Source organism: Brevibacterium permense (assembly GCF_025506275.1).
GTDB classification, from domain to species: domain Bacteria; phylum Actinomycetota; class Actinomycetes; order Actinomycetales; family Brevibacteriaceae; genus Brevibacterium; species Brevibacterium permense_A.
Map to the genome: position 1 here is coordinate 1 of NZ_QYCP01000095.1, position 57,671 is coordinate 57,671.

Annotated in this window: 45 protein-coding genes (1 of these 45 running past the window's edge); 18 read left to right on the forward strand and 27 right to left on the reverse strand. The window is 65.7% G+C overall.

The features are described 5' to 3' along the window. The first annotated feature begins 160 nt into the window (after window positions 1–160). From D3I60_RS16370 to D3I60_RS16390, 5 genes are read left to right on the forward strand one after another with little or no spacing between them, the layout of a single operon-like run. Window positions 161–1,210 (forward strand): hypothetical protein, encoded by a 1,050-nt coding sequence (locus D3I60_RS16370; RefSeq protein ID WP_262777640.1) that lies wholly within the window; start codon window positions 161–163, stop codon window positions 1,208–1,210. Beyond that, the gene (locus D3I60_RS16375) at window positions 1,207–1,935 is read left to right on the forward strand and encodes a DUF4129 domain-containing protein (RefSeq protein WP_262777642.1); all 729 of its coding nucleotides are present in this window, start codon (window positions 1,207–1,209) and stop codon (window positions 1,933–1,935) included. Before D3I60_RS16370 ends, D3I60_RS16375 begins: the two co-directional genes overlap by 4 nt. Beyond that, a complete protein-coding gene (locus tag D3I60_RS16380; RefSeq protein ID WP_262777643.1) occupies window positions 1,932–3,191 on the forward strand; it encodes a DUF4350 domain-containing protein in 1,260 nt (419 codons plus the stop codon). Before D3I60_RS16375 ends, D3I60_RS16380 begins: the two co-directional genes overlap by 4 nt. Next, window positions 3,188–4,264 carry an AAA family ATPase gene (locus D3I60_RS16385; RefSeq protein WP_262777645.1) on the forward strand — a complete coding sequence of 359 codons (1,077 nt, stop codon included), beginning with the start codon at window positions 3,188–3,190 and terminating at the stop codon, window positions 4,262–4,264. Before D3I60_RS16380 ends, D3I60_RS16385 begins: the two co-directional genes overlap by 4 nt. Further along, window positions 4,265–5,551, forward strand: a complete 1,287-nt coding sequence (locus D3I60_RS16390; protein WP_262777646.1) for a DUF58 domain-containing protein — start codon at window positions 4,265–4,267, stop codon at window positions 5,549–5,551. A gap of 41 nt (window positions 5,552–5,592) precedes the next feature. Here D3I60_RS16390 and D3I60_RS16395 read toward each other — a convergent pair whose 3' ends face one another. Next, on the reverse strand, window positions 5,593–6,591 hold the full coding sequence (locus tag D3I60_RS16395) for a stage II sporulation protein M (protein WP_262777648.1): 999 nt from the start codon (window positions 6,589–6,591) through the stop codon (window positions 5,593–5,595). Window positions 6,592–6,704: 113 nt separating this feature from the next. Between D3I60_RS16395 and D3I60_RS16400 the strand changes: the two genes are divergently transcribed. Continuing rightward, entirely contained in the window at window positions 6,705–7,529 is an 825-nt protein-coding gene (locus D3I60_RS16400) for an RDD family protein (RefSeq protein WP_262777650.1), read from the forward strand. A gap of 125 nt (window positions 7,530–7,654) precedes the next feature. Here D3I60_RS16400 and ahcY read toward each other — a convergent pair whose 3' ends face one another. The 3 genes from ahcY to D3I60_RS16415 all read right to left on the reverse strand — a co-directional run bounded on the left by ahcY (window position 7,655) and on the right by D3I60_RS16415 (window position 11,124). After that, entirely contained in the window at window positions 7,655–9,115 is a 1,461-nt protein-coding gene (gene ahcY / locus D3I60_RS16405; protein ID WP_262777652.1) for an adenosylhomocysteinase, read from the reverse strand. 171 nt (window positions 9,116–9,286) lie between these two features. Beyond that, window positions 9,287–10,771 (reverse strand): phosphomannomutase/phosphoglucomutase, encoded by a 1,485-nt coding sequence (gene manB, locus D3I60_RS16410; protein WP_262777653.1) that lies wholly within the window; start codon window positions 10,769–10,771, stop codon window positions 9,287–9,289. Further along, window positions 10,768–11,124 (reverse strand): DUF3499 domain-containing protein, encoded by a 357-nt coding sequence (locus D3I60_RS16415; RefSeq protein WP_262778011.1) that lies wholly within the window; start codon window positions 11,122–11,124, stop codon window positions 10,768–10,770. Before D3I60_RS16415 ends, manB begins: the two co-directional genes overlap by 4 nt. 88 nt (window positions 11,125–11,212) lie before the next feature. Here D3I60_RS16415 and D3I60_RS16420 point away from each other — a divergent pair, with 88 nt between their 5' ends. After that, window positions 11,213–11,575, forward strand: a complete 363-nt coding sequence (locus D3I60_RS16420; RefSeq protein ID WP_262777655.1) for a metallopeptidase family protein — start codon at window positions 11,213–11,215, stop codon at window positions 11,573–11,575. 37 nt (window positions 11,576–11,612) lie between these two features. Here D3I60_RS16420 and D3I60_RS16425 read toward each other — a convergent pair whose 3' ends face one another. The 3 genes from D3I60_RS16425 to D3I60_RS19220 are packed head-to-tail and all read right to left on the reverse strand — an operon-like array spanning window position 11,613 to window position 16,605. Next, complete coding sequence (locus D3I60_RS16425; RefSeq protein ID WP_262777657.1) at window positions 11,613–13,070, reverse strand: DUF5719 family protein; 1,458 nt, start codon at window positions 13,068–13,070, stop codon at window positions 11,613–11,615. After that, the gene (locus D3I60_RS16430; protein ID WP_262777659.1) at window positions 13,067–16,168 is read right to left on the reverse strand and encodes a glycosyl transferase; all 3,102 of its coding nucleotides are present in this window, start codon (window positions 16,166–16,168) and stop codon (window positions 13,067–13,069) included. Before D3I60_RS16430 ends, D3I60_RS16425 begins: the two co-directional genes overlap by 4 nt. Then, on the reverse strand, window positions 16,165–16,605 hold the full coding sequence (locus D3I60_RS19220) for a WhiB family transcriptional regulator (protein WP_276330045.1): 441 nt from the start codon (window positions 16,603–16,605) through the stop codon (window positions 16,165–16,167). Before D3I60_RS19220 ends, D3I60_RS16430 begins: the two co-directional genes overlap by 4 nt. Window positions 16,606–16,954: 349 nt before the next feature. Here D3I60_RS19220 and D3I60_RS16440 point away from each other — a divergent pair, with 349 nt between their 5' ends. The 4 genes from D3I60_RS16440 to D3I60_RS16455 are packed head-to-tail and all read left to right on the forward strand — an operon-like array spanning window position 16,955 to window position 20,252. Next, entirely contained in the window at window positions 16,955–18,082 is a 1,128-nt protein-coding gene (locus tag D3I60_RS16440) for a coenzyme F420-0:L-glutamate ligase (protein WP_262777661.1), read from the forward strand. A 44-nt stretch (window positions 18,083–18,126) separates the two neighbouring features. Continuing rightward, the gene (locus tag D3I60_RS16445; protein ID WP_262777663.1) at window positions 18,127–18,819 is read left to right on the forward strand and encodes a hypothetical protein; all 693 of its coding nucleotides are present in this window, start codon (window positions 18,127–18,129) and stop codon (window positions 18,817–18,819) included. After that, window positions 18,807–19,577, forward strand: a complete 771-nt coding sequence (locus D3I60_RS16450) for a CoA transferase subunit A (RefSeq protein ID WP_262777665.1) — start codon at window positions 18,807–18,809, stop codon at window positions 19,575–19,577. The genes D3I60_RS16445 and D3I60_RS16450 overlap by 13 nt, the downstream gene beginning before the upstream one ends. A 12-nt stretch (window positions 19,578–19,589) precedes the next feature. After that, a complete protein-coding gene (locus D3I60_RS16455; protein WP_262777667.1) occupies window positions 19,590–20,252 on the forward strand; it encodes a CoA transferase subunit B in 663 nt (220 codons plus the stop codon). A 404-nt stretch (window positions 20,253–20,656) separates the two neighbouring features. Here D3I60_RS16455 and manA read toward each other — a convergent pair whose 3' ends face one another. The 9 genes from manA to D3I60_RS16500 all read right to left on the reverse strand — a co-directional run bounded on the left by manA (window position 20,657) and on the right by D3I60_RS16500 (window position 33,332). After that, window positions 20,657–21,976, reverse strand: coding sequence for a mannose-6-phosphate isomerase, class I (manA, locus tag D3I60_RS16460; protein ID WP_262777669.1), 1,320 nt, complete (start codon window positions 21,974–21,976; stop codon window positions 20,657–20,659). Window positions 21,977–22,265: 289 nt separating this feature from the next. Further along, on the reverse strand, window positions 22,266–25,034 hold the full coding sequence (locus tag D3I60_RS16465) for an NlpC/P60 family protein (RefSeq protein ID WP_262777671.1): 2,769 nt from the start codon (window positions 25,032–25,034) through the stop codon (window positions 22,266–22,268). A 265-nt stretch (window positions 25,035–25,299) separates the two neighbouring features. After that, window positions 25,300–26,820: an LCP family protein gene (locus D3I60_RS16470; protein ID WP_262777672.1), complete on the reverse strand. Its 1,521-nt coding sequence runs from the start codon at window positions 26,818–26,820 to the stop codon at window positions 25,300–25,302. Window positions 26,821–27,167: 347 nt separating this feature from the next. Continuing rightward, window positions 27,168–28,319, reverse strand: a complete 1,152-nt coding sequence (locus D3I60_RS16475; RefSeq protein ID WP_262777674.1) for an acyl-CoA dehydrogenase family protein — start codon at window positions 28,317–28,319, stop codon at window positions 27,168–27,170. 35 nt (window positions 28,320–28,354) lie between these two features. After that, window positions 28,355–28,882: a 5-(carboxyamino)imidazole ribonucleotide mutase gene (gene purE, locus D3I60_RS16480; RefSeq protein WP_262777676.1), complete on the reverse strand. Its 528-nt coding sequence runs from the start codon at window positions 28,880–28,882 to the stop codon at window positions 28,355–28,357. 78 nt (window positions 28,883–28,960) lie between these two features. Beyond that, complete coding sequence (locus D3I60_RS16485; protein WP_262777677.1) at window positions 28,961–30,163, reverse strand: 5-(carboxyamino)imidazole ribonucleotide synthase; 1,203 nt, start codon at window positions 30,161–30,163, stop codon at window positions 28,961–28,963. A gap of 66 nt (window positions 30,164–30,229) precedes the next feature. After that, window positions 30,230–31,501 (reverse strand): class I SAM-dependent methyltransferase, encoded by a 1,272-nt coding sequence (locus D3I60_RS16490; RefSeq protein WP_262777679.1) that lies wholly within the window; start codon window positions 31,499–31,501, stop codon window positions 30,230–30,232. A gap of 53 nt (window positions 31,502–31,554) precedes the next feature. After that, entirely contained in the window at window positions 31,555–32,664 is a 1,110-nt protein-coding gene (locus tag D3I60_RS16495) for an alkaline phosphatase family protein (protein WP_262777680.1), read from the reverse strand. An 80-nt stretch (window positions 32,665–32,744) separates the two neighbouring features. Further along, complete coding sequence (locus tag D3I60_RS16500) at window positions 32,745–33,332, reverse strand: DUF5998 family protein (protein ID WP_262777681.1); 588 nt, start codon at window positions 33,330–33,332, stop codon at window positions 32,745–32,747. Between the two features lie 80 nt (window positions 33,333–33,412). On the opposite strand from D3I60_RS16500, the gene D3I60_RS16505 reads away from it, so the two are divergent. The 3 genes from D3I60_RS16505 to D3I60_RS16515 all read left to right on the forward strand — a co-directional run bounded on the left by D3I60_RS16505 (window position 33,413) and on the right by D3I60_RS16515 (window position 39,827). Next, a complete protein-coding gene (locus D3I60_RS16505) occupies window positions 33,413–36,085 on the forward strand; it encodes a bifunctional acetate--CoA ligase family protein/GNAT family N-acetyltransferase (protein ID WP_262777683.1) in 2,673 nt (890 codons plus the stop codon). 277 nt (window positions 36,086–36,362) lie between these two features. After that, a complete protein-coding gene (locus D3I60_RS16510) occupies window positions 36,363–36,917 on the forward strand; it encodes a TetR/AcrR family transcriptional regulator (RefSeq protein WP_262777685.1) in 555 nt (184 codons plus the stop codon). A gap of 147 nt (window positions 36,918–37,064) precedes the next feature. Then, complete coding sequence (locus D3I60_RS16515; RefSeq protein ID WP_262777687.1) at window positions 37,065–39,827, forward strand: DNA gyrase/topoisomerase IV subunit A; 2,763 nt, start codon at window positions 37,065–37,067, stop codon at window positions 39,825–39,827. Between the two features lie 88 nt (window positions 39,828–39,915). On the opposite strand, the gene D3I60_RS16520 is transcribed toward D3I60_RS16515, so the two are convergent. Together D3I60_RS16520 and D3I60_RS16525 are read right to left on the reverse strand one after the other, a co-directional pair. Next, window positions 39,916–41,613 carry an adenylate/guanylate cyclase domain-containing protein gene (locus tag D3I60_RS16520; protein ID WP_262777688.1) on the reverse strand — a complete coding sequence of 566 codons (1,698 nt, stop codon included), beginning with the start codon at window positions 41,611–41,613 and terminating at the stop codon, window positions 39,916–39,918. After that, on the reverse strand, window positions 41,613–42,485 hold the full coding sequence (locus D3I60_RS16525) for a biotin--[acetyl-CoA-carboxylase] ligase (protein WP_262777690.1): 873 nt from the start codon (window positions 42,483–42,485) through the stop codon (window positions 41,613–41,615). The genes D3I60_RS16520 and D3I60_RS16525 overlap by 1 nt, the downstream gene beginning before the upstream one ends. Before the next feature lie 67 nt (window positions 42,486–42,552). Between D3I60_RS16525 and D3I60_RS16530 the strand changes: the two genes are divergently transcribed. Then, on the forward strand, window positions 42,553–44,133 hold the full coding sequence (locus tag D3I60_RS16530; RefSeq protein WP_262777691.1) for an acyl-CoA carboxylase subunit beta: 1,581 nt from the start codon (window positions 42,553–42,555) through the stop codon (window positions 44,131–44,133). Then, window positions 44,130–44,510 carry a hypothetical protein gene (locus D3I60_RS16535; RefSeq protein ID WP_262777693.1) on the forward strand — a complete coding sequence of 127 codons (381 nt, stop codon included), beginning with the start codon at window positions 44,130–44,132 and terminating at the stop codon, window positions 44,508–44,510. The genes D3I60_RS16530 and D3I60_RS16535 overlap by 4 nt, the downstream gene beginning before the upstream one ends. A 117-nt stretch (window positions 44,511–44,627) precedes the next feature. On the opposite strand, the gene D3I60_RS16540 is transcribed toward D3I60_RS16535, so the two are convergent. From D3I60_RS16540 to D3I60_RS16550, 3 genes are all read right to left on the reverse strand, one after another. Next, the gene (locus D3I60_RS16540; RefSeq protein WP_262777694.1) at window positions 44,628–45,323 is read right to left on the reverse strand and encodes a TetR/AcrR family transcriptional regulator; all 696 of its coding nucleotides are present in this window, start codon (window positions 45,321–45,323) and stop codon (window positions 44,628–44,630) included. Window positions 45,324–45,383: 60 nt separating this feature from the next. Next, a complete protein-coding gene (locus D3I60_RS16545; protein ID WP_262777696.1) occupies window positions 45,384–46,181 on the reverse strand; it encodes a nitrilase-related carbon-nitrogen hydrolase in 798 nt (265 codons plus the stop codon). A gap of 121 nt (window positions 46,182–46,302) precedes the next feature. Further along, window positions 46,303–47,499, reverse strand: coding sequence for an MFS transporter (locus tag D3I60_RS16550; protein WP_262777697.1), 1,197 nt, complete (start codon window positions 47,497–47,499; stop codon window positions 46,303–46,305). Between the two features lie 118 nt (window positions 47,500–47,617). Between D3I60_RS16550 and D3I60_RS16555 the strand changes: the two genes are divergently transcribed. Together D3I60_RS16555 and D3I60_RS16560 are read left to right on the forward strand one after the other, a co-directional pair. Continuing rightward, window positions 47,618–49,291: a DUF885 domain-containing protein gene (locus D3I60_RS16555; protein WP_262777698.1), complete on the forward strand. Its 1,674-nt coding sequence runs from the start codon at window positions 47,618–47,620 to the stop codon at window positions 49,289–49,291. A 13-nt stretch (window positions 49,292–49,304) separates the two neighbouring features. After that, window positions 49,305–50,072, forward strand: coding sequence for a GntR family transcriptional regulator (locus tag D3I60_RS16560; RefSeq protein WP_262777700.1), 768 nt, complete (start codon window positions 49,305–49,307; stop codon window positions 50,070–50,072). On the opposite strand, the gene D3I60_RS16565 is transcribed toward D3I60_RS16560, so the two are convergent. The 6 genes from D3I60_RS16565 to D3I60_RS16590 form a co-directional block, all read right to left on the reverse strand. Beyond that, a complete protein-coding gene (locus D3I60_RS16565) occupies window positions 49,970–50,788 on the reverse strand; it encodes an aspartate/glutamate racemase family protein (protein WP_262777701.1) in 819 nt (272 codons plus the stop codon). The genes D3I60_RS16560 and D3I60_RS16565 overlap by 103 nt on opposite strands. A gap of 13 nt (window positions 50,789–50,801) precedes the next feature. After that, window positions 50,802–52,319, reverse strand: a complete 1,518-nt coding sequence (locus tag D3I60_RS16570; RefSeq protein WP_262777702.1) for an NCS1 family nucleobase:cation symporter-1 — start codon at window positions 52,317–52,319, stop codon at window positions 50,802–50,804. Between the two features lie 333 nt (window positions 52,320–52,652). Next, window positions 52,653–54,143: an MFS transporter gene (locus D3I60_RS16575; RefSeq protein ID WP_262777704.1), complete on the reverse strand. Its 1,491-nt coding sequence runs from the start codon at window positions 54,141–54,143 to the stop codon at window positions 52,653–52,655. A 113-nt stretch (window positions 54,144–54,256) separates the two neighbouring features. Further along, the gene (locus tag D3I60_RS16580; RefSeq protein WP_262777706.1) at window positions 54,257–55,540 is read right to left on the reverse strand and encodes an MFS transporter; all 1,284 of its coding nucleotides are present in this window, start codon (window positions 55,538–55,540) and stop codon (window positions 54,257–54,259) included. A gap of 89 nt (window positions 55,541–55,629) precedes the next feature. Beyond that, window positions 55,630–57,009, reverse strand: coding sequence for an LLM class flavin-dependent oxidoreductase (locus D3I60_RS16585; RefSeq protein WP_262777708.1), 1,380 nt, complete (start codon window positions 57,007–57,009; stop codon window positions 55,630–55,632). 58 nt (window positions 57,010–57,067) lie between these two features. Further along, window positions 57,068–57,671, reverse strand: partial view of an MFS transporter gene (locus D3I60_RS16590; protein ID WP_262777710.1) — the final stretch only. It continues 728 nt past the right edge of the window; only the last 604 of its 1,332 coding nucleotides appear in the window; its start codon lies off the right edge, out of view; the stop codon is at window positions 57,068–57,070.

Below are 57,671 nucleotides of genomic sequence, written 5' to 3' on the forward strand. Positions count from 1 at the left end.
CGATCGCCCCTCCCGATGGCTCCTCAGACCAACCCCGAACCGCCCCAGAACCGTCCCCGGGCTGTCACTCCGACGGCCAGGATCAACACCACCGACGCGCACCGAATCCGACAGGGAGGCCTCTCGGCACTCGCCGGCGAATCATGGCAGGATTGGCGTGATGGGACAGACGAATGCATGGACCTCGGAGGTCGACTGGCACACCGGCCGGTGGCAGCGGCGTTCACCGTCCCCGCCTTCACGCGGATGGCAGCCGCCTCCCCCTCGCGGGATCCTGCCCAAACGTCCGCTGACATTCATCGAGGCGCTGGATTCGGGCTTCCGCCTGCTGCGTTTCATCCCGACTCTGTCCATCGGCTCGTCTCTCATCGTCTTCTCCCTCTGGAGCCTGCTGCTCACTGCGATCGGTGCCCTCATCGCAGTGCAGTTTCTGCCGTTCTTCAACGACCTCAGCGGCAATGAGGATGCCGCCTCCGGTTTCATCGCCCTGGCCCAGCTGGGGTCGGTGGCACTCAGCCTGCTCAGCCTCGGTTTGGCCCATCTGCTCTCCGGCGTCATCGCCACCGGAACCCGCGCCTCCTTCGGCGCCCGCAGGACCACACTGTCGATGGCGTGGAAGTCCCTGTCCGGTCGCCGCCTGCGCCTCATCCTGGCCACCCTGCTGATGAGTGGAATCAACCTCGGCCTGCTGCTGGCCCTCACCGCCCCGACGCTGCCGTTCCTAGGCGCCGATTCGGCGGTCCTCGCCTTCGTCTGGGCCGCATTGGCCGCCCTGCTGTGGTTCGTCGCGCTCATCTGGGTCAACCTGCGCCTGGCGTTCCTCGGTTCGGCGATCGCGGTCGAGGACCTGAGCGTCCGTGCCGGAATCCGACGTTCTTGGAAACTGACCGGACGCGGCTTCTGGCGAATGCTCGGCCAGCTGGCGCTCGGTTACTTCCTGTCCAACCAGCTCGTCCAGCTCATCATCACCCCGATCGTCTTCATCATCTCGGTTCTCCTGGGCGTCGGCATGACGACGGCAACCGAGTCGACGACGGCGCAGGCGGCCATCGCCATCGTCTCCGTGGGTGTGCTGCTCGCACTCACGCTCATCTCCTCCTCCGTCCTCTTCGCCTATTTCGCCTGCCTGGTCACGGTCTGCTTCTTCGATCAGCAGATGCGCTCGGAGGGGCTCGACCTGGTCCTCATCCGCGCCGAGGAGGACCGATGATCCTCTCCCCCATCACCGAGGCGGCCCGCCACCTCCACACCGCCGCGTCCTCCCAGCCGGGCGCGGCACAGCTTCGCGCCGCCTCGGCGAACATCGACCGGGACACCGGCCGCGAATGGGTCGAGCACGAACTCTCGAAAACGGAATACGCCGCCAACGACCTCACCCCCTTGGAACGGATCGGCCGGTGGCTGTCCTCCCTGTGGGATTCGCTCGTCAACGCCGCCCTGGGCGCGAACTCCCCGTGGCTGCTCATCGTTGTCGTCCTCGGCCTCGCCGCGATCATCGCCCTCATCGTCTGGCGCGTGCGTCGGGCCGGATTCCGCCGCGTCGGCCTCCCGCTGTCCGCATTCGATCCCGTAGTCTCCCAGCCAGAACCGGGCCCGTGGCGCGAGAGCGCGGCCCGCGCCGCACAAGCCGGGGGCTTCGAGACCGCGGTCATCGACGAATCCCGAGCGATCTTCGCGGTTCTGTCCGTCAAGCAGATCGTCTCGCTCGAGTCCTCGGCCACTGCCAGTGAGATCGCCCGTTCCGCCGAGGCGGCCCTGCCCGAGCTCGGACCCGCGGTCCACGGCGTGGCCGAGGTCTTCAACGACCTCCGCTACGGGGAGGTGACCGCGGCGAAGACACGCGCCGACCGCAGCCTCGGCGAGATCTATGCGGATCTGTGCGCTCTCGACCAGACGCTGAGCGCACTGCCGGTCCGCCGGGAGGCAACTGTATGAGCGCACAGTTGGATATCGCCGCCCGCGGCACCCGGTCGACCTCGCGGGTTCAGCTGCGCGCTCGGCTGCGGTCGGCTGCGGTATGGATCGTCGCGGCCTTCGTCATCCTCGTCACCGTGATCGTGCTCGTGCTGCTGAGCGGCGACGAGGAGTCCGCAGAGCCCCTGCACTATGACTCTACAGAGCGCACCGGCACGAAGGCGCTCGTCGAAACCCTGCGCGACCATGACGTCGATGTCACCACCACGGAGGATCAGGAGCAGGCCCGCTCGGCCGCCGCCCGACCCGACACCACCCTGCTCATTCCCGCGAACACCGCGGCTCTGTCACCCGGGGACATCGCCGGCATCGAGTACGCTCTGCGCACCCACGGCAACCGGCTCGTCCTCGTCGATCCCGGTCCGACGGTGTCGGAGTTCACCGACCGGATCACCGTCAACGACAACTTCAGCCCGTTGGCCGATCCGGAGGCCACGTCCGCACCGTCCTGCGACTCACCGATCGCCCACAGCGCCGGCGCCGTATCCACCGGCGAGGTCGAATACGCGGAGACGAAGAAGGGCACCGAAGGGATCACCGCCTGCTACCCGTTCACCGGCCCCGGGGTCGCTGAGATCGACGGCACCGAGGTGGCACCTGGGTCTGCACGCGGACAGCTCCTCACCGATTCGGGCCGTTCCGTTCCGCTGACCGTGCTCGGCAACCCCGACTGGGTGACCAATGAGAACATCGACGAAGAGGGCAATGCCGCCCTCGTGCTTTCGCAGCTGTCCCAGACGCAGAACCTCGTCGTCTACTATCCGACCTTCGACGGTTCGGGACAGCAGCAGTCGCCTCCGTCGACGATCGATTTCGTGCCCGGCTGGTTCCTCGCCGGAGTCATGTGGCTGGTCCCCTGCCTGCTCGTCCTGCTGCTCGTCATCGGGCGCCGGTTCGGGCCGCTGGCTCTCGAGCGTCTGCCTGTCATCGTGCCGGCTGTCGAGACCGTGCACGGCCGGGCCGCCCTGAGCGCGCGCAGCCACGATCGCGACGGGGCGCTGCACACTCTGCGGGCCGGAGCACTGCTGCGCATCGCCAAACGACTAGGTCTGAGCGCCGATGCCCGGACCCCCACCATCATCGCTCGCATCGCAGCAGTCACAGGAGTCGATCCGGGCCGTCTCCACTATGTCTTCGTCTCCGCGTCGGCTCACACCGACGCGGAACTCACCGAACTCGTCCATCAGCTCACCCAGATCGAAAGTGAGATCCCATGACCCAGCCGCCTCAGGGCCCCACGAATCCTCAGGAACCGGTTGCCTCTCAGCCTCCGGCCGCACCACGGCCCCAGGAGCAGGTCGCGCCGCAGACCCCCGCCGCGGACAGCGCGCAGGCTGAGTCGGACCCGCTCCGGGAGGCGTTCATCGATGTGCGCACTGAGATCGCCAAGGCCGTCGTCGGCCAGGACCAGGCAGTGACGGGAATGCTCATCGCACTGCTGTGCCAAGGCCACGTGCTTCTCGAAGGGGTTCCCGGAGTGGCGAAGACTCTGCTCGTGCGCAGCTTCGCCGCCGCGGTCAGTCTGGACAGCTCCCGTGTGCAGTTCACTCCCGACCTCATGCCCAGCGATGTCACCGGTTCACTGGTCTACGACGCGTCCGTCTCGGACTTCTCATTCCGTCCCGGCCCGGTGTTCACGAACATCCTCATCGCCGATGAGATCAACCGCACCCCGCCTAAGACCCAGTCGGCCCTGCTCGAGGCGATGGAGGAGCATCAGGTGTCCGTCGGGGGACGCTCACGGAAGCTGCCCGAACCGTTCCTCGTCGCAGCCACACAGAACCCCGTCGAATACGAAGGCACCTATCCGCTCCCGGAGGCTCAGCTCGACCGGTTCCTCTTCAAACTCGTCCTCAACCTGCCCGAACGGGATCACGAATTCGAGATCCTCGACCGTCACGCCCGAGGCTTCGATGCCGGATCCCTGGCCGCGGCTGGTCTGCGTCCGGTCGCCGATGCCGAACTCATCGGCCGGGCACGCGAGGCCATCGCCAAGATCTACATCGCCCCGCAGATCATCACCTATATCGTCGACCTCGCCCGAGCCACCCGCCAGACCCCGTCCCTGGCCTTGGGCGTCTCACCTCGCGGAGCGACGAGGATAATCGGAGCCGCCCGCGCTCATGCGTGGCTGAGCGGTCGACACTATGTCACCCCCGATGACGTCAAGGCTCTGGCCCATATGTCGCTGTCGCATCGGGTCATCCTGCGCCCCGAAGCGCAGATGGACGGTCTGGACGTCGGTCAGGTCCTCGACTCGATCATCGCCACGACCGAAGTGCCCCGCTGAATGACCACCCGACTGTTCCTGCTCACCCTTCTCGGCCTCGTGCCCGTCATGCTGGTGCCCACATGGCCGACGGCCTTGATCGTGGCCGGTGTGATCGTCCTGGCAGCGGTCCTCGACTTCTTCTTCGTTCCCCGGATCCACGGTTTGGAAGTCCAGCGCACACCGGGACCGATGGTCCGCCTCGGCGACAGCACCCACAGCACGCTGACTCTCATCAATGGGACCAGCCGCCGGCTGCGCCTCCACGTCCGCGACGCCTGGGCACCGAGTGCCGGGGCGGTCGAGACCCGTTCTCGTCACGTGCTGGAACCAGGCGAGCAGACAGAGGTGATCACCGAGCTGGGGCCGACTCGACGCGGCGCGCTGCCCGGCGATCTGGTGACCGTGCGCAGTCGCAGCAAGCTCGGGCTGATCCATCGGCAGAAGAGCATCGATGTTCCCGCCTCTGTGCGTGTTCTGCCACCTTTCGTGTCCCGGAGGGAGCTGCCGTCGAAGACGCAGAAGCTGCGGGAGCTCGAGGGACGGTCCGCGGTGATGATCCGCGGAATGGGCACGGAATTCGATTCGCTGCGCGACTACGTCGACGGTGACGATGTCCGGTCGATCGACTGGCGAGCCAGCGCCCGCGCGCAGAATCTCGTGGTCAAAACCTGGCGGCCGGAAAAGGATCGTCGCGTCGTCATCGTCGTCGATTCCTCCCGGTTCGCCGCCCGTCGCTGTGGTGAGGGAACGGTCTTCGACGCCGCGCTCGAGACGTCGCTGCTGTTGACGGCTCTGGCCACGGGGGCCGGCGATCGGGTCGATGTCATCGTCGCCGATGCCCGGGTGCGGGCCGTCGCGTCGAGCCATCGGGCTCATGATCCGGTCCATGACCTGTCGGTGGCGCTGACGCCTGTGTACCCGGAGCTCTACGAGGCGAACTGGGAGTCGATCTCCGCTGCGGTTCTGCAGACCTCCCGGCAGCAGGCGCTCGTCGTCTTGGTCACTCAGCTCGATGAGGCGACCATCGCCGAAGACATCCTGCCCGTGCTGCCGACTCTCACGGCACACCACCGGGTCGTCGTCGCCGGAGTCGAAGATCCCGCACTTGAGCACCTGGCTGCCCGGCGCGGCGACGCCGACGACGTCTATACAGCGGCGGCCGCCGAGGCCGAGATGCTCGCGACGGCGTCGCTGCAGTCTCGGCTGCGCGGACTCGGCATCTCCTCCGTCCAGGCTCTGCCGGAGAAGCTTCCCGGAGCGTTGGCCGATCTCTACATCCGGCTCAAGGTCTCCGGCGGGCTGTGACCGCGACCCCGCTCAGCGGCGAACTGTCAGCGACAATCTGATCAGCGGTCGGTGGAGATGAACGAGTATCCGGCCTGATGCTCGTCGAGATCGGCGCTGAGTCCGGCTGCGGCGGCGCGCTTGCCGAAGTACCACGCGTAGACGACGACAGCCGCGGTATAGGCCACTCCGATGGCGATCTTGACCGCCGGCGGAATCGGGTTCGGGGTCACGAAGCCCTCGATGAGTCCCGAACCGAACAGCAGCAGCACGAGACCGCCGGCGACGACGAGCAGCGACCGAGCTTCGGAGGCGAGCTTGTCGCGGCGCGGCCTGGGGCCCGGCACCACCCAGGCGAAGAAGAGACGCAGACCCGCGGCAGCGGCGAGGATGATGCAGCTGATCTCCGGGATCCCGTGGGGCAGGATGTAGAGGAAGAAGTCGGAGGCCCGGTCGAACTCGAACATCATCGCTCCGGAGAAGCCGACGTTGACGGCATTCGAGAACAGTCCGACGATGACATAGCCGCCGGTGATGCCGAGAAGGACGAACTGGACGGCGATCCACGCGTTGTTCGTCCACACGCCGACGGCGAAGAAGCCGTTCGGGTTCTCTTTGTAGTAGTCGACGAAATCATGTTCGGCGAACTGTCGTCGGAACTCTCGATCCCCGAAGGTCTCGAGCACTTCCGGATGCGATCCCGCCCAGATGCCCGACAGGACGGCGACGGCGAGGAATCCGGCGGCCACGACGACGAAGTCCCATCGCAGCCGGTACAGCGACAGCGGCAGACTGATGACGAAGAACCGTGCGAGCCCGGACAATCCTCCGCTGGGCACGGACGAGAGATGATTGCGGGAGCGGTGGACGATCGCCGAGAGCCGAGCGGCTTCGAGAGAGTCGGGAGCCACCGTCGTGATCCGCGACAGATCCTTCGACGCGGTCCGGTAGAGCTTGAGGAAACGGGTCGTCTGCTCGGGTGTCAGCGTGTTCTTCTTCGCCAATGCCGAGAGCTCCAGCCAGTCATCGCCGTGCAGCTGGGCCAGCAGGTTCGGATCCATCTCTCCACCCTATCGGAGACGACGCCTCGGCACCTCCGACCCAGCGAGAGGCACACGGCAAGCTCTCGGCGAAACGACCACCTCGGAACGCGGCAATATGACACGATGGTCGGGTGAGCACTCTGATCACCGGTGAAGCCGTCGAACTCAATGTCCAACCGGCCGCTCTCGCGGCGCGGGCACTGAGCTGTCTCATCGACTACATCGTCTATTCGCTGGTGAATGTCGGTCTGCTCATCGCCACGTTCTGGCTCATGCTCAAGGTGCTCGATCTCAACGGACTGCTCCTCGGCTCACTCATGACCGTGATGACGATCTTCGTGTTCGTGCTGCTGCCGATGCTCGTCGAAGTGCTCAGTCACGGTCGTTCGCTGGGCAAGCTCATCCTCGGGCTCCGCGTTGTTCGCGACGACGGCGGTGCGGTGCGGCTGCGCCATTCCTTCATCCGCGCTCTGCTGTGGCCGTTCGAGATCGTGTCCAGCGGCGGCGGCATCGCGGCTCTGTCCGGTCTGCTCTCACCGCAGGCCAAGCGCCTCGGCGACTACCTGGCCGGGACCATCGCCGTCAGCGAACGCAGCCGACCTCTGCCGCCTATGCACACCCATGTGGCCCCTCATCTGCACGAATGGCTGAACCGCACAGACGTGACATCGATCCCCGACGGTCTGCATCGGCGCATCGTCGCGTTCCTCGCCATGGCGCCCCAGCTCGGTGCCGAGTCGAGGTGGCAACGAGCGATCGAGCTCGCCACCGAGCTCAACCCCTTTGTGGCTCCGGCCCCGCCGGAGGGAACGTTTCCCGAACAGTTCCTGTCCGCGGTCATCCATCGGCAGCGCATTGCCGATGTCGAGAAACAGCGCCGTCGGAGCGTCCGTGCAAACGCTTTCCGGTCCGCAGTCGACACGCTCCCCCACGGCCTCAGCCTCACCCGCCGCTGACGAAGCATTCTGACTGTCCGCCGCTGACGCCGCGGCTCGGCTGCCCTCGGTCGGCGGAGCGGTCCCGGACTGCGACCGGGTTCGCCCGCTCCGCCGCCAGACCGGACCGCACCGGCAGTGCTCGATCAGTACCGGTAGTGCTCGGGTTTGAACGGTCCTGCCACGTCGACGCCGATGTACTCGGCCTGTTCCTTGCTCAATTCGGACAGCTTCGCCCCGAGCGCCGGCAGATGGAGGCGCGCCACCTTCTCGTCGAGTTCCTTCGCCAGCCGGTGCACCGAGTTGCCGTAGTCATCGTGGGCGTGCCACAGCTCGATCTGGGCGAGCACCTGATTGCTGAATGACGCACTCATCACGAACGACGGATGGCCGGTGGCGTTGCCCAGGTTGAGCAGGCGCCCTTCGGAGAGGACGAGGAAGTCCGTGCGGTCGCGACCGAGTCCCGCCTCGGCGGGCACGGGCACGCTCCACTCGTGGACCTGCGGTTTGATCTCGATCTTCTCCACTCCGGGCAGCCGGGACAGCCCTGCCAGATCGATCTCCTCATCGAAGTGGCCGACGTTGCCGACGATAGCGCCGGGTTTGAGCGTCTGCAGCACGTCGACGTCGAGGACTCGGGTGTTTCCGGTCGTGGTGATGATGATGTCGGCGTGGGGAGCCACCTCAGCGAGGAGGTCGACCTGGTAGCCGTCCATCGTGGCCTGCAGCGCACAGATCGGATCGATCTCGGTCACGATGACGCGCGCACCCTGCCCGCGCAGCGCCTCGGCGGCACCCTTGCCGACGTCGCCGTAGCCGATGACGACGGCGATCTTTCCGCCGATGAGGACGTCGGTGGCACGGTTGAGTCCATCGGGCAGCGAATGGCGGATGCCGTAGCGATTGTCGAACTTCGACTTCGTCACCGAATCGTTGACGTTGATGGCAGGGAACGGCAGAGTCCCCTGTTCGGCGAGGCGGTAGAGGCGGTTGACTCCGGTCGTCGTCTCCTCGCTCACGCCCTTGATTCCGGCGACCAGACGGGCGAAGCGCCCGGGGGCCGACTCGATGGACGCGGCGATCTGCTTGAGCAGGACCTTGAACTCCTCCGAGTCCTCGGCGCCGGCGGTGGGCACTCCCCCGGCGGCTTCGAACTCGGTGCCCTTGAGCACGTACATGGTGGCGTCGCCGCCGTCGTCGAGGATGAGGTTCGGTCCATCCGCGAAGTCGAAGATCTTGTCAGCGGCCCACCAGTACTCTTCGAGGGTCTCGCCCTTCCATGCGAAGACGGGGACGCCGGCCGGAGCCTCGGGAGTGCCGGAGCCGACGACGACGGCCGCCGCGGCCTCGTCCTGCGTGGAGAAGATATTGCAGCTGGCCCACCGGACGTCTGCACCGAGTGCGACGAGGGTCTCGATGAGGACAGCCGTCTGCACGGTCATGTGCAGGCTGCCGGCGATGCGGGCCCCGGCCAGCGGTGTCGTCGAGGCGTATTCCTCACGCAGCGCCATGAGGCCCGGCATCTCCCTTTCGGCGAGGCGGATCTGATGGCGGCCGGCCTCGGCCAAGCTGAGATCGGCGACCTTGAAGTCAGTGGAATCGAGCACGGTACCTCCATACGGCGGGCTGTCTGATCGGCTTCGAGTCTATTGCCGGGCAGGCGGCTTGTCGCGTCATGCTCGTTCTGCGGACAGCGAAGACTGTAGGCGAGCGGTCATACCCATGCTGCCCTGCTGCCGAGAAACGGAAGCAGAGAACCGGCTGCCGTCGATCCGGCTTCAGGCGTGCTCGTTGACGAGGCCCGTGACCCGGCGGGTGAGCGCGTCCACCTGCGCCGAATCGGCGGCTTCGACGTTGAGCCGGACGAGGGGTTCGGTATTGGACTTGCGCAGGTTCACCCACCAGTCCGCACCCTGCAGGCCGATACCGTCGAGGTCGTCGACGGTGTTCTCTGGGAAGTCTCCGGCATGCGCGGCGAAGTCGGCGAGCACAGCGTCGGGGTCGGCGACGGTGAAGTTGATCTCCCCCGACTGCACGAACCGGTCATAGTCGGCAACCAGACGGGAGGCGGGAGCACGTGATTGGGCGAGGGCGGCGATGAGGTGACAGGCGGCGAGCATTCCCGAGTCCGCCCCGAAGAACTCGTCGAAGTAGAAGTGTGCGGAGTGTTCGCAGGCGAAGACGGCTCCTGTTTCGCGCATGAGCGTCTTGATGCCCGAATGGCCGACCTTCGACCGCAGTGCGTGTCCGCCGGCAGCGGTGATCGTCTCGGCCACGCTGCGGGAGGTGATGAGGTTGTGGATGACGGTGGGTCGGTCGTCGCCGAGTGCCCGGGCCCGTGCGATCTCGCGTTCGGCGACGAGTGCGCCGACGGCCGAGGCCGACATCGTCGCTCCGGTCTCGTCGATGAAGAAGCAGCGGTCGGCGTCCCCGTCGAAGACGAGTCCGAGATCGGCGCCGTTGTCGACGACAGCGCGTGCCGCGTCGACGAGGTTCTCGGGATTGAGCGGGTTCGCCTCGTGGTTGGGGAAGGTCCCGTCGAGTTCGGTGAAGAGGCCGATGACGCCGAAGGGCACCGAGGCGGCCCCCGCGTCCGTGCCGAAGACCTCCCCGAGGAGGCGCCCGGCCATGCCGTTTCCGGCGTCGAGCACGATCGACAGTCCCGTGACCTCGTGGACGTGGGTGAGTTCGCGGATCCGTGCCGCGTACTGCTCCCGCATCCGGGATGCGGCAGTCTCATCTTCGGCGATGGTCCGGCCGTCGGTCTGTGGTGCCGTGATCGCGAGTTCCCTGACTCGCGAAAGTCCGGAGGCCAGGCTGACTCCGGCGGCGCGAGGTCCGCAGATCTTGATCCCGTTGTAGTCGGCGGGATTGTGACTGGCTGTGATCATAGCGCCGGGCAGATCGAAGATGCCCGAGGCGAAGTAGAGCTGATCGGTCGAGCACAGCCCCAGCAGGACGGCCGTCGAGCCGGCGGCGTCGACTCCCGCGGCGAAGGAGTGGGCGAATCCGGGAGAGCTCGGTCGCATATCGTGGCCGATGACCACCTCGGTGGCGGTGTGGATCTCAGCCATGGCTCGGGCCGTTGCCCAGCCGAGGGCGAACAGGATGTCCTCGTCGAGCTGGTCGGGAATGCGACCGCGGATGTCGTAGGCTCCGACGGCGGCGTCGAGGGCAGCCGTCCGGGCTCGTCCGAGTTCGGAGTCGGTCGGGATCTGTTGGGCGGGTTCGATTCGGGTCGAGTCCGGCTCGCTGTGGCTCATGAGTCGCCGATGATGCGCAGGTGACCGTGTCGACGTCCCGAAACGGCCGGATCGTCGGCCGGTCGCGGTGCGTTCCGGGCCGGGGTCTGATCGGCGCGATCGGCGGCCTCGCGCACGGCGTCGGCGATCGCCAGCAGGTCGTCATGGCTGCGTTCGGGCGGGGCCTGCCCGGAGTCGACGCGGATGAGCTGCCAATCCACTGGCGGGGTCAGCTTCGCCGCATGTTCGGCGCACAGGTCATGAGCGCCCGGTTCGGCGCGCCTGCCCAGAGGTCCGATGACGACGGTCGCATCGGCGTGCACGTACGTCATAGTGGCGGCGGCGGGGCGCGAACAGCTGACTTTTGAACACATTCTCACGGCTGACACAGTCCCACACTCTACACGCCGCACCCCGCCGATTCGCTCAGGCACGGCGGCACCGCACGTAGAATGAAGTGCTATGAGACCAAGGCGACATCGCGACCGACATGGGCGGGGTCTGCGGTCTCCGCTGCACCGGGCCGAGGTGCCCGCGCGGCTGAGTCGGGCGGAGAGTTTTGCGAAGGTCGCGGCCGCCGAATTCGCCCGCATGCGCAGGCACGAACCCGTCCTCCTCGCCGAGGTGGTGCTGGCCGTCGATTCCGTCCCACCGGCGAGTTCGACCGAACCGAGCTTCGGCCGTGTGTTCCCGGCGGCAGGGGACCGTCCCACCCATATCGTCCTCTATCGGCGGGTGATCGAAGATCATGCCGGCAGTGACGCCCGGGATGCGCTCATCGCCGAGGTGGTGGCGGACCAGGTCGATATCCTCCGTCGCACCTGAGATCCGCAGTCTCCGCAGGAACCTGGTTCGCGAGACCTCAGCCGAGCCGGATATCGCGGTAGGCCACACCTGCCGGGGCAGGCGCCGGGACGACCGTGGAGATTCCGTCTTCGGTGGTCACGACGAGGGTCGCATGCACCCCATCGGCCTGTGAGCCCGAGGCTTGGGATCCTTTGAGGACGAGTGCGCGCACCGACTCCTCGGAGACGTCGCTCGGATTGAGCACGGTCGTTCCCGTCGGGTTGAGGTCGATCGATTGAGGATCGGTCAGCGAACCGTCGTCGAGCATTCCCTGCACCTGCACATGTCCCTGACCGGGCGAGAGGTTCAGGGATGACTCACCGGTGCGAGGAAGCGCCAGAATCTGGGTCTCGGCGAGGGAATCGGTCGACGGGATGCTGCCGAAGTCGGCGGCTCCCTTCTCTCCGTCCTTGCCGATGAAGGCTCCGGCCTGGACGCGCTGAGAGGATTCGACGACGAGGCTCGTGGCGTCGAGATCCCCGAGATCGGCCTCGGCGACACCGCGGCCGACAACGGTCATCGAGGAACGGGGAATGTCGATCTCTCCGTCCGGCCCGTACGCCTTCAGGGATACCTCGGCGAGGTCGCTGCTCGGGTTCGCAACCCGGACTCGCGCGTCCTTGCCGCTGAGCCCGGTGAGCACCTGCTGGCGATCGGCCCCTGCCCCGCCGGCAGCGAGGTCGATGCCCTGCGGTTTGAGTCCGTCGAGGACGGTCTCCTGGACGGAACCGGCCAGGACTCCGCCGTCGACGGTGACGTCGACGGCGAGGGCCTCGGCACCCCCTGCCAGCCCGCCCAGCGGGACGGCACGCTGCTGACCGGCCTTGATGCTGAGTTCGGTCGGTTCGGCGGATTCGCCGCCCGGAGTCATGAGCGCAACCTTCGCCTGCACGGGAACGTCTCCCGGGTTGCTCAGCAGCAGCTGCGAGTTCGAGCCGGTGGCTCCGGATCCGGCGACGATCCGGAAGCTGCTCGATGCCTGGGCGCAGGTGAGGGTGGCCAGGCCCGTGAGGTCACCGGAGCTGCCTTCGACGGTTTCGAGACCGGTTGTCAGGGCAGGAGCCCCAGGACGGGCGAAACCGGTGACGAGCTTCGTCGAGTCGATGCTGTCGTCCCCGGAGACGAAGCCCTGGCCGGAAGGATTGTCGAAGTCGATCGAACCGCCGAGATCGGCGACCTGGAGACGAGCCGAGGAGGTCGATCCGTCTGCGGCGCCGATCGGCGCGGAGGCGGAGACGACACGGGTCGAGACCTTCGAATCGTCGACGAATTCGGCGTCGGTGCCTTCGGCTTCTCCTGCTGTGAGCAGGGGGCCGGGACAGACGACGCGGGTGTCGGCGGTGGGCATGCGCACCTGTTCCGGACTGCGGTCCAGCGTGCCGGGGGTCAACGGGGTGAGGAACGAGGTCATGGCCACGAGCACCCCGGGCACGGCGATGGCCGTGAAGGTGACGATGCTGCGCTGGTGCTTCATGCCTGCTGCTCCTCACGGCCGGTCTTCCGCGTCACATTTCCCGCCCGGCCGAAAGGGATGGCGACGATGAGGCTGAGCAGTCCGAGCACCCATCCGACGATGACGCCGACCGGGTAGAGGGGTGAGGTCAGCGAGATCTCGACCGTTCCCCCGGCTGCAGGAAGGTCGAATTCGCTTGCCCACGCCTCTTCGCCGGGCTTCGGCTGCGGCAGCGGCTCGCCGTCGATGCTCGCGGTGATTCCGTGCGCTGCATCGGCGATGGTCAAGGTGCGCCCCTCCTGACCGGCCGGCACCGTCGCGGTGGTGCCCTTCATCGCCGCCGTCGACACCTGGCCGTCGGCGTCGCGGATGAGAAAACGGCCGCTGTAGGGTTTGTCGACGCGCCACAGCTGCCCGGACGAGGTGGGCCCGACCGGCAGGAGGCCCTCGGAGACGGATACCGAGTTGGTCAGGCTGCCGGCCTCGGGGCCGACGAGGACGAAATCGACTCCGAGTTCGCCGAGGATGCTGCCGAGGTCACCGGCGTCATCGGCCGAGAGCGCGGACGCGGCCTGAGCCACTAGCACCTGATCGGGAGTGATCGGCAGCGGGCGGCGCTGCCACGGCCACCCTCCGACGGTTTCTGCCGAGACCACCGTCGATGTGCCCAGCACCGTGCCGTCGGCGGAGGAGATGAGGGTGGCCAGAACCTCTCCGTCGACATTGTCCAAGCGGAGGGTGCGCGCTTGGGTCTCCCCCGCTGCGCGGTCAGCGGCCAGCGCGGGGACGTTGCTGTCGGAGGTCGCGGTGACCGCCTCGGGCGAGGACGTGGCCCGTCCGGCGCCGATGGCGATGAGCCCGATGGCCGCTACGGTCACGAGCCCGACAAGGCCGCGCATCGGCAGCCGACCGGAAGCCGCGGAGTTTCCCTTGGCCGCACTCTTCGCAGAGGACGAACCGGCATCTCGGCTGCGCCCGGGGCGGCGGCCCACGGTGCGGTCGGCGCCGAGGGACAGCAGCAGGATCGACCCCAGGCAGACCAGGGTCAGTCCCGCTGCAGGGTATGAGGCGATGAGGTGGAACGGTCCCGTCTCCGCCGGCAGATGCACCTGGATCGCGGCGACGATGAGACCGCCGACGTAGAGTCCGACCGCCCAGGTCAGGCGGGAGAGTTCGAGCCGGGCTTCGATGAGGGTGAAGAAGGCCAGGATGAGCATCGGCAGCATCAGGACCGGCGCCCAGAGTTCGAGGGTGCCGACAGAGATCCCGCCGAAGCCGAGATCAGAGATCAGCTTCGTCAGCCAGGACATGTCGAGCGGAGCAGGGAACCCGACGGCAAGCAGATAGGTCGGCGCGGACTCGGTGGCCGTGGTCTGTCCGGGCATCGTGAGAAGAGTTCCCGGTTCGCGGACGACGGCCCACAGCCACGGCCAGCCCAGGAACACGGTCGGGGCGAGCAGCCACAGATGGCGCAGGCCGCGACCTGCCACGAGAAGCACCGCGGTGCCGAGGACCGTGACCAGCAGGAGCAGTGGAATGCCCGCGGTGATGACGAACAGCAGCAGGCCGGTGCCCGCTGCCGCAGCGATCGACCCGCTCTTCAGGCTGCGGCGAAGAGTCAGCACCGCCAGCGGGGCACAGATCCAGACGAGGATCACACCGAGGCGGCCGTCCGACAGTGCGGCCGTGAACAGCGGAGACGCGATCCACAGCAGTGCGGCGAAGCCGCGCACCCACCGCCGCGCCAGCACACTGCCCGCGCCCGCGTAGGCGGTGATGGCGGCCAGGATCGGTGCGGCCAACAGCAGGGAGCGGACCATGACATCGACATGGCCGAAGAAGAGGAGGGAGAGCACACCGAGGACAAGGTGGTGGGGGTCGGCCGGGACCGCCGCACCGGTCGAGACGTCGAGGTGACGTCCGAGGAGACGGTCGACGATCTCACCGAGGCCGATGTCGGTCGAGCCCAGAGCGCCGCCGTCGAGATGGCCGGGGCCGAAGAGTCGGAAGCTGATGACCCCGCTCATCACCACGGCGGCGAGGATCACATAGGTCAGGGGTGCACGCAGCAGACTGGAACCGCCGGAGATCTCCAGACGGGAGAAGGAGTCGATGGCCTCTTCGGTGTCGCCGACCGGGTTGAGTTCGGCATCGGCGTCGGGACCGCCGGTGGGAACCTCAGCCGGACGAGAGTCATCGCTCTCGCCGCTCATCGTCCGGCGCTGAACGGCGAGTTCTTCGTCATCGGCGTAGAGCGCGGCGACATGTCCGGTGTTCGATCGTCTGGCCACACGGTTGCGACGGGCGTTGGCGCGTCTCAGCGGGGCGGTGGTCGACACATCTGTGGGAAGGCCGATGAGCGCACCGAGGTGCCACCCGGCAGGACGGAAGTTATTCGACAGCAGCCCGCCGATGACGCGGCCGAGGTGGCCGAGAGCAAGGAGACAGAAGAGCGAGACCAGCCCCTGGCCGGCGAGGCTGAGACGGTAGCGCTGCTCCGTCCGGATCTGGGACTTCGACCTCGGCGGGTGGGGCGAGGAGCCGAGTCGGGCAGCGGACGCAGCGGAGATCTCCATCCGTGCACGCGGGGCCAGCAGCACGCGGGCGCCGAGGTCGCGCAGACGACGGGAGTATTCGAGACCGGAATAGGCGGGACCGAGCACACGGGAGGGTGCCCCGATGCGCTCGAGTTCGATGGTGGCCATGAGCAGGCCAGGCAGGTCGAGGCCCAGAGTTTCGATCTGACTGTCGCGCTGGCCCTGGTCGATCTCCCCGGAGCCGACGGGGTTGAAACGCTCCCCCGCCGAGGTGGTGCTCACTCCGGCGGAGACGATGCGGCCGGAGCATATGAGCTTCGGTCCGACGGCGGCGATGGATTCCGTCTCCCCGATGGCGTCGAGCAGCTCATCGAGGCAGTCTGGTTCGGGACGGGAGTCAGGGGTGAGGAACCATAGGAAATCCGACTCTGCGATCTCCGGCATCTCACCGGCTTCGCGGACCGTCCGCCCCCCGAGATCCACCACGGGGGTCTCGGGGTAGTGCGGACGAAGAGCTGTTTCGAGCTCGACCTTGCTGGCGTCGTCGCCGGCGACGACGACGATGGTGACGGCTTGACTCACACGACCTTTTTCTTGAGTCGGCGGCGTTCGCGTTCGGACATTCCGCCCCAGATGCCGAAGCGCTCATCGTTGGCGAGAGCATATTCGAGGCATTCGGAACGGACGTCGCAGGAGGCGCAGACCCGCTTGGCTTCACGAGTCGATCCGCCTTTCTCCGGGAAGAACGCCTCAGGGTCGGTCTGAGCGCAGAGGGCCTGGTCCTGCCAGGACAGTTCACCGTCGTCTGCGGCTCCCAGCAGCAGGGACAGCGGAGAGACGGCGGAGTTGTCCGGCGGCAGCGGCGTCAGATCGCTCGGATCGACGGCCAGCGGATCCGGCAGCGTCTCGGGTGTACGTGCTCCCGGTTCGATGAACCAGTCTTCGGCACGGCGGGAGGTGACTCCCGGTGCGGCGGTGAAGTCTTCTCTCTCCCGCCATTCTCTCTGTGCACTTTGCACGGTTTTCCCCTTTCTCACACTCGAGCAGGTCCAGTACCGTGACTGAGGCGATCAGTCCGATGTACGGTCGAATCCTGAAGGATCCCTGCTCGGCGCGTTCCCCTTAGGTATAAATTACACGCGTGTCATTACCGCCCCGTCAAGCCCTTATGGAGTAACGAGACACCCCGTGAGACGCTATTCGAACACGCGTTCACATGCACACGCGCCCGGAACCCCATATATAGGTCACAGCCCAGTCATAGGGCACAACCTGTGGGATTCGCCTGAGCAAACCTGGAGAATTTAGAAAGTGGGCACCCACAATGGGATTATGGAGAGATGAGAGTGGAATCACCGGTGGCCCGGCATGAATGACCGTCTGCTCACCGTCTACGCGCCTCCCGTCGAGGAAGAGATCGCGTCGGGTTCCGACCTCCCCGCGATCCTCATCAACGCCCTCCGGCGCAACCGCATCGACCTCAAGGACGGCGATATCCTCGTCGTCGCCTCGAAAGTCGTCTCCAAGGCCGAGGGACGCCTGCGCACGGTCTCAGATCGTGCCGAGTTCGAGGAGCTCGTCGCGGAGACCGGCACCCACTTGGTCGCTGAACGCTCCTATCGATCCGGCACCACCGTGCAGATCGTGCGCACCCCGGCGGGCACCGTTCAGGCCGCAGCGGGTCTCGACCAGTCGAACTCCGGCGGAGCCGTCATCCTCCACCCGCTCGACAGCGACCGATCCGCCGATGGCCTGCGTCGACGGGTCGAGCAGGCTTTCGAGGTGCGTATCGGTCTGGTCATCTCGGATACGAGTTCACGGCCGTGGCGGGTCGGGGTCGGCGATATCGCCATCGGTCTGTCCGGGTTCTCCGGTCTCGACGACCAGCGCGGTCGCCCCGACGACGACGGGCGCGTCCAGACCGTGACGGTGCGCGCGATCGCCGATGAGATCGCAGCGGCCGCCGACTTGGTCAAGGGCTCCTCCCGCGGACTGCCCATGGCGTTGGTCCGCGGAGCCGGCGGATACCTCGACAACGGTCGCGAAGGCGCCCGTGCGCTCTCCCGCGACCTCGGCGAGGACTGGTTCCGACACGGCCATGTCGAAGCCATTCAGCGCGGTCTGGGAGTCACCGACCTGCCCGGCAGCGCCCCTGCCGGCGACAACAGCGACGACATCCTCGAAAGGGTGTCTCGAGCGATCCGCGTCGTCCGCGCCGGGCAGTCGCGGACCCCGGGCCATGCGGCATGGCGGATGCGCATCGAAGGGTCGGGATCGCGGATCACGCTCAGCCCCTCTGACTCGCCGGCGACCGCTCAGTCGGGCGGCCCGCCCCTGCTCGAGGCGATGGTCGGGCTCGGTTCTCTCGTCGAACGCCTCCATACAGCGCTCTTCGCCGAGGACCTCAGCGCCTCCACGCGCTATCACTGGGTCGATGGTGAGCTCGGGGCCTTCCCCCGCGGGGTGACGATCGACATCGGCCTCATCGTTCCCTGACCCTCCCGGCAGATTGCCCTCGAAACACAAACATGGAAGCGGATATGGATCTCTCAGTCATCGCGCGCACCGGTGGGCCCGTCCTCATCTGGCGCGGACCCGAATTCGATCGACTCGACCTCACCGGTCCGGTCGTCTCGAACTGGGTGAATAAGGGAGTCGGGCTCTTCGGCGACTACGACCTCGGACCGGACTTCACTCTCTTCGCTCCTCTGCCGGAGGGGCTGCACTGGCGCGAACTCGTCGCTGTCCTCAGTGTCCTGCTGGCCGGGGGCCGCATCGTCATCGCGAACGAATCACCGGACGAGGACTTCATGGCCCTCGTTCCCTTCGGCCATGAGGATGATGACCAGGTGGCCGACGCCGATGAGGTCTTCGTCTTCAATCCCCCGGCCCTGGCGCTGAGCACCCCGGTCGATACCGACTTCATCGACGTCAATTCCGCCATCCGCGCCTACCCCGATGTCACAGCGCGTCGCCTAGACGCTTCGGGAATCCTCGAAGTGGACGGTCAGATCATCGACTGGACGAGTTCCGAATCGATCAACGCTGCCCGCCCGCAGGGACTGCTCGCCTCGAACTCGACCCCGCTGCCGGGCGAGTGGCCGCGCTTTCTTCAGCACCTCCTCGGCGGTGGTGAGGTCCTGCTCACCAGCAGAGTCGACGATGCTCGCATCACGGACCTGGCCGCCGGGCTGGGAGTGGTCCATGGCACACTGGGCACATGGACAAAGTAGTTGATACCCCCGCAGCAGCGGTGGCCGACATTGCAGATGGATCATCGATCGCCGTGGGCGGCTTCGGTGTCGTGGGCGTGCCCGAATTCCTCATTCGGGCCCTCCAGGACCAGGGAGCCGAAGACCTCGAGGTGATCTCGAACAACGCCGGCGTCGACGGCCGCGGACTGGGCATCCTGCTCGCCGACGGGCGACTCCGCCGCATCATCGCCTCGTATGTCGGCGAGAACAAGGAATTCGCTCGTCAGTACCTCTCCGGTGAACTCGAGGTCGAACTCACCCCGCAGGGCACCCTGGCGGAGAAGCTGCGTGCAGGAGGCGCCGGCATCCCGGGCTTCTTCACCATCACGGGCGCTGGGACACAGGTCGCCGAGGGCGGCATGCCCTGGAAGTACGACGCGGACGGCAACGTCGTCAAGGAATCTCCGGCCAAGGAGACGAAGGTCTTCGACACCTTCGGCGAAGAGAAGGAATACGTCCTCGAGAAGTCCCTGGCTCCCGACTACGCACTTGTGCGTGCCGCGATCGGTGACCGGCACGGCAACCTCGTCTTCCACTCCTCGGCACGGAACTTCAATCCCCCGGCCGCACAGTCGGCGCGCATCACCATCGCCGAGGTCGAAAAGCTCGTCGAACCCGGCGAGATCGATCCGGACATGGTCCACGTGCCAGGCGTCTTCGTCCACCGCGTGGTGCCGCTGACGCCCGAACAGGTGGCGGACAAGCCCATCGAGAAGCGCACCGTACGAGAAGCCTGAGGAGACACAGAAATGTCATTGACACGCAATCAGATGGCGGCCCGTGCCGCCCAGGAACTCGAAGACGGCAGCTACGTCAACCTCGGCATCGGCATGCCGACCCTGGTGCCCAATTTTCTGCCCGAGGGTGTCCACCTCGTGCTCCAGTCGGAGAACGGCCTGCTCGGCGTCGGCCCATACCCGACCGAGGATGAGATCGACCCCGACCTCATCAACGCGGGCAAGGAGATCGTCACGATGAACCCGGGCGCCGCGTACTTCGACTCTGCGGCGAGCTTCGGGATGATCCGCGGCGGCAAGATCAACGCCGCGATCCTCGGCGCCATGCAGGTAGCCACGAACGGAGACATCGCGAACTGGATGATCCCGGGCAAGATGGTCAAGGGCATGGGCGGCGCGATGGACCTCGTGCACGGTGCCCAGCGCGTCATCGTCATCATGGACCACGTCGCCAAGGACGGTTCGCACAAACTGCTGAAGTCGTGCGAACTGCCGCTGACCGGAAAGGGCGTCGTCGAGCGCATCATCACCGACATCGCCGTACTCGACGTCAGCGGTGACGCGTTCACCCTCGTCGAACTCGCCCCGGGCGTGACCGTCGACGAAGTCAAGGAGAAGACCGGCGCCGAGGTGATCGTCCCCGAGGACGTCGCCACCATCGAGGTCGCCGCCTGAGTTCCAGGTGACCGGCCCCGGCCCGACCCGAGAAGTGTCCGAACGAGGACACTTGGTGATCGAACAGTGGTCACGTTCGGATGCTCTGATCGCTCAGAAGTATCCGAACGTGACCACTGTTCTGTGTTCTGCTGCCAGCGCACCGCAGTCTTGACCGCCCACGCGCCAGCGTCGACCGCCGCCGAACACCGGATTCGTCCGTCAGGGCCGTCGGGCGTTGCTCGACGCCGTTGGAAACGCAGATTGTTGGGTCGATCCACGGTGGTTACGTAGAAATCACCGCAGATCGATCCGACAATCACTCTGCAGTGGCCCTGCACACCGATCAGCAGTGGTGAGTAAGCATTCGCAGAGGCGAGTTGAGCAGACGAGCTCAGCCGCCGGTGGTGGCGGACAGCGCGTGCTCAGCGGCCGGCAGCTCCGGAGTTCAGTCCGGTGGTCGCCACGAACAGGTCGCCGTGGCCATCGGCCGTCACCGTCGGTTCGTTGGCCGCGATGAACGCGCTCTTCCCCCGTTCGAGGGTGAGCGTCGAGCCGAGCGAGCTGAGTGTGACAGTTCCCGCGGTGCACAGCACGATCGCCGCACCGCGCCGTTCCACCGTCGTCGTGCGCGGGCATCGCAGTGCCTGCAGAGCGAAATCATCGGTGGGTCCCAGCAGCATTCCCGAGTGATCGGGCTCGACCATCCGAGGTGCGCCAGCGTGGAAGTCCGTGATCTTCGACAGCTGTTCGATGTCGACGTGCTTCGAGGTCAGCCCGCCGCGCACGACGTTGTCGCTCGAGGCCATGATCTCGATGCCTGTGCCGAAGAGGTAGGCATGCAGCACTCCGGCGTCCATGGTCAGCGCTTCACCCGGCTGCAGGTGAACTCGGTTGAGCATGAGTCCGACCAACGTACCGGGGTCATGGGGATAGTCGGTGACGAGCTCGCAGAACGTCTGCGCCGGGTCGACCGCACTGCCCGACCGGCTGATGTGTCCGACCGGCAGTTCGTCGATTCCGTGGGCAGCCACCTCGTCGACGAGCCCGGGCGTCCGCGGATCGCTGAGGATGATTTCGACGGCTCGAGACAGCGCCTTGGACTCGCTGAAGGACTTCAGCGCTGCGATGATCGCTCCGAGCACGTCCAAGGACGGCGGAGTCAGCGGCTGGGAGAGCATCCGTTCGAATGTGGCTCGCACGGCCTTGCGCGGGCGGAATCCCGTGAGCGCGTGGAAGTCGGTGAGTGCGTAGATGAGCTCCGGTTTCGCCGAGGCGTCTTTGAAGTTCCGGTCGGGAGCGTCCAGTGCCGGTCCGGTCGCTTCCTCGGCGGCGAATCCGGCCCGGGCCTGTGCGCGGTTCGGGTGCACCTGGATCGACAGGGCCTTGCTCGCCGAGAGCACCTTGAGCAGGAACGGCAGTCGCGCTCCGAAGGACTCGAGGGAGTCATGGCCGAGCAGACCTTCAGGGTCCCCCGCCAGGTACTCGATGAGGTTGGGTCCGAGCCGAGGCTCGGCCTCGGTCGCCACGCTGCCCGTCGTCTGCTGCCCGCCGAGGCGGTTCTGCCGTTCCAGCGGAGCCTGAGCCCGCTTGTGCCCGACATCGACTCGAGAGGGGCTGACCGGATGTGCTCCGAGCCAGAGTTCCGCGCAGGGGGTGCCGTCCGGGACTGTGCCGAGGATCGCGGGAATCGCGTCGGTGCTGCCCCATTCGAACTTCTTGACCGTATTGTGCAGACGATGCACTGCGGGCCCCCTTTGACAGGATCGAGTCGGATTCGTATCCGGTGATTTCCGGTTGTGCTCAGTCCAGCCTAGCCCCGCTGTCGTGGCCGGGGTCGGCACTTCACTGACTGTTCAGCCGAAGTCACAATCTATTCACCGCTTGTCACCTGCACAGATACATATGGCCCGGTCACTGCCGCGTCCGGAATCGTCTGGGAAACCAGACAATGCCCCGAGGGAGATCCACAATGGGATCGTCCTCGGGGCACTGGCCGGCAGGCGGTGTATGCCCTGTCCTCGATGCCTGGTGTCAGCCGACTACGCGGATGACCTTGGCTCCACGGTTCAGCATCCAGCTGTAGCTGCGCTTCGTGGTGTTCGTCCGCGTCGAGCCTGCATCGTACATCTGACCCTTGGTCTCGGAGATGATTCCGATATGACCGGGAATCCAGATCAGGTCGCCGGCCTTGGCGTCCTTGAGCGAGATCTCCTTGCCGGCGTAACGCTGCTGACTGGTTGTGCGCGGCAGTTTGATGCCGTTCTTGCCATAGACGTACTGGGTGTAGCCCGAGCAGTCCCAACCGGACTTCGGCGAGGTGCCGCCCCAGACGTACTTGACGCCGAGGTTGGACTTCGCATCCTTGATGATGGACGCACGCTGGGCCGCGATCTTCTCGGCCTTGGACGGCTTGTCCTTCTTCTTGTCGTCGTCCTTCTTCTTATCGTCCTTGGACTTGTCATCCTTGGACTTGTCGTCCTTCTTGGAGTCGTCCTTGGACTTGTCGTCCTTCTTGGAGTCGTCCTTGGACTTGTCGTCTTTCGATCCCTTGTCGTCTGCAGAACCTTCCCCGGAGTCTGCAGGCGACTTGTCATCTGTGGAATCGTCTCCCGGCGGCGTCGAGCCGCCCGGAGCATTGTCGTCGCTGACTCCGCCGGCGATCGAACCCTTGGGAGAGAACTCGGTGGTCCCGTAGCCTTCGGCCCAGACCAGACGTGCGCCTTGGAAGAGCTGCTCACCGCGGCCCTTCTTGTAGACCACGTCCGACTTGGGGTAACCGAGGTGCCCCTTGACGGTCCCCTTGTCACCCCAGTACTTCATGATCGTGCCGGAGGTGTAGTGAGCGCCGGTGGTCTTCGACCAGTAGAACGAGCCCTTCTCGAAGCGCTGCGCGACGCCCCCGCCCTTGAGGCCGCCCTTCTCCGCAGAGGTGGGCAGCCCCAAGTCGGTGACTGCATTGCCCTTGTATGCCGAAGCAATCGCTCCGGACAGGTGGTAGGCGCCGGTCTTCTTGGACCAGTAGACGGTGCCCTTCTCGAACTTCTGTGCCTTGGCACCAGCGACGCCCTTGACGTCGTATTCCTTGCCGAGAGCCTTGCCGAGCTTGTTCTTCTCGGCGTACTTCTCGATCGAGGTCTTCGCCTTCGGCTTCTCGGTCTTCTTGTCGTCGTCCTTCTTGGAATCGTCGTCCTTGGACTTGTCGTCCGAACCGCCCTTGCTGTCGCTGGGCTGTTCGCCGGTCTTCAGGATCGAGTTGACCGTCGAGCGCATCTCACCCAGCTTGGCGTAGAAGGCGTCACCCGGGCAGTCGGTCTGTCCCAGATCGCGGTGGCCGACCAGGTTCGACTTCGTCGCCTTGGAGATTCCGTTGATCGAGAACTTCCAGGCGATCGCGGAGGCGACGGCGTCGCGTGTCTTCTTCGGCGGGGCCGCGCTGTTGTAGGTACCCAGCACGGAGATGCCGAAGGTTCCGGTGTTGTGTCCGGCAACGTGAGCGCCGATGACGGCCTTCGAGACGTCACCGCCGCGGGCGTGCCAGAGGCGGCCGTACTTGTCTGCGACGACGTTGTATCCGATGTCATTCCAGCCGCGGCCCTGCTGGTGGTAGGCCTGAATACCACGGATGATTCCGGGAACGTCGGCAGCCGAGTAGCTGTTCGAGCCGGAGGTGTGGTGAACAACGGCCTGCTTGATGCCGCTGGCGTAGTCGGGGCTGCCGCGGTAGGCCTTGGCACCCCACGAGCTGCGCGAGCCGATCTTCGGCTTCGACACCTTCTTCGCCACGGTGTCCACCGTCGACGATCCGGGTACGTAGTTCTGGTTGGTCACCGTCGCACCGGCGGCCGCGTCGACGTTCTCTGCGGATGCCGCCTCGGCGTCGGTCGCGTCCTCGGTCGACTGCTCCGGCGCGGTTTCAGCACCGGCGGAGTCGCCGCCGACCTGATCGTCGAGCTCGACGGGATCGTTCTCGGCGACGGCCTGAGCGTCGCCGGCGTCCCGCTTCGGATCGACGAGGACGAGCTCGGCCTCGCTCGGTGCGGAGTCACCGAGGATGCGCATCTGCACAGCGGAAGCGTTCGACACCGTCATCGGCTCCGAACCCTTGTTCTGGGCTTCTTCCTGCTGCTCTTCGTCCAGGGTGTCCCAATTGCCCCATTCCGACCCCTGCTTGGTGCGGACCTGGATGCGGATATTGGACTTCGACTCGGAGAAGGTGAAGCCGACAAGGCTCGGGTTGTTCGCGGGAACATCGAGGACATCGGAGATGAGCGCGATGTTCACTCCGTCTTCGGTCTTCTGACGGACCGAACCGGAGATGTCGTCTTCGCCCTCGACCTTCGACTCGTCGGACGAATCCTTCGCGTCCTCGTCCTCGGACTTCGGGGTCTCGGTCTCTGCGCCCTCGGCAGGAGCCTGCTCGGTCTCGGACGGAGCCGATCCCTCGGACGGCGCGGCCTCGTCGTCTCCGGAGGTCAGTCCGGCGGAGACGTTGTTGACCGCACCCGCAGACGCCGACGCCGACGCGTTGACGATATCGGGCACCTTGGCCGAGGCCAGGGCAGTCTGCGATTTGAAGATATTCGGCAGATTGCTCGTGGCGCTCTGATTGGCGGCAGTGGCGGTGGAATCACTGGAATCGCGGGCACCAGGGACGTTGAGTCCTTCTTTGCTGACGTTCAGCGCCTCTTTGGACACATCAGGCGACGTCGTGGCTGCGGAAGCCGACGGTGCCGTGACCGCTAAGGTGCCGACCAGCGCAATAGAAGCGCAGCCCGCAACAGTGGGCAATAGATATTTCATCGTTACAGCCTTTTCGAGGAAGACAGGGAAGTTCAGGCCTCGAGGTCCCCTTCACCGTTGGCAGAACGGTGGGCAACCCCAACATCTCAAAATTGTTACACATTTTCGGCGTGTCAGACTAGCCACAGAGCAGAATATTCTAATTACACGAGTGTGGTTCCCAGTATTGGCAAGGGACACACCGAGCAAAAGATTTTCCCGGAATCGTCATGGGATCGGCCGGTTCGGTCATTGGTCTCATCACGACCGACCCCACTGCGGCGCCTCACGGCACGTAGCAGATCGCCTTTGCGTCGGCTTCTTCGCCGTTGTCAGCAGAGGTGTCGCCGGCACCCTGCGCCAGCAGCTGCGGCCCTGAACCGGGGTTCGGATCGAGTCCCACATCGACTCCGGCGGCGGCTGACAGGTCGCTTCCGGGAACCGAGAACGCGCCTTTGTCCCCTTCGGAGGACTTCGACGACTCCTCGATCTTATCGGCTACCAGCTGATGTGCCACATCGAAGTCGGGCTGCGACGGAGTGATGCGCGGCGGGGTGAGGTCGACGGAATCGATCTTCTGCGATTTCACCTTGAGCGCGAGGTCGACGAACGAGTCCACCTGAGACGATGGGATGTCCGTCGACACGGCCCCCGGAGTGGCTTTCGCGATCGACTGGTAGCGGGTGAGCACCGTGGCCGGGTCTAGCTGTTTGACCATCGCCGTCTGTACGCAGCGCTGGCGGACCATCCGCTCGTAGTCGCTGGAGAACTCTCGGGAGCGGGCGAACCACAGCGCGTGGAAGCCGTCGAGCTTCTGTTTGCCCGGTTCGATCCATCCCTTGACCGGCCCATGCTCGCCCGTGGTCGGATCGACCTTCGACGAGATCGGCACTCGCTTGCCGGAGACGAGGGTGATTCCGCCGAGGGAGTCGATGAGGTTCTCGAATCCCTTGAGGTTGATCATCGCGTAGTACTGGACCTCGAGGCCGGTGGCGCCCGAAACGGCGTCCATCGTCGCCTGCTCGCCGGCAGTCTTCGGGTCCTCGAACTCATCCTTGTGCTGTTCGCCCTGCTGGAAGACGGCGTTGAGCAGGCATTCGTCCCCGCAGTTGTATCCCTGCGGGTAATGCTTGTGCAGCGGAGAGTCGTCCGGGAACGGCACATTCTCCATATTGCGAGGCAGGCCGATGATGACGGATTTGCCGGTCTTCGCATCGATCGAGACCAGCGACAGCGAGTCCGGTCGGATTCCTGTCCGCCCTTTTCCGGCGTCCGAACCCAGCAGCAGGATGTTGTATCGGCCGTCGACGGGTTTGAGTGCCTTGCCCGAGGCGAACAGGTCGCTCATCAGTCCGCGCTGCGAGTTGAGAATCGTCGTCCCCCAAGCCAAGGGGCCCACGACGATGAGCAGGAGAGCACAGAAGGCCGCCACGAAGCGTTTGCGGGCCCTTCGGGAGATCGTGACGATCCGGATGCGGCGCAGGGTGTCGAACAGGCACACCGCCCAGTTGATCGCAATGACGGGCACCCAGATGGTCAGAAATGTGAGGATGAACGGGTTCGTGCCGATGGTGAAGAGGAACGTCCGGCTGATGAGGACGATCACACCGGCGATCAGGGCAAGGATCCAGCTGATGGCGGTGATCGACAGAGAGATCTTCGCCCAGCGGCGGTGGCCGAAGAGCAGCTGCACTCCCCCGGGCACGAGAGCCGTGACGAGAAGCAGAAGCCACGCCCGCACATCACGCGTCGGCTGCGAAGCATACGACGGGTGGCGGATCGGGTCCACATATCTCGTTTCGGCCACTGACTTCCCTTCGCTTCGGGCTCTGCTCACGGACTGCTTCCGGCATCGACATCCGCGGGTGGCCACGCACAGGTCGCATCGCCCCAGAGGATGTCCACAGCAGACAACTGTGCCAAAGAGACTTCAGAGTCCACTGTGTTCACCTATTGTGTCGCGTGAGAACCATCGATTCCGGCACATCCGCGCCGCGCATGTCGGATTCGTCGCGTGTGCAATTCTTCACAGACAGAAGAACGGGCACCGCAGACTCCCCGTCCGGGGAAACCACGGCACCCGTTCGAGACGGATCGGCCGGCACCGAGCAGCCTTGACCATGTGCGGCCAGCAGCTCAGACCTCGAGCCCGGTTCAGGCGAGGAGCTTGCGTCCCATCACCATGCGCTGGATCTGATTGGTGCCTTCGTAGATCTGCGTGATCTTCGCATCGCGCATCATCCGCTCGACCGGGTGGTCGACGACGTAGCCGGCACCGCCGAGCAGCTGCACGGCGTCAGTGGTGATCTCCATCGCGGCATCGGAGGCGAAGGCCTTCGCCGCGGCGCCGAAGTACGTGAGGTCGTCGTCGCCGCGTTCGCTCTTGGCGGCAGCGGTGTAGGTCAGCTGGCGTGCAGCCTCGAGCTTCATGCCCATATCGGCGAGCGTGAACTGGATCGCCTGATTATCGGCGATCGACTTGCCGAACTGCTGCCGATCCTTGACGTAGGCCAAGGCGTAGTCGAGCGCGCCCTGGGCGACGCCGACGGCCTGCGCGGCGATCGTGACTCGAGTGTGGTCGAGGGTGCGCAGGGCGATCTTCAGACCTTCCCCGGGCTCACCGACGATGCGGTCGCCGGGCAGGCGGACGTTGTCGAAGAGGAGCTCGCGGGTGGGCGAGCCTTTGATGCCGAGCTTGCGCTCCTTCTCACCGAAGGTGAAGCCCTCATCGGACTTCTCGACGACGAAGGCGGAGATGTTGCGTCCGCGGGCTCCGTCGGGGTCGGTCACGGCCATGACCGTGTAGTACTCGGATACTCCGGCGTTGGTGATCCAGGTCTTGACACCATTGAGGATCCAGTCGTCGCCGTCGCGTTCGGCGCGGGTCTTCATCGATGCGGTGTCGGATCCGGCTTCGCGCTCGGACAGTCCGTAGGAGAATCCTGCTTCTCCAGCGGCCACGGACGGGAAGTACTTCTTCTTGATCTCTTCGCTGCCTCCGAGCTGTACGGGCATGCTGCCGAGTTTGTTCACAGCCGGAATCAGCGAGGACGAGACGCAGCCGCGTGCGACCTCTTCGATGATGATCGCCACTGCCAGCGCATCAGCACCCATGCCCCCGTACTCTTCGGGGATGTGTGCGGCGAAGAAATCCGTCTCGACGAGGGCGTCGTGCGCCTCCTGCGGGTAGCGGGAGTCTGCGTCGACCTCGGCCGCGAATGGCGCGATCTTCTTCTCGACGACATTGCGGACCGCGGCGCGGATCTCTTCGTGCTCTTCGCTGGGCTGGTACAGGTCGAACATCATTCTCCTCAGACTTATCAAACGTTCAGCAAGCCCTATTATTCCGGCAGCGCCCTGCCTTTGTCGAGAGCGACCTGCCGCAGCTGGCTGCGATAGTCGTCGAGACGTGTGCGCACAGCCTCGGCTTCGGTGCCATGCCCGGCCCCGAGGATGCGCGCCGCCAGCAGGCCGGCGTTCTTGGCGCCGCCGATCGAAACGGCGGCCACGGGAACCCCTCCGGGCATCTGCACGATGGACAGCAGCGAGTCCATTCCGTCGAGGTACTTCAGGGGCACGGGGACTCCGATGACCGGAAGCGAGGTCATCGACGCAATCATTCCGGGCAGATGGGCTGCTCCCCCGGCTCCGGCGATGATCACTCGGACGCCGCGAGCGGCCGCGGACTTAGCCCAGTCGACCATGTCCTCGGGCATGCGGTGGGCAGAGACCACCTCGGCGCTCGATTCGATGCCGAGTTCGTCGAGGGCGTCGGCGGCGGCTTTCATCGTCGGCCAGTCCGAGTCCGAGCCCATGACGATGCCGACCGGAGCCGCCGTCGGAGTGGAGCCTTCATTTGCTGTGGTCATTTGTGTTTCCTTCGTTGCAGGCGGTTGATACCCGCGGATGGGTGCCGGGTGGGTCCGGGGTGCAGTCGGCGCCGGGACTCAGCGTGTGCCGGATTCGCTCTCGGCCCGGAGGTTCTCCGGCGCGGGCATCTGCGGATGCGGATCGACGTCGACGCCGGCGATGAAATCGGCGGCATGCCGCGCTCGAGCGAGCACGAGCTGCCGATCCTCGCCGTAGGCATTTACGTGGCCGACCTTCCGACCCGGGCGCACCCCCTTGCCGTAGAGGTGGACCTTGACCGCCGGGTCGTGAGCCATGACGTGCAGGTAAGGCTGATAGAGGTCCTCGTGATCAGCGCCGAGGATGTTGACCATCACGGACACGTCCTCCCGTGCCGCGGGGCTGCCGAGTGGAAGGTCGAGGACCGCGCGGAGGTGCTGCTCGAATTGGCTCGTCACCGCTCCGTCCTGGGTCCAGTGACCAGTATTGTGCGGACGCATCGCGAATTCGTTGATGAGGAAGCCCTCGGCAGTCTCGAACATCTCCATCGCCATGACGCCGGTGACTTCGAGGGTGCCGGCGACCGTGAGGATCGCTTCGGTGATGGCCCGCGCCTTCTCATCACGCAGATCGGGAGCCGGGGCGATGGCCTCCTTGCACACGCCGTTCTGCTGCCAGGTCTCGACGACCGGCCATACTGCGGTCTGTCCCATCGGGGACCTCCCGACCATGACGGCGAGCTCCCGGGTGAAGTCGACCTTCTCCTCGGCGAGCAGCTGGGGAACCTCGTTCAGCCACTCGACGGCCTCGTCGAGGCTGTCGATGACGCGCACTCCCTTGCCGTCATAGCCTCCGCGGGGCGTCTTGAGGATGAAGGGGTATCCGACTCGAGCGGCGAACGCTTCGACATCGGCGGCCGAGGTGATCTCCGCCCATGCGGGGTTGGGCAGACCGAGCTCGTCCATCTTCGTGCGCATCCGGATCTTGTCCTGAGCGAAGATAAGGGCATCGGGTCCGGGGCGCACTGCGTGTCCGGCCTCGACAAGGGCCTGCAGATGCTCAGGTGGGACGTGTTCGTGGTCGAAGGTGATGACGTCGACGGTCTCGGCGAAGGCCTTGAGAGTCCGATAGTCCGTATAGTCACCGACGGTCACCTCGTTGATGACCTGTGTGGCGGGGGCGTCGCCGGTCTCCGCGAGAACGGAGAAGCGGACGCCGAGGGCTTCTGCGGCGGGGGCGAGCATGCGTGCCAGTTGTCCGCCGCCAATGACACCGATTCGAGGAAAAGTCACGTGTTCCATCCTATCTTCCGCGCCTGTCGCGGATCGACTGCGGTCATAGCGTGGATCAGCCGAGCGGTCGGCAGCTCATCTCAGTCCCAGTCGCCACAGTGAGGTCACTTCGGCGCTGCGCGCAGCGTGGAGCGCGTCGGCGGTATCAGCGGCGCGGGGATGGCGGGGCACCGTGTCGATGCGTTCGAGCACGCGCAGTCCTGCCGCCTCGATGCGTTCGCGGAGTTCACCTGAGGGCCTGAGGCCCAATCGTTCGGCGAGGTCCGAGATGATCAGCCATCCCTCCCCAGCCGGTGTGAGGTGGTCGGTCAGCATCTCGACGAAGCGATGGAGGACAGTGGAGTCCGGATCGTAGATGCCTATCTCGAGTGCCGAGGTCGGCTGGGCCGGCAGCCACGGCGGATTGCACACGATGAGGTCGGCACGACCAGGCGGAAACAGGTCGGCCTCGATCACGCTCACATCGGCACCAGGACAGAGACGGTCGAGGTTCTCACTGGCGCAGGCGACGGCGCGCGGGTTGATGTCGGTGGCCACCACTGTCGCAGCGCCGCGCCGCAGCAGGATCGCGGCGAGGACTCCGGTCCCCGTTCCGAGGTCGAATGCGGTGCCGGTCGTCCGCGCGGAATCCGTGCCGGTCGAAACCGAACCGGCATTCCTTCCCCACGGCAGGCGCGTCTGCGCGACGAGATCGAGGTACTCTCCCCGCACAGGCGAGAAGACGCCGTAGCGCGGGTGGACGGAATCGCCCAGAGCCGGGATCTCGACTCCTCGCAGCTGCCATTCATAAGCGCTGAGCACTCCGCCGAGTTCGATGAGCGACACGCAGACCGGTCCGTCGGCCGGGCCGTAGGCGGCGCGGCAGGCGGCGGCGACGTCGGGGGCACGGCGCAGGGCGAGGCCGAAGTCCGGGCCGAGCTCGACGACCACTCTGCCGAGCAGCCGGGCCCGCTGCGCAATGGCGTCACGTTCCGCGAAGAATGACAGAGCGGGATCGAGAGCAGGGCCATCGCTGTCCCCGGATCCCACGAATTGGTCTCTGCCCCGTCTGTCGCGGGATCGACCCCGGCCGCCGCGACGGCTGCCGGAACGTCGGCCCCCTGTGGTTTCACGGTTTCCGCCTCGGTCGCCTCTGAGCCGACGGCTCATCGCCTGGACGAGTTGACGGCCGTTGTGGAAGTCTCCGCGCCACAGCAGTCCAACTCCGGCGCGTGCCAACCGGCAGGCTTCGTCGGCGGTTGTCTCGTCTCCGATGATCTGCACATTCGCGGGAGGCGGCGCACCGTTCTCCGAATGCCAGTCGGCTGCGCGGCCGATGCCGTCCTCGGTCCAGCGGATCGTCGTCAACGGGTGCTCCCAGAAGGTCGGTGGTCAGTCATCTCGGCTGCAGTCGGCACCGCTCACACGACGAGCAGCGGGATCTGCAGCTCCTGCTCCGTGGTGGAACCATGGTGACCGATGAGGGCCAGCGCCGAGGCGGATTCCACTTCCGAATCGACCACGGCGAAGCCATCGGTGCAGATGACAAGGAAATCCCCGATCCGCGGATAGACGTGCGGGGCGACTGGACCGAAATAGCCGCGGTCGATCGCCGAGGCTTTCGGCAGGATGAGCCCGCGGTCGCCGAGCGTCTCCTGCCAGACCGAGAGCACGTCCGCCTCCGCGCCCTCAGCGGCGTAGAGATGCAGTGCGCGCGGCTCTCCGCCGACGTGGCGCAGGCCGGCCTTGAGCTCAGGGAGTTCAGCGAGGTCGAAACGACGTTCGTGGTCGACGTCGACCATGCCGTGGTCGGCGGTCATGAGCATGGTCGCGTCGTGCGGCAGGTCGGAGGCGAGTCGGGACAGGGCGAGATCGACGCGTTCGAGTTCTTCGGTCCAAGCGGCGGAGTCCGCACCGTGCACATGACCGGTCTTGTCGAGATTGCCCCAATAGAGGTAGACGAGGCGGCGGCCCGGAGCCCTCGCTTCGGCCAGGGCCTGGGCACAGCGCTCCTCCAGGGTCTTCGAGTCCCGGAATCTGCCGCCGCGCAGCGAGGCCCGGTTGAGGCCGCGTCCGGCGAACTTCTTCTCTCCGAGGCTGACCACATCGATTCCGGCATCGGTGAGGCGTTCGAAGAGCGTCGCATCGGGGACCCAGGCTACGGGGTCGACGTCGAGGTTCCACGTCAGCTGGTTGAACACCGCGTCCTTCTCCGGGTCGAGGACGCGGTAGCCGACCACGCCGTGGGCGCCGGGCAGGCGGCCCGTGGCCAATGACGACAGAGAGTTCGCCGTCGTCGACGGGAATCCGGCGGACAGGGTGCGGCGTGTTCCGGCCTGCGACCGGAAGAAGGGAGTGTATCCGCTGTAGCGGCGCAGCTGCTGCTCCCCGAGACCGTCGATGAGCACGACGATCGTCGCCCGGGACTCCCGGTCGAGTCCGAGCGTTCGTGCACGGCCGGACATCGGCGCATCGAGGGCGTCGGCCGCACCGAGGCTCAGCGCCGCGGCGGGAACGACATCGGAGAGCATGGGACCCGCATAGTCCGGGGGCCCCAGGGGCTCAGCACCGGATGGGAACTGCTGCCTTTGACTCGTCGAGTCCTCGCTCATCAGCGGCGCGACCGCAGCCGGGCGTGGAAGACTGCGGCGCGAAGCTTCCCAGCGAAGTCGGCCATTCGGTCGACGGCGGCCTGCCCTTCGGCCTCGGCCGAGACCCGGAGCATGACATCCTCGGCGAAGATCGATCCGCCGTATCCGTGATCGCCCATGCAGTTGGGATCTCCGCAGGTCTCGGGGAAGGCCTCGATGCGCTTCGACGCACCCCACGACATGGTCAGCGAGACCTCGACGGGCTTGTCGCCGGGATTGTAGGCGGCTGGATCGGCGAAGGTGCGGCCGACCATCACGGTGCCCAGGCGATCGAGTTCGATGTCCTCGCTGCTCGTGACGGCGCGGGGTTTGGCGCCGGGTTCCGCGTTCGGATCGTCATCGACGTGAGCCAGCAGGAGGCGGGTCTCGGTGAGGACGAAGGCGGTGACATGCCGGTGGATGGATTCGATGTCGACATGTGTGTCGATGTGGACGAAGTGGGCCAAGACCGGTTCGTCGTAGAGCGAGTCGGCGAGGATGCCCTGAGTGAGCTGGGGATAGTAGCCGGCCGACTGCAGATCGTGAACGAGAACTTCGGGTAATGCCATGCCCACCATTGTGCCCCACTCCTCTGACTTGTCCCAGCGAGGTCGGCCATATCCGGACGTCCGACGCATATGCTGGGACCATGGAAGACTATCCTGCCGGGTGGGAAGCCGATGTCGTCCTCCGCGACGGCGGCACCGCCCACCTTCGCCCGATCACCCCTGACGATTCCGCTGCTCTGGCCCGCATGCACGAAGCCCAATCGCCGGAGTCCGTCTACCTGCGCTTCTTCGCTCCGCTGCCCCGGCTTCCCAAACGCGACCTCGACCGCTTCGTCAACGTCGACCACCGCGACCGAGTGGCGCTGATCATGCTCATCGGCGACGACATCATCGGCGTCGGCCGCTTCGATCGGATCAGCGACACCGACGCCGAGGTGGCGTTCAACATCGCCGACGCCCACCAGGGTCGCGGGGTCGGTTCGATCCTGCTGGAGCATCTGGCCGCGGCCGCGCGCGAATCGGGGATCCAGCGATTCACCGCCGAGGTGCTTCCCCAGAACCGGTCGATGCTGCAGGTCTTCCAAGCCGCCGGCTACGAGGTCTCCCGCGGGTTCGATGACGGTGTCGTGGCCGTGAAGTTCGACATCGATCCCACGGCACGGTCCATCGAAGTGCAGGCCTCCAGGGAGCACAGGGCCGAGGCCCTGAGCGTGCGCACGGTCCTCCACCCCGCCTCGGTGGCGGTGATCGGCGCCAGCCGCAAACGCAACTCCACCGGCCATCTGCTCATCCGCAACATCACGGCCGCGAAGTTCACCGGCGACCTGTGGGTCGTCCACCCCGAAGCCGATCAGATCGCCGGCGTCCAGGCCTATCCGAGCCTCGCCGATCTGCCGGGCAAGGCCGACCTCGCGGTCATCGCCGTGCCCGCCGAATCCGTCACCGAGGTGGTCAAGGACTGTGCCGTGCACGGGGTCAAAGCTGTGCTCGTCATCTCCTCCGGATTCGCCGAGACCGGTCCCGAAGGGGCCGAACTCCAGCGCCGCATGGTCGCAACCTCCCGCGCCTACGGAATGCGCGTGGTCGGGCCGAACTCCTTCGGACTGGTCAACGAGGCCGCCGACATCTCGCTCAACGCCTCCCTGGCCCCGTTCCTCCCGGCCTCCGGAACGCTCGGGCTCTTCAGTCAGTCCGGAGCCCTCGGCACCGCCCTGCTAGCGGCGGCGAAGACCCGCGGACTGGGCATCTCCACCTTCGTCTCCGCAGGCAACCGCGCCGACCTCTCCGGCAACGACCTCCTCCAGTACTGGGAGGAGGATCCGGCCACGCAGACCGTCGGCCTCTACCTCGAATCCATCGGCAACCCGCGCAAGTTCTCGCGCATCGCCCGTCGAGTCTCCCGCGTCAAACCCGTCGTCGTCATCAAGTCCGACCTCACGGGCCGGGAGCTGCCGCCCGGACATATCGTGCGCACCTCTTCCCTGGCGCCGAACACTCTCGACCAGGTGCTCGAGCAGGCGGGAGTGATCCGCGCGGATACGATCCACCAGCTCTTCGACCTCACCCAGGTGTTCTCGACCCAGAAGCTGCCGGCGGGCCGCCGGGTCGGGGTCATCGGCAACTCCGCGGCGATGAGTACCCTGATCATGCAGCGCGCCCGTTCCGAAGGTCTGCGCGTCGACACCGAGCCCGTGTCCCTGCACCCCGAGGTCGATGCGGAGACCTTCCGGACCGAACTCGATGCGATGTATGCCCGCGACGACATCGACTCCGTCATCGTCACCTTCACTCCGTCGGCTGGTGCGGAGGAGACCGAGATCGCCGGGCTGCTGTCCGAGTCAGCGGCACGCTCGGGGAAGACCACGGTCGCCTGCTTCCTCGGCATCCACGGTGTCCAAGACGAACTGACCACGTACCTCACCGATGAGGCGGGCAGCCGGGTCTCCCACACCGTCCCCAGCTACATCGGTCCCGAAGATGCTGTGTGGGCTCTGGCCAGGGCCACGGACTATGCCCGGTGGAGGGCCGCCGACCACGGGCGCTACACCGAGCTCGACGACATCGATGACAAGAAGGTGCGGACGATCATCGACGCAGCCCTGGAAGGGGCACAGTCGGGCTCCCCCGTCAGGCTCGAACGCGACGACGTCCGCGACCTGCTCAGCGCCTACGGAATCGAGGTGCTTCCCTACGTCACGGCATCCTCGGTGGACGAAGGAATCGCCGCGGCTGAGAAGATCGGGTATCCGGTCGCCCTCAAGGCCGTGACCACGGTGCTGCGGCATCGGATGGAGCTCGGCGGTGTGCGCCTGAACATCGACTCCCCCGAGGAGCTCGCCGAGGATTTCACCGCGATCCAGGAGACCATCCGGCAGCTGGCCGGTGAGGATGAACCGCTCGTCGACGTCCAAGCTATGGCCCCGCATGGTGTCCCCTGCGTCCTCCGCGCCGGTGAGGATCCGCTGCTCGGTCCGCTGCTGGCGTTCTCATTGGCCGGGGACACCACCGAGCTGCTCGGCGATGTCGCTCATCGGGTCGCCCCGATCACCGACAAGGAGGCCGGGGACATGATCCGGTCGATCAAGGCCTCCCCGCGGCTGTTCGGCTATCGCGGTCTGCCGCCGATGAACATCGAACCGCTGCGCAATGTGCTGGAGAGGCTCGCTGTGCTGGTGGAGAACCATCCGCAGATCCTCGAGCTCGTCATCCACCCGATGGTCGCCACAGAGACCGAGTCGCATGTGCTCAGCGCCCACGTCGACCTCCTGCCCGACCCGACTCGGATCGACAGCACCCGTCGACTGCTGAGCTGAGACGGATCGGAGCAGACACCCGCCCAGCTGAAAGGAGAATCCATACTCGCCGCAGGCCGTCTTCGAATTTCACTGTCACAGCGGCATATTGGCGCGTCCTATACCAATTCGCAGACTTGACGGGTAGTGTCTGTATCCGTTCACCACGAAATGTTATGAATTCGTGTTTTAATGAATGGCCGCTCCGGCGGCCATTGTCTGTGGCCAGTCACTGGTCATCCACCGTCCCAGGCGCCCGCGTTCAGCAGGTGTCCCACGAGAGCGAGGCCTCACAGTCATGATTTCGCGCAGAGACGTAGTCACCGACTCCGCGATCGCCGTAGTCGCCGAACAAGGAGTCCGCGGACTCACACATCGGGCAGTCGATGCACTGGCCGAACTGCCGGTGGGGTCGACTTCGAATGTCTACCGCACCCGCGATGCCTTGATCACCGGAATCATGGAGCGCATCGGAGAGCTCAACTCCCAGCAGCTCGAACGCCTGCCGGAGCTCGTGCGTGCTCCGGGCGCGGACCCGATCGAGGTCGCCGTCGACTTCTGCATGAACTGGCTGACCACGGACCGCAACCGGTTCTACACGATGATGATGCTCAGCCTGGATCCGGCGCTGCCGCCGGAGGCAGTGATCGCCAAGGAGAAGAACCTCCGCGCGATCAGAGAATTCATCATGCGATTCGCCGGCATCGACGCCGAGTATGCGCAGCGGGTCAACAGCTCGGTGGCGGGCATGATGGTCGGCGAACTCGTCGCCGGCACGGCCGATCGTTCGCATGTCGAGGCGTACCTCAAGGAGTTCTTCCAGTGGCTGCGCAGCGGCCGCGAAGATGCCTGAGCTCCGACACGAACCCTCCGGGAACGCCCGATTGAGCAGGAGTTCGCAAATCGAACGCTAGAATCGACGGGTGCCCTCCCCCACTGAGGTCAGGCCTCGGCGCGGGCGGGTGTTCGAATCGAACAGATCGTGCGTCAAAGGAGTTCCATGCCCGAAGGCAGAGTCATCGAAGTCGACGTCTCCTCAGAGATGGAGAGTTCGTTCCTCGAATATGCGGTCTCGGTCATCCACTCCCGCGCCCTGCCCGATGCCAGGGACGGTCTCAAACCCGTCCAGCGTCGCATCGTCTACCAGATGGGCGATATGGGGCTGCGCCCCGACCGCGGACATGTGAAGTCCTCCCGCATCGTCGGCGATGTCATGGGCAAGCTCCACCCGCACGGCGACACCGCGATCTATGACGCCCTCGTGCGCCTCAGCCAGGGCTTCATCATGCGTGTGCCCTTGGTCGACGGCCACGGCAATTTCGGCTCCCTCGACGATGGTCCCGCTGCCCCGCGCTACACCGAGGCTCGACTGACGACCGCGTCGATGCACATGATCGCCGGGCTCGACGAAGACGTCGTCGACTTCGTGCCGAACTACGACAACACGCTCACCCAGCCCGAGGTTCTGCCCAGCGCCTTCCCGAATCTGCTCATCAACGGCGCCTCGGGCATCGCCGTCGGCATGGCCACGAACATGGCCCCGCACAATCCCGGCGAAGTCATCGCCGCCTGCGCCCACCTCATCCGCAATCCCGATGCCGGACTCTCGGAGCTCATGCGCTTCATCCCCGGCCCGGATCTGCCCACCGGCGGGCGGATCATCGGCCTCGACGGCGTGCGCGAGGCCTATGAGTCCGGTCGCGGCACCTTCCGCACCCGCGCCACCGTGTCCATCGAGAACATCAGTGCCCGCCGCAAGGGTATCGTCGTCACCGAACTGCCCTACCTCGTGGGACCGGAGAAGGTCGTGTCGAAGGTCAAGGACGCGGTCGGGGCGAAGAAGCTGTCCGGAATCGCCTCGATCGATGACTATTCGGATCGCAAGAACGGCATGCGTCTGGTCATCGGCGTGAAGAACGGCTTCAACCCCGAGGCGGTGCTGGCCGAGCTCTACCGCCAGACGCCGCTCGAGGAATCGTTCAGCATCAACAACGTCTGCCTCGTAGAGGGACAGCCGCGGACCTTGGGACTGCGCGAGCTGCTCATGGTCTACCTCTCCCATCGCATCGACGTGGTGCGCAGGCGCACGGTCTTCCAGCTGCGCAAGGCCAAGGACCGGCTCCACCTCGTCGAAGGTCTGCTCATTGCGATCCTCGACATCGATGAGGTCATCCAACTCATCCGCTCCTCGGACGATGCAGCCACGGCCCGCACCCGCCTCATGGACGTCTTCGAGCTCTCCGAGCTGCAGGCGACCTACATCCTCGATCTGCAGCTGCGCCGGCTCACGAAGTTCTCGCGTCTCGAGCTCGAGGCCGAACGCGACGAGCTGAAGAAGACGATCGACTACCTCGAATCGCTGCTCGCCGATGAGGCGAAGCTGCGCGAACTCGTCGCCTCGGAGCTGGAGTCCACTGCCGAGGTCATCGGCTCTCCGCGACGCACCGTCCTCATCGAAGGCTCGATGAAGGAGCTGACGGCCAAGGGCAAGAAGGCTCCTTCGAACCTCAAGATCGCCGATTCTCCCTGCCGGGTGCTGCTGTCGACGTCGGGACGCATTGCGCGCACCTCCGATGCCGCTCCGCTGGCACGTGAGGGTCGCCGCTCCAGCCATGACGCGCTGGTCTCGGAGATCGTCACCACCACTCAGGGCAAGGTCGGTGCCATCACCACCACCGGTCGACTGCACATGGTCGACGTCGTCGATCTGCCCGCCCTGCCGCCGGCCGCGGCACGGCCCAATGTCGCCGGCGGTGTGAAGATCGCCGAATATGCGGCGCTGGAGAAGAACGAGAAGATCATCGGTCTGGTCGACCTCGACCGGGAATTCGTCCTCGGCACCGCCGACGGCGTCGTCAAACGCGTGTCGGTGGCCGGTCGGCCGAACAAGAACGAGTGGGAAGTCATCACCCTCAAGGGCAAAGACTCCGTCGTCGGAGTCGCCCAACCCGAGGACATCGACGATTCCCTCTCCGTGTTCGTGACCTCGAATGCTCAGCTGCTCGCCTTCGACGCCTCCGGTCTTCGCGCCCAGGGCTGGAACGCCTCGGGTGTGGCCGGAATCAAGGTGGCCGCCGAGGCGAAGGTGATCTTCTTCGGTATGACCCCGAAGGCGGCGAAGACCGACGAGGACGGTGCCGCGGATGCCGAGCTCGGCAGCTTCGCGGTCGTCACGATCGCCAGCGGTGAGAACTTCTACGGTGCCCCATCCTCGTCGATCAAGGTCAGCGAATTCTCCGAGTTCCCGACCAAGGGTCGCGCCACCTCCGGGGTGCGCGCCCACAAGTTCCTCAAGGGCGAAACCGAACTGTCGCTGGCCTGGGTCGGCGACTCTCCGCAGGCTGCGGCCACCGCCGGCGGTGCACGTACTCTTCCGGCCGAGCTGTCCCGTCGCGATGGGACGGGATCGCCGTTGGAGTCGAAGATCGATGTCATCGGCACCCTGCCCCGCCTCGGCGGCGCCGAATCCCACGACTACTCCCCGGCGGCCGACGATGGCAGTTCGGCTAAGGCTGCAGCCGACGCCGAAGCTGACGCGGAGTCTGCGTCCGGCATCGGCAAAAAGAAGCCGAAGTCCGGAGGACAGCGATCCGCGGGCGAGAAGCAACGGAAACAGCAGGGACTGGCGACCAGTTTCGATGAGCTCGATCTCGACCTCGACGAGGCCAAGGACGAGATCGCGCGGTCGAAGTTCGACACCGAAGGCGCCGTGATCGTCTCCCATGACGAGGACGATGAGGACGAGGACTCCGCCCTGTTCTGAGCTCAGGGCCGACTCAACGGCGGGTACTGGCCCCGGCAGTCGGCACAACGGCTGGGCCCACCACCTCGGTGTCGGGCTCAGCCGTCGGTCACTGGTCTGAGTTCTCGGGATCGTCGTCGAGGTCGAGGCGCATCTTGGCTGCGGTGCCGCGCTTCATCTCACCGATGGCGGTCTCGCCGAGTCCGTGCAGCGAAATCGAATCGCGCGGTTCGAAGACGTAGTCGTCCGAGGCCGAGAGCACTCGTGCGGTCTCCTCGTCGGTGAAGATCGTTCCGGGATCGGCCACGGCTGTCAGACGGGCGGCGAGGTTGACGCTGGAGCCGAAGATATCGCCGAGGCGGGAGAGCACCCGTCCCCAGACGAAGCCGACGCGCGCCTGGGGCAGGTCCTCGGCGGCGGTGACACGCTCCATCAGCGTCATGGCGATCTCGGCCCCGGCCAGAGGGGTCGACGCGGCGAAGAACACTTCATCGCCGACGGTCTTGATGACCCGTCCGCCGCCGGTGGCGACGATGTTGTAGGCCATGCCCTGGAACTCCTGGACCATGTCCGCCAGCTGCCGTGGCTCCATCTTCTGTGACAGGCGGGTGAAGGAGACGAGGTCGATGAACCCGACGGCGCGGGCCAACGGCATCGAGGAGTCGTACCAGCCCTGCCGGTTGTCCATGGCCAGCCCGTCGGAGACGTTGACGTTGAGACGACCCATGACGTCGGCGAGGTTGCGCCGCCAGGAGTAGGTGAGCATCTTCTGCAGCGGGTCGATCATCTCTTCGACGACGGCCAGGGCATCCCGGCGTGCTTCCGGGTCGGTCAGTCCCTTCTCCTCGGTGAGGAATTCGACGAGAGTCTCCATCTGCCAGACGACGAGGCGGTCCGTCGTCTGACCGATCGCCCGGGCCAGGGACAGCGCAGTGGTCTGGTCGATGAGTCCGTCGGCGACGGGCTTGGCCCAGATCCGCAGGGCGTGCGCATCGCTGACGGTGTAGGCCTTATCCGTCGGCTTCGCCTGGGACATGCCGAGCGCCCGCCACATCTTCCGGGCCGAGACCGTGGAGATCCCGCCGAGTTTCGCGGCCTCCCGTCGGTTGAGGACGCGCTTGCCGTCGAGCAGGATCTCTTCGAGTCGTTCGGCCGCAGTTCGGGTCTCATAGATCGTGTCGTCGAAGTCGGGACCGTCCGCGTCGAGAGCTCCGTCGGCGTCGTCCTCGTCGATGATCGGCAGCGCTGTGGTGCGCGGATCCTCACGCAGTCCGCTGAAGAAGTCCTCATCGACGTCGATGTCCGGGTCGGCGTCGGCCGCATACGCATCGACAGCATCCGCGGGGGTTGCGCCGGGATCAGCCGTGACCTCGTCGGCGAGCTGCACGCCTACCTCTCCTGCCTGAGGAGCGGACCCCGTCAGACCGCCGACAGGCTCGTCGTCGCCGTCGGCGTCATCATACGCAACGCCCGCACTCGACGCGGCCGCCTCCTCGGGGAGGGTTTCCGGGGAACGGTCGTCCGCCTCGGCGGTCGACGAGGTCTCACCGTCGTCCTTCGACTCCGGACTCGGCGAAGAATCAGGGTCGGACCGGCTAACCGACTCCGTCCGGGGTGCGACATCGGACGGGGACTGAGAGGTCGGCTGCGATGCGTCGGTGGACCTGGGCGTGTCGCTGTGCGACTGGATGCCGACGTCGGCCGTCCGAGTCTCCGTGGAGGTGCCTGCGGCTTCTCCGACCTCGGGTGTGCCCAGCCGTTCCGGTTCGACGATGTCGAATCCGGCGGTGAAGTCCGAAACCGCCATCAGTCTTCGCTCCTCTCCGCAGCGGTCGGGTACGCGGCCGGACGCAGATGGTGGACGTCGCCGGCGCTGAGCGACACCTGATCGTCGATGATGAGGTCGGCTCCGGCGTCCAGCCCCGTGGCGGTGCCGATGATGTCGGAACCGTCGGGTTTCTCCACCCGGACCCTCGACCCGAGCGTCACCATATGATCACGCATTCTCCGCGCTGTGCGGCTGTCGCGGAAATCCTCATCTCCATAGTCGATCAGCTCTCTGTAGCAGGGGATCAGTGTGCCGAGAATCGAGACTAGCAACGCTTCATGATCAATTTCTGAACCGTCGACTCCGGTTTCGATCGCCAGCGAGCTCGCGTCTTCGCGCGGCAGATCAGCAGGCTCCAACCGGGTGTTCAGCCCCATCCCCAACACGGTCTGCGGTCCGCCGGCCAGGGGTTCGACGCGTGCGAGGATCCCACACAGCTTCCTGCCCTCGGCGGTGAGCACGTCGTTGGGCCATTTGATCGCGGCGGGCACCCCCGCCTCGGTGACGGCGGAGTGTACGGCTTCACCGGCGATGAGCGGGATCCATCCCCATTGGGAGAACCCGGCCGGGGGTGTGAGCAGAATCGACCACGTCAGCGACCGGCGGGCGGGCACCGTCCAGGTCCGGCCCAGTCGGCCGTGTCCGGCGCATTGGAAGTCGGTGCCGCGAATGGTGAATTCGGCCACGGGCGAACCGGCGTCGGCTCCTTCTCGGACCATTCGCGCAAGTTCGTCATTCGTCGACGTGCAGCTATCGTCCCAGATCAGCGGAGGAAGCGAGAAGCCTCGGTCCGCAGCGGTGCGGCGCACGGAGTCGACGTCGACGAGGAGGGAATTGTGTTGGCTGTTCACCAGTCCACTCTAGATTCTTTTGGTGAGAGTGCACAACGAAATCTCACGTCATCGTTATTGTGGAGACATGACGGATACTCCACGGACCACAGCCGAGCGCATCGACGCATTCACCCAGCGCCGAGAAGCAGCCCACACGGGCAATCAGCGCTCGGTGGACAACCAGCACAAGCGCGGCAAACAGACCGCCCGTGAACGCATCGACGCTCTCCTCGACGCCGACTCCTTCCAGGAGATCGACGAATTCGCCCGCCATCACAATCACCAGTTCGGGATGCAGAACAACCGCCCCGACGGTGACGGAGTCGTCTGCGGACTGGGCACGATCGAAGGCAAGACCGTCGCGGTCTTCGCTCACGACTTCACCGTCCTCGGCGGATCCCTCGCCGAAGCCAACGGCCGCAAGATCGTCAAGGTGCAGAAGCTCGCTCTCAAGCTCGGCTGCCCGATCATCGGCATCAACGACTCGGGAGGCGCCCGGATCCAGGAAGGCGTCGGATCGATTGCGCTGTTCGCCGAGATCTTCCGCCTCAATGTCGCCTCGTCGGGAGTGATCCCCCAGATCTCGCTCATCATGGGTCCCTCGGCCGGCGGCGCCGTGTACTCCCCCGCACTGACCGACGTCACGATCATGGTCGATCAGATCAGCCACATGTACATCACCGGTCCCGACGTCATCAAGACCGTCACGGGAGAGTCCGTCGGCCATGAGGAGCTCGGCGGCGGACGGACGAACAATACCGTGTCCGGAAACGCCCACTACCTGGCCTCGGATGAGGACGATGCGCTCAACTATGTGCGCGATCTACTTTCGTTCCTGCCGCAGAACAACCTCGACCCAGCCGATGCCGATGAGTTCGAGTCCGATCTGTCGGTGACTCCAGAGGACGAGGCGCTGGATACGCTCATGCCGGATTCGCCTTCGCAGCCCTACGACATCCTCGACGTCGTCACCACGATCCTCGACGACGGCGATTTCCTGCAGGTATCTGAGCTCTTCGCTCCGAACGTCGTCACCGGCTTCGGCCGCGTCGAAGGTGTGAGCGTCGGCGTCATCGCCAACCAGCCCATGCAGCTGGCCGGCACCCTCGACATCGACGCCTCGGAGAAGGCCGCACGCTTCGTGCGCCTCTGCGATGCCTTCAACCTGCCGATCCTCACCTTCGTCGATGTGCCCGGGTTCCTGCCGGGCACCGACCAGGAGTACGGCGGCATCATCCGCCGCGGCGCCAAGCTCATCTACGCCTACGGCGAGGCCACCGTTCCGCTCGTCACCCTCATCACCCGCAAGGCCTACGGCGGCGCGTACTGCGTGATGGGGTCGAAGCAGCTAGGTGCCGATATCAATCTCGCCTGGCCGAGCGCGCAGATCGCGGTCATGGGTGCCCAGGGTGCGGCAAACATCGTCTACCGTCGTAAGCTCAAGGCCGTCGAAGAGGCCGGAGAGGACGTCGAAGCGGCGCGTGCCGAACTCATCCAGGACTACGAGGATGCGCTGCTCAACCCGTACCTGGCCGCCGAGGAAGGCTACATCGACGCCGTCATCAAGCCGAGCGAGACCCGCAGCCGGATCGTGCGTTCCCTGCGTGCGCTGAAGAACAAGCACGTCGACGCTCCCGCGCGCAAGCACGGTAACATCCCCCTATGAGCGATGATCTGCAGACCGACGCCGAGGCGAACCTGCCCGGCGAAGTCGACGCCGAGGTGACCGGCCCCGGCGAGGACGCGGCCGCCGAGGAGGGCGAGGCCACAGCCTCAGACGGGGCGCTGCGGGTGCCCTCCGTGGAGGGACGCTCACAGGTGCGCGCCGATGACGGCGAACCGATCAGCGACGAGATGGCCAGTGCGGCGGCTGTGGCCGCGGTCGTGGCGATCCGTCAGGTGGCGATCGCCTATGCGGCCCAGCAGGCCAGCGCGGAGGCCGAGTCCGAAACGCGCAAGGGCGATCGGGCGGGTTTCCGGGCTCCACGCCGCAATGTGCGCAAGCGCCTCCCTCAGACCTGGGACCAGCACCTGGGTCGCTGAGGCCCCGTCGGCTCCGGCCTTCAACGGACTCCCGTACTGAGGTCGGGTCTCCCGTGCCCACTGTCGAGTTAAACGGCAGCGGCGACCGACGGTCCTCTTTTCCAGACTGCTGTATCTCTAATCGGCTTCTTCGCGGAAGAGCGCACGCAGTTCGTCGAAGAGTCTGTCGATCACTGGTCCCGGATCTCCGTCGACTCGTCGCATACGGGTGAATGTCGCCTTGAGCGCCATCATCGCCAAGGCGGCGACGGCTTCGGCTCGTGGGGAGACTTCGATATCGTCGTCGGCATAGTCACCGGAGTGAGCCCCCATGACGTCCACCGGCGCCGAGGAGGTCCCGTCGAGTCGGCGTTGGATGATCTGCCGGAAGAGCCGTTCGTTGTTGCCCATCCGCGACATCTGCAGCGGTATCAGCGACGGGTCCCTTTTCAGCATGAGATGGTACTGGTGCATATCGTCGCGCTTCTCCATCCGAGTGGCGACGATGAATGCGAGCAGATGTTCGAGGTCGGCGAGGAGGCGCCCATGGGGTCCCCCGGCTTCGAATTCCTCGATGGCCGGTTGGTCCTCTTCGTCGAAGACGGTGTCCGCGCGACCGAGCAGCGCCTCGTCCTTCGACGAGTAGTAGTTGAAGAAGGTCCGTCGGGAGACTCCGCAGCGCTCACAGATGTCTTCGACGGTGACGTTGTGATAGCCCTTCTCCAGGGCCAGGTCGATGGCGGCACGGCGAAGAGCCTGACCGCGCTCACGCTTCTTGCGTTCGCGCAGTCCCTCGACCGGCGGTGACGCTTGGACCTCTGAACCAGAACTCATGAGAACAGTATTGCAGTCGCTGCATTTTCACCGGAAATGTGCTGAGCGCCCGTTTCGAGCTCAGTACCCGAGTTTAGCGTTCGTGAGCACCGGAACCGTCTCTGCCGCGGTGTCGGCAGCGTTGAGGTCGATCTCGACGATCTCGAGTCGTTCGGCACCGTCGAGTGAGTTCAGCACCTTCCCGAGGGGGTCGGAGACCAGACTGTGGCCGACCCCGGTCGGCCCTTTCTTCGGAACCGGGACGCCGGTCACTTCGGGATCGGCTTGGCCGAGGGCGGCGATGAACATATTCGAGTCCAGGGCACGCGCGCGAGCGAGGATCTCCCACTGTTCGGCCTTGCGCGGTCCCGCACCCCAGGAGGCGGCGACGACGGTCAGGCGTGCGCCCCGCCGGCTGAGTTCGGCGAAGAGCTTCGGGAACCGGATGTCGTAGCACAGGGCCAGGCCGATGTCCTCGCCGTCGATGGTGAAGAGCACCGGTGCCTCTCCCGCTTCGACGGTATCGGACTCCTTGAATCCGAAGGCGTCGTAGAGGTGGATCTTCGCATAGTCGCTGCGCTGGCGGTCGGGGGAATAGACGGCGAGCAGGTTGATGACCTTGTCGTCCGTCGCCGCGAATTCGCCGACGACGACGGTGATTCCGGTCTCGGCGGCGAGCTCGCTCAGCGCGGCCCGCCACGACTCGGTGTGCTCCCCGGCGATGGTGCGCAGGCCGGATCCGAACGCCGACATCGTCGCTTCGGGGAAGACGACGAACCGTGCGCCTGCCGCGGCGGCCCGACGGGAATAGGAACGGACCTTCTCAAGGTTGTCGGCCACCTCGGTGGTGGTGTTGATCTGAGCGAGCGCGAACTTCATTCTCATCCTCCAGTCGGTTATTTCCAGCCTATCGCGCCCACCCTCCCCAATTGCTACCTGACGGGGGCCCAGCAACCTGGCGCGAGGTTGCTGGGCCGCCGTCAGGTAGTTCTGGGAGGGATCAGGTGAGGTATTCGCGGCCGGGGCGACCGCCTCGGCGGCGTCCGTGCACCCACACGTACACGCCGATGGCGACCACGACGAGTCCGCTACAGACCAAGAACATTCCGTTTCCGCCGGTGAAAGGATAGAGGAATCCAAGGACGACCGGGCCGATGCCGGACCCTGCGTCGAGGAGGAGGAAGAATGACGCGGTGGCCACGGGAACACGGCTCATCGGCACGGATTTGACGGTGATGGCCTGCATGCACGGCATGAGGGAGCCGAAGCCGAGACCGATGAGCACTCCAGCGAGGACGATCCCCGTCATCGTCGGCCACAGCGCCAGCAGGACATTGCCGGCGATATCGGCGATGAAGACGGGGAAGATCACCGCATTGTCGCCGAAGGTGTCCTGCAGCCGTCCGACGAACAGCCGGGCGAACAGGGAGGCCACGGCGAAGGCCACGAAGAACAGGGACGCGGCGGAGGCGACGCCATGCTCGGTCGCATAGCCGGCGAGGAACACCAGCGCCGCCGCGTAGGCGATGCCGGCCAGAAGCATGACCGAGCCGATCCGCAGCCCGTCCCGATCGACGAGGGTGCCGAGTTTGAGATGCCATTTCGTGCGCCGCTGATAGTCGCTGATCTCCTGCACGGGCAGCCGGATGAGGAAACAGCAGATGAGGGCGAGGACGGACATGAACGCCGAGGCGACGAAGAGCATGACGAAGTCGAACTCGCGGGGCAGAATGACGCCGAGGTACGGTCCGAGCGCCGTCGACAGGGTCGTCGCCGTGCCGAAGTACCCGGTGCCCTCTCCCCTGCGGGAGGCCGGAATGATGCTCTGGATGGCCGTCATGATCGCCGTGTTCCCGGCGCCGAAGGCGATTCCGTGGACGATGCGCAGCGTCAGGAGCAGAGTGAGGTCGCCGGCGAAGATATAGGCCAGGGAGGCGAGCACGGAGACCGCCATGGTGATGATGAGCAGTTTGCGCCGCCCGATGAAGTCAAGATACTTCCCGGTGAGCACGCGAGCGACCACGGCACCGACGACGAACGATGAGGAGGCGAAGCCGGCGGCGGCCTCGCCGGCGGAGAACCGCGCCACCGCGTACCCGGCCATCGACGTCATGAGCAGGTAGAAGACCATCGACATCGAAAGGTTGAGCCCGATTCCGACGATGAAGTCCTTCGTCCACAGCTTCGCTCGTGCCACTGGAGATCGGTCTCACTTTCTGCTGCCTGCGGGGAACAGTGACACATTAGCGGGTTCTCAGCGATTGCGTGGTCCGGTCCACCGCGGATGTGACTCAGCTCGCGATAGGGTGGTTGTCATGACTGTGAAGAGAACCCCCTCCGCTGTCGATGCGGTCGCTGAAGGCTACGTCGATGACATGCTCGCCCTCTCCCCCTCTCTCGCCCTCTACCTCGGACTCGACGGTGCACAGGGCTTCGACGACTTCTCGCCGGCCGGACTCTCCGCGCTCAATGACGTCACCGTCCGGACGCTGGCTCGCCTCGATGATGTTGCGGACTCTTCCGACCTCGACGATGTCGACCTCGTGACCATCGATGCGATGCGTGATCGCCTCGGCGTCGACCGGGATTACTTCGCTGCCGGGATCAAGCACGCCAGCCTCAATGTCATCGAATCTCCGTTGCAGCAGGTCCGCGACGCCTTCGACCTCATGCCTACGGAGACCGTGGCCGATTGGGAGACAATCTCGACCACCCTGGCTGCCGTGCCCGGCTCGCTGGCCGGATACCAGGAGTCCCTGGCGATGGCGCGTGTCAACGGTCGCGTCGCCGCCCGTATCCAGGTCGAGAAGGTCATCGAACAGGCCCGCGCCCTGGCCGAGCCCGGCAGCAACTTCGATCGTCTCGTCGCCGGTGCCGATGTTCCCGACGCTCTGCGTTCGGATCTCGACACCCACGCCGAGGCGGCCCGCAAGTCCGCCGCGGACCTGGCCGAATTCCTCGGCGAACAGGTACTGCCCGCCGCCGGAGAAGACGAAGCGTGCGGTCGCGAAGCATACGCGCTGTATTCCCGGGACTTCCTCGGCGCCGAAGTGGACTTCGATGAAACCTATGCATGGGGTCTCGAAGAACTCGAGCGCATCGACGCCGAACAGCGAGAAGTGGCAGAGAAGATCATGCCCGGCGCCGACCTGTTCGAGGTCATGGACGCTCTCAACAACGACCCGCAGCGGACCCTGCACGGCACCGAGGCGCTGCGGGACTGGATGCAGGGTGTGGCCGATGAGGCGATCCGCGAACTCGGCAAGTCCCATTTCGACATTCCCGAACCCGTGCGCACGATCGAGTGCATGATCGCCCCCTCGGCCACCGGCGGCATCTACTACACCGGCCCGACCGACGATTTCTCCCGACCCGGCCGCATGTGGTGGTCGGTGCCCGAAGGCGTCACGGACTTCGCCACCTGGCAGGAGAAGACCACCGTCTACCACGAGGGTGTGCCCGGCCACCATCTGCAAGTCGGTCAGGCCACCTACGTCTCCGACACCCTCAACCGCTGGCGCCGCCTCATGTGCTGGGTATCCGGCCACGGTGAGGGATGGGCTCTGTACGCGGAGAAGCTCATGGCAGATCTCGGTTTCCTCGACGACCCCGGCGACTATCTCGGCATGCTCGATTCGCAGCGGCTCCGTGCCGCCCGTGTCGTCCTCGACATCGGATTCCACCTCGGCCTCGAGGCACCTGAGAGCCTCGGCGGCGGGACCTGGAACCGGGAGAAGGCATGGCAGTTCCTCACCGACAATGTGGCCATGGACCGGTCGTTCCTGGCGTTCGAGCTCGACCGCTACCTCGGCTGGCCCGGGCAGGCACCGAGCTACAAGATCGGTCAGCGACTGTGGGAGCAGTACCGTGACGAGGCGAAGGCTGCTGCGGGTGCCGATTTCGACCTCAAGGACTTCCACACCCGGGCGCTGGGCCTCGGCTCGGTCGGCCTCGATACTCTGGGCCGTGCCATGAAGCGCTCACAGTGAGGTGAGGGACCGGATGAAGTCTGCCGAGAGTCCCCAGTCGGAGACCACGCGAGTCACCGAGGCGCTGCGCAATGAGATCATCGAAGGCCACCGTCGACCGGGTTCACGGCTCGTCGAACGCAACCTCGCCACGGAACTCGGTGTCTCCCGGGTGCCCATCCGCGAGGCGCTGAAGAAACTCGCCTCGGAAGGGCTGGTGACGAACCGTCCGAACACCTGGTCGACGGTCAGGGAGTTCTCCCCCAGCGACATCGCCGACCTCAACGAGGTGCGCACAGTCTTCGACGTCCTCTCGTTCGAGCTCGCCGCTCAGCGCCATACCCGCGAGGGCCTGGCCCGACTGGAGGCCACGATGCTCAAGGGCAGAGAGCTCGCCGATGCCGGGGACGTCGCCGGTGCCCATCGCTGTGCCGCAGAATTCCACGCCATCGTCACCGAGCTCTCGGGCAATGAGCTCCTCGGCGAGATCGGCGCCCTGCTGGATTCACGGATGCGGTGGCAGCTGAGTCAGCATGATGACCTTGCAGTCGTCGCCACCGAGCATGCCGAGCTCTTCGACGCCATCGCCCGCCGGGATCAGACGCTGGCCGGTTCGCTGGCCGGTCGTCATCTGGGAACGAGTCAGGAGCAGCACGACAAGCATTCGAAGCGGTTGGCCGAGACCGGGCCCGAAGAAGCTCAGGCCGATCCAGCCGCCGCCGATCCCGCCGCAGAGTCAGTCGCGGTGCCCGCCGCAGAGGATGCAGAGCCCATAGCAGCGGATCCGGCCGACGTCGACTGACCGAGCGGCCAGCCGCTGAGCTTCTTCTCACGGGCAGGCGCATAGGTGCGCACCTTCGACGTGCTCAGCCCCAGACCGACGAGAGATTCGGCCAGGCGCACGGCGGCCGCGACCCCGTCGACGACGGGCACGGCACAGCGCTCCGTGATCGTCGCCCCGAGCTCGGCCATCCCACCGCAGCCGAGCACGATGACCTCGGCACGGTCACGGTCGACCGCCTCGGCGGCCTGATCGGTGATCGCTTCGATCGCAGCCTGCGGATTCTCCTCGAGCTCGAGCACGGCCATTCCCGATGCCCGCACGGACACACAGTGGGAGTCGAGACCGGCCAACAGCAGTCTGTCCTCGATGAGCGGGAGGGTCCGGTCGAGCGTGGTGACGACGGAATAGCGACGGCCGAGGAACATTGCCAGGGCCGCTCCCGCCTCGGTGATGTCGACGACGGGCACGTCCAACAGCTCCTGCAGGCCCTCGCGGCCGTGCTCTCCGTACCCGGCCTGGATCACGGCGTCGAATTCGCCGGGATACTTCAGGACGGCGTCCATGACGCCGAGCGCCGCGAGATGGCTTTCGACGTTGCCTTCGCAGGATTCGGCTCCGAATTCGGGGGTCAGACCGATGATCTCGGTTCCCGCCGAGGCGGCCTGCCGTGCCACGCGGGCGATGCCCTCGGTCATGGACTCGGTCGTATTGACGTTGACGATGAGGATTCTCACGATTCGGCTCCGATCAGTGATGGGTCGGGACGGCGATCTCCTCGCCGTCGACCTCACGGAAAGTGAAGTCGCGGCGGGCGATGACGAAGTAGATGAGCGCGGCGATCGCGGCCCCGGAGAACCAGGAGAACTCGGAGATGCCGGAGAACGCGGGTACGAGTGCGAAGACCAGTGAGATCGCCGAGGCGGGGATGAAGGCTCCGATGGCTCGCCAGTTGACTCCGCGGTGGTAGAAGTACTCACCGTCGCCGGCTTCGGTGTAGAGCTGGGGCACGTTGACCTTCGTTCTGCGCACCACCCAGTAGTCGACCATGATCACACCGAACAGGGGTCCGAGCAGGGCACCGAGTCCGCCGAGGAAGTAGACGATGACCACCGGTGAGTCATACAGATTCCAGGGCAGGATGACGAAGCCGATGACGGCGGAGATGATGGCGGCGCTGCGGAAGTTCAGGTGGCGCGGGAACAGGTTCGTCAGCGCATAGGTCGGGGCGACGAAGTTCGCCATGAGGTTGACTGCGATGGTGAGCAGGAGCAGCGACAGGGATGCCAGCACGAGCAGGACCGGACTGCCGATCGACTGGACGATATCGGCCGGTGATGTGATGACGGTGCCGTCGATCTTGTACTGTGCGCCGGCCAGCGAGATGACGACGAGTCCGAAGACGAGCATGTTCACCGGAATGCCCCAGAAGTTGCCGACGACGATCGAGCCGCGCTTCTTCGCGGCCCTCGTGAAGTCGGAGAAGTTGAGCACGAAGGTGCCGTAGATGGACACCCACAACGCGCCTCCGCCGAAGATGTGCGCCCACATCTCCCAGCCGCTGAGCGCGTCGTCGGTCGACCACGCGATGGAGAAGTCGACGCGGATGAGCATCCAGACGGCCAGGGCGAGGAAGGTCACGAGGATGATCGGTCCGGCGATGGCTTCGTAGCGGCGGATCATCTCCATCCCGTAGCTGACGATGATGACTTGGATGACCCACAGCAGGGTGAAGGAGAACCAGCCGAGCCCGGAGAGTCCGAGGAATTCGGCATCGGCCCATGACTGCAGTCCGGGGAACATCGTCAACAGCATGACGTTGAGGACGCTCGAGGCCAGGTAGGTCTGGATGCCGAACCAGGCGATGGCGACGATGCCCCGCACCGAGGCGGCCAGCTGGGCCCCGTGGATGCCGAAGGAGATCCGGCTCATCACCGGATAGGGCACGCCTGTCTTGTAGCCCATGAAACCGGAGAGGGTGAGCAGGAAGAACAGCAGGGCTGCACCGACGAGGAGGGCGACGAGGATCTGCCAGGCGCCGAGGCCGAGTGCGAAGAGTCCGAGAGCGAAGCCGTAGTTGCCCAGAGAGTGCACATCGTTGGCCCACAGGGTGAAGACGCTGTAGGCCGTCCAACTGCGCCCCTCCTTGCGGGACGGGGCGAGATCGGCGTTGTAGAAGCGCGGACTGATGCGATGAGCCGCCAACTGTTCGGGGCTGGGCCCCAGGCGTGCGGGCACTGGTGCCTCCGCCGATTCGGTCTTCCTCATGCAGTCCACTCCTTGGATCCAGTCAGCGCCTAAACTGGGATACCAAAAAAGTAAACACAGCTCTGTGGCACCGTTCCTCTGACCGATTCAGAGTAACCCAGCTCACACCCCACTGGCAATGAATCAGGCCGGTCGATTTCGCTGCACCCTTACATATGCGGCTCGCAAACGCATCCGGGTCGCGCGGGGACGCGGCCGGGGAACGGCCGAACGAGCATTTCGCTCGATGGCATACCATTCATTCTCATTGTGACCGTTCCCGCTGGTCGTGGCCTCTCGGGCTCGTCACACCTGAAGTGAACTGCTCTGGGCAGTCACCGCTGGTCGCGGGCCTCAGTCTTCGTGCTCGACGTCCTTGGCCGTCGGATCCCAGGCGACGATGCCGACGGCAATCGCGCCCGCCAGCGGTGCGCAGGCGACGATCCAGAACACGCCGGTGCCCAGCGAGGCCGCAAGAATCGGGAACATGATGAGTGAGACGATCGAGAAGGCACGCAGGACCGACTGGTTGAAACCGATGCCGATTCCGCGCAGACGGGTCGGATACGACAGGGTCGCATAGTTCATGAGGTTCGCTCCCGGTCCCCCGGCCTGAGCGAAGACGAACGCCGCGAGCATGGCCACCGCGACGAGGACGAGAGCCCCGTTCGGGATGCCCACGATCGCCAGCGTTCCCAGCGCCAGGGCTTGGATCACGAATCCGAACAGGGTGATCCTTCGGGTCCCGAAGCGGTTGACGATGCTCATGCCCAGGAGTCCCCCGAGCGTGCCGAAGCCCAGATTGATGACCAGTGAGGCGATGATCGTGATCAGCGGAGTCTGATGGAAGAGCGTGGTGATGATGAGCGGGGTGCCGTAGGCGACGGCGTTGTAGCCGAACGTCGAGAACACGGAGACGCAGAGAGCGACGATCGTACGGACCCGGTAGCGGGGGGAGAAGAGTTCGGCGAACCCGGCCCACCGTCCGCCCCTGGCCGACCTGTCCGAGGCATTCGCGGCCGCACGTTCCCCCTCGGGAGCGAGTTCGACATTGAGGTTGTGATGGCTGCGCATGACTTCGACGGCGCCGCGCAGATCGCCCTGGTTGGCCAGCCATTCGGGTGATTCGGCAAGGTAGCGGCGACGAACGAGGAGGACGATGAGCGCGGGCACGGCACCGAAGCCGACGACGATGCGCCACAGAATGGCATGTTGGTCGTAGGGCAGGGTGATGAAGATGATGAGCACGATGACGTAGCCCATACCGGTGGCGAAGTACCAGGCCGGCGACCAGGCGTTGACCCGCTGCGAGCGGTTCCCCTTGCCTTTGAGCTTGGAGAATTCGGCGAGGAAGGCCATCGCCACCGGCAAGTCGAGACCGACGCCGATGCCCATGACGAAGCGGAAAGCGATGAGGACCCATTCGTTCGGTGCCACCGCGCAGCCGATGGCTGCGACGACGAAGAAGACCATATCGGCCATGAAGAGTCGGTACCGCCCGAAACGATCGACGAGGTATCCGCCGAAGAGGGCGCCGATGACGGCACCGACCATGATCGAGGCGTTGACGAGTCCGGTCATGAAACCGTTGAGGCCGAACTGCTCCTGAATGGCGGTGATGCCGAAGGCCAGGGAGGAGAAGTCGTAGGCGTCCATGAAGATCCCGCCGAGCGCGAGGATGATCACCGCCGTCGTCTTCGTCCCCTGAGAGCCGAATTCAGCGAGGATCGAATGGATATCGGCTGCCGAGGAGACCACGCGCGGAGTCTGCATTCCGGCCTGCCTGTTATGAGCGGCCGCGGAGGGGGTCTGTGCCGCGTTCGCGGCGGGATCTGTCGAAGTCACAGTCGACAAGTATGGTGTCGCGGCGGCCGCGCGCTGTCACCTGCCGTCACAGTTCGTCACGAACACCGGGACAGGCACAGCGCACCCAGGATCGCTGCACCCGGACTCACAGCTCAGTCGAGGCGGTGGCCGCGGCGCTCCGGAATGAGGAACATAGCGAGGAATTGGATGAGGTAGATGATCGGCAGCAGCGCCAGAGCGAAGCCGAAGCCGAGATGCCCTGAGAGAAGGGCGATGACGACCGGAGCCAGTCCCCCGACGGCACGGCCGATGTTGAAGATGACGTTCTGCGCCGTCGCCCTGATCGCCGTGGGATAGAGCTCGGCAAGCAGCGCCCCGTGGCCTCCCAGCATTCCGTTGGCGAAGGCGCCCATGAAGAATCCGCCGGCCAGCAGAGCACTCGGATCGGTGAACTGGCTGTAGGCGAGGATGGTGACGATGGCTCCGGCCTGGAAGATCCAGAAGGCGGGACGTCGACCGAGGCGGTCGGCGACCTGACCGAAGATGAGGATTCCGGCGAGCATTCCCATGACCGTCACCGCTGTCCACAGCGAACCCTTGGTGACTCCCAGATCCATCTGCTCGGACAGGTAGTTCGGCAGCCAGGTGATGATTCCGAAGTAGCCGAAGTTCTGCACGCTGGTGAGAATCGTCAGGGCCAGGGTGATCTTCACCGTGTCCCGATCCTTGAACAGCGCGGCGATCTTCGCACCGAAGGAGGTCGGTACTCCGTCCTTTTCGAGGTTCCCACGGGCGACTTCGGCCTCCGTCTCCTCGTGTTTCCGGGCCCGGATGAAGGTCTCCGGCTCCTCGACTCCGCGACGGATGACGAAGGCGAAGACAGCGGGAACGAGACCGATGACGAACAGCGCCCGCCAACCCCACAGGGCGATGACGGGAGCCGAGACGACGGCTGCGGCGAATACGCCGAGCTGGAAACCCACTCCCACCCATGATGTGGCCCGCGCTCGCTGGTCGGCACGCACCGCCTCGGCGGCCAGGGCCATGCCGATGCCGAACTCACCGCCGATTCCGATTCCGGCGATGAACCGGTAGGCCGCGAGATCCCAATACCCCTGTGCCAGCGCCGACAGTCCGGTGAACACTGCGAAGATGAGGACCGTCCAGGTGAGCACCCGTACCCGGCCGTGACGGTCAGCGAGGGCACCGAAGACGATTCCGCCGACCACGGCGCCGAGCAGAGTGATCGTCGACAGGGACCCGGCTTCGACGTCGCTGAGCCCGAATGAGGCGATGATGCCCGACAGGGCGAAGCTGAGAATGAGAAGGTCGAAGCCGTCGAGTCCGTAGCCGACAGCCGCAGCGACGAGAGCTCTGCGCCGGTATCCGCGATCGCCCGAATCATCAGTGGTGGTCAGCGGAGTCGATGCACTCATTCGCGGTCTCAGTTCGGTTCACGGATCGGAAAACGGCCGCAGACCATTATGCCCCACGGCCGTTCCCCGATTCGTCAGACCCCCTGTGATCAGACGCGGGCACCCTCGCCGAGGCGGTACCGGGCACCCGTGTGGTCCTCGGCCAGGCGGGGGCCGGCCCCGGTGAGCTGCTCGCGCACCGTGGCACCCGCGGCCGGTTCGGGCAGGAGTCCGCGGCGGCGCAGTTCGGGTGAGACGTACTTCGTGAAGCGTTCGGCATCGGCCGGGCGCACTGCCGCGGCGATGTTGAATCCGTCGATATCGGCTTCGTCCATCCATCGTTCGAATTCGTCGACGATGGTCTCCGGCGATCCAGTGATGACCGGTCCGCGTCCGCCGAGGGCGACGAACTCCGCGAGGTCCCGAATCGTCCAGGGTTTGTCTCCGGCCATGGTGGTGAAGGAGGCGAGCGCGGATTGGTTGGCTTCGGTCGAGACGTATTCGAGGGTGTCCTCGGGGTCAGCTCCCGAGAGGTCGACTCCGGTCCATCCGCCGAACAGGGACAGCGCGGATTCGGTGTCGACGTAGCGGCGATAGTCGGCCAGGCGAGCCTCGGCGGCTTCGTCCGTGTCGTCGACGATGACGGTGGCCAGAGCGAAGATCTTCACCGCATCACGGGCGCGTCCGCGCTCTTCGAGTCCGTCACGAACCTTGTCGACCCAGCTGCGCAGGATCTCCGGGGTCGGCCCGGAGAAGAAGATCGCCTCGGCATGGTCGAGCGCGAATTCCTGGCCGCGTTTGGATGCGCCGGCCTGGAAGAGCAGCGGGGTGCCCTGCGGTCCGGGGACGGCGAGCGCCTGACCGGGAACGGTGAAGAACTTGCCGTCGTGGCCGATGTCGTGGACCTCGTTCGGGTCGACGAAGACGTTGGCGTCGGCATCGGCTTTGAGTGCGTCCGGAGTGATCGAGCCCTCGAACAGCTTGTACATGACTTCCATGAACTCATCGGCCCGGTCGTAGCGCTCGTCGTGCGGGATCTGGCCCTTGAGCCCGAGATTGCGGGCGGCGGAGTCGACATAGCTGGTGACGATGTTCCAGGCCACACGACCGTTCGTGAAGTGATCGAGGGTGGTCAGGGTGCGGGCGAGCAGGTAGGGCTTCTCATAGGTCACCGAGGCGGTCACACCGAATCCCAGCGTCGTCGTGGCTGCGGCCATGGCGGGGACGGCGACGAGGGGGTCGAGCAGTGGGAACTGCACTCCCCCACGGTTCGTGACATCCGCGTTGCCGCCGTACACGTCATAGACGCCGAGGATGTCGGCGAGGAAGAGGGAGGAGAATCCGCCGTCCTCGAGGGTCTTGGCCAGGTCCGTCCAGAAGGACAGCTGGGTGAATTCGTCTACTCTCGATTCCGGGTGGCGCCACAGTCCGGGTGACTGGTGGACCGGGGTCATCATGTCGAAGGCATTGAGCAGGATCGGTTTCGTCATGGGAGTCTCCTAATCATGGTGGTGCGATGAGTGTGGGCCGAAGTAGCGGCGGGTGTGTTCAGGCCGCGGTGCGGGCGAGCGCTCGGGCAGGATCTTTGGCGCCGATGGCGGCGATGAGTGAGAGGACGCACAGCAGGGTGAGGTAGCCGCAGATGAGCCACGGCGAGTGGCCGCCGGCGACGTAGAGCAGGGCCGCGACCATCGGCATGATTCCGCCGCCGATGACGGTGCCCAGCTGGTAGCCCATGTTCACACCCGAGTAGCGGACCTCGATGGGGAACTGTTCGGCGAACCAGGCTGCCTGGGGACCGTAGACGGCATCGTGAGCCAGATTCATGCCGAGGATGACGACCAGGGGCAGCAGTCCCAGTGGGCCTGCGTCGAGGAAGGCGAAGAAGAACCAGCCGAATACTGCGATGCCGATGAGTCCGAAGATCGTCACGGGCTTGCGACCGATCCGGTCCGAGGCCCACCCCCAAGCCGGTCCGGTCACCAGTCCGACCGCCGAGGCGATCATGACGGCTGTGACTCCCGAGGTCGAATCGCCGCGATTCTCCGCCAGGTAGCTGAGCATGTAGACGGTGATGAGGTAGAAGACGCTGTTCTGTGCCAGGCGCAGTCCGATGGTGACGAGCAGGACCCGCGGATGAGCGGTCAGCACC

Excerpts from the sequence above, each read along its gene's own strand:
- D3I60_RS16370 (WP_262777640.1), top strand. The coding sequence starts at position 161 with ATGGGACAGACGAATGCATGGACCTCGGAGGTCGACTGGCACACCGGC.
- D3I60_RS16375 (WP_262777642.1), top strand. The coding sequence starts at position 1,207 with ATGATCCTCTCCCCCATCACCGAGGCGGCCCGCCACCTCCACACCGCC.
- D3I60_RS16380 (WP_262777643.1), top strand. The coding sequence starts at position 1,932 with ATGAGCGCACAGTTGGATATCGCCGCCCGCGGCACCCGGTCGACCTCG.
- D3I60_RS16385 (WP_262777645.1), top strand. The coding sequence starts at position 3,188 with ATGACCCAGCCGCCTCAGGGCCCCACGAATCCTCAGGAACCGGTTGCC.
- D3I60_RS16390 (WP_262777646.1), top strand. The coding sequence starts at position 4,265 with ATGACCACCCGACTGTTCCTGCTCACCCTTCTCGGCCTCGTGCCCGTC.
- D3I60_RS16395 (WP_262777648.1), bottom strand. The coding sequence starts at position 6,591 with ATGGATCCGAACCTGCTGGCCCAGCTGCACGGCGATGACTGGCTGGAG.
- manB (WP_262777653.1), bottom strand. The coding sequence starts at position 10,771 with ATGAGCCACAGCGAGCCGGACTCGACCCGAATCGAACCCGCCCAACAG.
- D3I60_RS16415 (WP_262778011.1), bottom strand. The coding sequence starts at position 11,124 with ATGTGTTCAAAAGTCAGCTGTTCGCGCCCCGCCGCCGCCACTATGACG.
- D3I60_RS16420 (WP_262777655.1), top strand. The coding sequence starts at position 11,213 with ATGAGACCAAGGCGACATCGCGACCGACATGGGCGGGGTCTGCGGTCT.
- D3I60_RS16425 (WP_262777657.1), bottom strand. The coding sequence starts at position 13,070 with ATGAAGCACCAGCGCAGCATCGTCACCTTCACGGCCATCGCCGTGCCC.
- D3I60_RS16440 (WP_262777661.1), top strand. The coding sequence starts at position 16,955 with ATGAATGACCGTCTGCTCACCGTCTACGCGCCTCCCGTCGAGGAAGAG.
- D3I60_RS16445 (WP_262777663.1), top strand. The coding sequence starts at position 18,127 with ATGGATCTCTCAGTCATCGCGCGCACCGGTGGGCCCGTCCTCATCTGG.
- D3I60_RS16450 (WP_262777665.1), top strand. The coding sequence starts at position 18,807 with ATGGACAAAGTAGTTGATACCCCCGCAGCAGCGGTGGCCGACATTGCA.
- D3I60_RS16455 (WP_262777667.1), top strand. The coding sequence starts at position 19,590 with ATGTCATTGACACGCAATCAGATGGCGGCCCGTGCCGCCCAGGAACTC.
- D3I60_RS16465 (WP_262777671.1), bottom strand. The coding sequence starts at position 25,034 with ATGAAATATCTATTGCCCACTGTTGCGGGCTGCGCTTCTATTGCGCTG.
- D3I60_RS16475 (WP_262777674.1), bottom strand. The coding sequence starts at position 28,319 with ATGATGTTCGACCTGTACCAGCCCAGCGAAGAGCACGAAGAGATCCGC.
- purE (WP_262777676.1), bottom strand. The coding sequence starts at position 28,882 with ATGACCACAGCAAATGAAGGCTCCACTCCGACGGCGGCTCCGGTCGGC.
- D3I60_RS16485 (WP_262777677.1), bottom strand. The coding sequence starts at position 30,163 with ATGGAACACGTGACTTTTCCTCGAATCGGTGTCATTGGCGGCGGACAA.
- D3I60_RS16495 (WP_262777680.1), bottom strand. The coding sequence starts at position 32,664 with ATGCTCTCCGATGTCGTTCCCGCCGCGGCGCTGAGCCTCGGTGCGGCC.
- D3I60_RS16500 (WP_262777681.1), bottom strand. The coding sequence starts at position 33,332 with ATGGCATTACCCGAAGTTCTCGTTCACGATCTGCAGTCGGCCGGCTAC.
- D3I60_RS16505 (WP_262777683.1), top strand. The coding sequence starts at position 33,413 with ATGGAAGACTATCCTGCCGGGTGGGAAGCCGATGTCGTCCTCCGCGAC.
- D3I60_RS16510 (WP_262777685.1), top strand. The coding sequence starts at position 36,363 with ATGATTTCGCGCAGAGACGTAGTCACCGACTCCGCGATCGCCGTAGTC.
- D3I60_RS16515 (WP_262777687.1), top strand. The coding sequence starts at position 37,065 with ATGCCCGAAGGCAGAGTCATCGAAGTCGACGTCTCCTCAGAGATGGAG.
- D3I60_RS16520 (WP_262777688.1), bottom strand. The coding sequence starts at position 41,613 with ATGGCGGTTTCGGACTTCACCGCCGGATTCGACATCGTCGAACCGGAA.
- D3I60_RS16530 (WP_262777691.1), top strand. The coding sequence starts at position 42,553 with ATGACGGATACTCCACGGACCACAGCCGAGCGCATCGACGCATTCACC.
- D3I60_RS16535 (WP_262777693.1), top strand. The coding sequence starts at position 44,130 with ATGAGCGATGATCTGCAGACCGACGCCGAGGCGAACCTGCCCGGCGAA.
- D3I60_RS16540 (WP_262777694.1), bottom strand. The coding sequence starts at position 45,323 with ATGAGTTCTGGTTCAGAGGTCCAAGCGTCACCGCCGGTCGAGGGACTG.
- D3I60_RS16545 (WP_262777696.1), bottom strand. The coding sequence starts at position 46,181 with ATGAAGTTCGCGCTCGCTCAGATCAACACCACCACCGAGGTGGCCGAC.
- D3I60_RS16555 (WP_262777698.1), top strand. The coding sequence starts at position 47,618 with ATGACTGTGAAGAGAACCCCCTCCGCTGTCGATGCGGTCGCTGAAGGC.
- D3I60_RS16560 (WP_262777700.1), top strand. The coding sequence starts at position 49,305 with ATGAAGTCTGCCGAGAGTCCCCAGTCGGAGACCACGCGAGTCACCGAG.
- D3I60_RS16570 (WP_262777702.1), bottom strand. The coding sequence starts at position 52,319 with ATGAGGAAGACCGAATCGGCGGAGGCACCAGTGCCCGCACGCCTGGGG.
- D3I60_RS16580 (WP_262777706.1), bottom strand. The coding sequence starts at position 55,540 with ATGAGTGCATCGACTCCGCTGACCACCACTGATGATTCGGGCGATCGC.
- D3I60_RS16585 (WP_262777708.1), bottom strand. The coding sequence starts at position 57,009 with ATGACGAAACCGATCCTGCTCAATGCCTTCGACATGATGACCCCGGTC.